The sequence below is a fragment of the Spirosoma arcticum genome, from assembly GCF_054779955.1.
The window spans coordinates 1-57,671 of record NZ_BAAGXG010000025.1 but is presented as its reverse complement, the minus strand read 5'-3'; the positions used below and the strand labels follow the sequence as shown (position 1 = coordinate 57,671).

Annotated in this window: 50 protein-coding genes and 1 tRNA gene; 26 read left to right on the top strand and 25 right to left on the bottom strand. The window is 53.4% G+C overall.

Features of this window, described 5'->3' with window-relative positions; genetic code table 11:
- The first annotated feature begins 60 nt into the window (after window positions 1-60).
- A complete protein-coding gene (locus ACYVHB_RS30175; RefSeq protein ID WP_461055757.1) occupies window positions 61-492 on the top strand; it encodes a BrxA/BrxB family bacilliredoxin in 432 nt (143 codons plus the stop codon).
- A gap of 90 nt (window positions 493-582) precedes the next feature.
- On the opposite strand, the gene eboC is transcribed toward ACYVHB_RS30175, so the two are convergent.
- Together eboC and ACYVHB_RS30165 are read right to left on the bottom strand one after the other, a co-directional pair.
- A complete protein-coding gene (gene eboC / locus ACYVHB_RS30170) occupies window positions 583-1,458 on the bottom strand; it encodes a UbiA-like protein EboC (protein ID WP_461055756.1) in 876 nt (291 codons plus the stop codon).
- An 84-nt stretch (window positions 1,459-1,542) separates the two neighbouring features.
- Window positions 1,543-2,475: a TatD family hydrolase gene (locus ACYVHB_RS30165; RefSeq protein WP_461055755.1), complete on the bottom strand. Its 933-nt coding sequence runs from the start codon at window positions 2,473-2,475 to the stop codon at window positions 1,543-1,545.
- Between the two features lie 186 nt (window positions 2,476-2,661).
- On the opposite strand from ACYVHB_RS30165, the gene ACYVHB_RS30160 reads away from it, so the two are divergent.
- Both ACYVHB_RS30160 and ACYVHB_RS30155 read left to right on the top strand, forming a co-directional pair.
- The gene (locus ACYVHB_RS30160) at window positions 2,662-3,336 is read left to right on the top strand and encodes a DUF4136 domain-containing protein (protein ID WP_461055754.1); all 675 of its coding nucleotides are present in this window, start codon (window positions 2,662-2,664) and stop codon (window positions 3,334-3,336) included.
- 6 nt (window positions 3,337-3,342) lie between these two features.
- Window positions 3,343-3,999 carry a hypothetical protein gene (locus ACYVHB_RS30155; protein ID WP_461055753.1) on the top strand — a complete coding sequence of 219 codons (657 nt, stop codon included), beginning with the start codon at window positions 3,343-3,345 and terminating at the stop codon, window positions 3,997-3,999.
- 40 nt (window positions 4,000-4,039) lie between these two features.
- Here the strand turns inward: ACYVHB_RS30155 and ACYVHB_RS30150 are convergent, their stop codons facing one another.
- The 3 genes from ACYVHB_RS30150 to rpsU all read right to left on the bottom strand — a co-directional run bounded on the left by ACYVHB_RS30150 (window position 4,040) and on the right by rpsU (window position 6,140).
- The gene (locus tag ACYVHB_RS30150; protein WP_461055752.1) at window positions 4,040-4,720 is read right to left on the bottom strand and encodes an EboA domain-containing protein; all 681 of its coding nucleotides are present in this window, start codon (window positions 4,718-4,720) and stop codon (window positions 4,040-4,042) included.
- A gap of 41 nt (window positions 4,721-4,761) precedes the next feature.
- The gene (locus ACYVHB_RS30145; protein ID WP_461055751.1) at window positions 4,762-5,661 is read right to left on the bottom strand and encodes a tyrosine-type recombinase/integrase; all 900 of its coding nucleotides are present in this window, start codon (window positions 5,659-5,661) and stop codon (window positions 4,762-4,764) included.
- Window positions 5,662-5,942: 281 nt separating this feature from the next.
- On the bottom strand, window positions 5,943-6,140 hold the full coding sequence (gene rpsU, locus ACYVHB_RS30140; protein WP_186740679.1) for a 30S ribosomal protein S21: 198 nt from the start codon (window positions 6,138-6,140) through the stop codon (window positions 5,943-5,945).
- A gap of 55 nt (window positions 6,141-6,195) precedes the next feature.
- Between rpsU and ACYVHB_RS30135 the strand changes: the two genes are divergently transcribed.
- Complete coding sequence (locus tag ACYVHB_RS30135; RefSeq protein WP_461055750.1) at window positions 6,196-7,134, top strand: Ppx/GppA phosphatase family protein; 939 nt, start codon at window positions 6,196-6,198, stop codon at window positions 7,132-7,134.
- 144 nt (window positions 7,135-7,278) lie between these two features.
- Entirely contained in the window at window positions 7,279-8,277 is a 999-nt protein-coding gene (locus tag ACYVHB_RS30130) for a bile acid:sodium symporter family protein (RefSeq protein WP_461055749.1), read from the top strand.
- Window positions 8,278-8,294: 17 nt separating this feature from the next.
- On the opposite strand, the gene ACYVHB_RS30125 is transcribed toward ACYVHB_RS30130, so the two are convergent.
- Complete coding sequence (locus ACYVHB_RS30125; RefSeq protein ID WP_461055748.1) at window positions 8,295-8,558, bottom strand: hypothetical protein; 264 nt, start codon at window positions 8,556-8,558, stop codon at window positions 8,295-8,297.
- Between the two features lie 26 nt (window positions 8,559-8,584).
- A complete protein-coding gene (locus ACYVHB_RS30120; RefSeq protein WP_461055747.1) occupies window positions 8,585-8,749 on the bottom strand; it encodes a hypothetical protein in 165 nt (54 codons plus the stop codon).
- A gap of 140 nt (window positions 8,750-8,889) precedes the next feature.
- Here ACYVHB_RS30120 and ACYVHB_RS30115 point away from each other — a divergent pair, with 140 nt between their 5' ends.
- From ACYVHB_RS30115 to ACYVHB_RS30100, 4 genes are all read left to right on the top strand, one after another.
- A complete protein-coding gene (locus ACYVHB_RS30115) occupies window positions 8,890-9,291 on the top strand; it encodes a MarR family winged helix-turn-helix transcriptional regulator (protein WP_461055746.1) in 402 nt (133 codons plus the stop codon).
- A gap of 4 nt (window positions 9,292-9,295) precedes the next feature.
- Window positions 9,296-9,757 (top strand): DinB family protein, encoded by a 462-nt coding sequence (locus ACYVHB_RS30110; RefSeq protein WP_461055745.1) that lies wholly within the window; start codon window positions 9,296-9,298, stop codon window positions 9,755-9,757.
- 102 nt (window positions 9,758-9,859) lie between these two features.
- Window positions 9,860-10,405 (top strand): DUF4442 domain-containing protein, encoded by a 546-nt coding sequence (locus tag ACYVHB_RS30105; RefSeq protein WP_461055744.1) that lies wholly within the window; start codon window positions 9,860-9,862, stop codon window positions 10,403-10,405.
- A 5-nt stretch (window positions 10,406-10,410) separates the two neighbouring features.
- Window positions 10,411-11,145: an alpha/beta hydrolase gene (locus ACYVHB_RS30100; RefSeq protein WP_461055743.1), complete on the top strand. Its 735-nt coding sequence runs from the start codon at window positions 10,411-10,413 to the stop codon at window positions 11,143-11,145.
- Here ACYVHB_RS30100 and ACYVHB_RS30095 read toward each other — a convergent pair whose 3' ends face one another.
- From ACYVHB_RS30095 to ACYVHB_RS30085, 3 genes are all read right to left on the bottom strand, one after another.
- Window positions 11,146-12,093, bottom strand: a complete 948-nt coding sequence (locus tag ACYVHB_RS30095; protein WP_461055742.1) for a Na/Pi cotransporter family protein — start codon at window positions 12,091-12,093, stop codon at window positions 11,146-11,148.
- A 202-nt stretch (window positions 12,094-12,295) separates the two neighbouring features.
- Window positions 12,296-13,465 carry a molecular chaperone DnaJ gene (gene dnaJ / locus ACYVHB_RS30090; RefSeq protein ID WP_461055741.1) on the bottom strand — a complete coding sequence of 390 codons (1,170 nt, stop codon included), beginning with the start codon at window positions 13,463-13,465 and terminating at the stop codon, window positions 12,296-12,298.
- Between the two features lie 92 nt (window positions 13,466-13,557).
- Entirely contained in the window at window positions 13,558-14,178 is a 621-nt protein-coding gene (locus ACYVHB_RS30085; RefSeq protein ID WP_461055740.1) for a nucleotide exchange factor GrpE, read from the bottom strand.
- 223 nt (window positions 14,179-14,401) lie between these two features.
- On the opposite strand from ACYVHB_RS30085, the gene queG reads away from it, so the two are divergent.
- A complete protein-coding gene (queG, locus tag ACYVHB_RS30080) occupies window positions 14,402-15,361 on the top strand; it encodes a tRNA epoxyqueuosine(34) reductase QueG (protein WP_461055739.1) in 960 nt (319 codons plus the stop codon).
- 66 nt (window positions 15,362-15,427) lie between these two features.
- On the opposite strand, the gene kynU is transcribed toward queG, so the two are convergent.
- The 4 genes from kynU to ACYVHB_RS30060 all read right to left on the bottom strand — a co-directional run bounded on the left by kynU (window position 15,428) and on the right by ACYVHB_RS30060 (window position 19,319).
- Window positions 15,428-16,702, bottom strand: a complete 1,275-nt coding sequence (gene kynU, locus ACYVHB_RS30075; RefSeq protein WP_461055738.1) for a kynureninase — start codon at window positions 16,700-16,702, stop codon at window positions 15,428-15,430.
- 97 nt (window positions 16,703-16,799) lie between these two features.
- Window positions 16,800-17,480, bottom strand: coding sequence for a hypothetical protein (locus ACYVHB_RS30070; protein WP_461055737.1), 681 nt, complete (start codon window positions 17,478-17,480; stop codon window positions 16,800-16,802).
- Window positions 17,481-18,647: 1,167 nt separating this feature from the next.
- Complete coding sequence (locus ACYVHB_RS30065) at window positions 18,648-18,920, bottom strand: hypothetical protein (protein ID WP_461055736.1); 273 nt, start codon at window positions 18,918-18,920, stop codon at window positions 18,648-18,650.
- A 317-nt stretch (window positions 18,921-19,237) separates the two neighbouring features.
- Window positions 19,238-19,319 (bottom strand) — tRNA-Leu (locus ACYVHB_RS30060).
- 152 nt (window positions 19,320-19,471) lie between these two features.
- Between ACYVHB_RS30060 and ACYVHB_RS30055 the strand changes: the two genes are divergently transcribed.
- Window positions 19,472-19,891 carry a DUF3127 domain-containing protein gene (locus tag ACYVHB_RS30055; protein WP_461055735.1) on the top strand — a complete coding sequence of 140 codons (420 nt, stop codon included), beginning with the start codon at window positions 19,472-19,474 and terminating at the stop codon, window positions 19,889-19,891.
- Window positions 19,892-20,053: 162 nt separating this feature from the next.
- Window positions 20,054-20,779, top strand: coding sequence for a tetratricopeptide repeat protein (locus ACYVHB_RS30050; RefSeq protein WP_461055734.1), 726 nt, complete (start codon window positions 20,054-20,056; stop codon window positions 20,777-20,779).
- A gap of 92 nt (window positions 20,780-20,871) precedes the next feature.
- Here the strand turns inward: ACYVHB_RS30050 and ACYVHB_RS30045 are convergent, their stop codons facing one another.
- Both ACYVHB_RS30045 and ACYVHB_RS30040 read right to left on the bottom strand, forming a co-directional pair.
- A complete protein-coding gene (locus tag ACYVHB_RS30045; protein WP_461055733.1) occupies window positions 20,872-21,687 on the bottom strand; it encodes an SDR family oxidoreductase in 816 nt (271 codons plus the stop codon).
- Window positions 21,684-23,912 (bottom strand): gliding motility-associated C-terminal domain-containing protein, encoded by a 2,229-nt coding sequence (locus ACYVHB_RS30040; protein WP_461055732.1) that lies wholly within the window; start codon window positions 23,910-23,912, stop codon window positions 21,684-21,686. The genes ACYVHB_RS30045 and ACYVHB_RS30040 overlap by 4 nt, the downstream gene beginning before the upstream one ends.
- Window positions 23,913-23,982: 70 nt before the next feature.
- Between ACYVHB_RS30040 and rlmD the strand changes: the two genes are divergently transcribed.
- Complete coding sequence (gene rlmD, locus ACYVHB_RS30035) at window positions 23,983-25,425, top strand: 23S rRNA (uracil(1939)-C(5))-methyltransferase RlmD (RefSeq protein ID WP_461055731.1); 1,443 nt, start codon at window positions 23,983-23,985, stop codon at window positions 25,423-25,425.
- Between the two features lie 89 nt (window positions 25,426-25,514).
- On the opposite strand, the gene ACYVHB_RS30030 is transcribed toward rlmD, so the two are convergent.
- From ACYVHB_RS30030 to ACYVHB_RS30015, 4 genes are all read right to left on the bottom strand, one after another.
- Entirely contained in the window at window positions 25,515-26,537 is a 1,023-nt protein-coding gene (locus ACYVHB_RS30030) for a helix-hairpin-helix domain-containing protein (protein ID WP_461055730.1), read from the bottom strand.
- Between the two features lie 108 nt (window positions 26,538-26,645).
- A complete protein-coding gene (locus ACYVHB_RS30025) occupies window positions 26,646-26,840 on the bottom strand; it encodes a DUF433 domain-containing protein (protein ID WP_461055729.1) in 195 nt (64 codons plus the stop codon).
- 38 nt (window positions 26,841-26,878) lie between these two features.
- The gene (locus ACYVHB_RS30020; protein WP_461055728.1) at window positions 26,879-27,334 is read right to left on the bottom strand and encodes a hypothetical protein; all 456 of its coding nucleotides are present in this window, start codon (window positions 27,332-27,334) and stop codon (window positions 26,879-26,881) included.
- Window positions 27,331-28,698 carry an AAA family ATPase gene (locus tag ACYVHB_RS30015; protein WP_461055727.1) on the bottom strand — a complete coding sequence of 456 codons (1,368 nt, stop codon included), beginning with the start codon at window positions 28,696-28,698 and terminating at the stop codon, window positions 27,331-27,333. Before ACYVHB_RS30015 ends, ACYVHB_RS30020 begins: the two co-directional genes overlap by 4 nt.
- Before the next feature lie 89 nt (window positions 28,699-28,787).
- Here ACYVHB_RS30015 and ACYVHB_RS30010 point away from each other — a divergent pair, with 89 nt between their 5' ends.
- On the top strand, window positions 28,788-30,299 hold the full coding sequence (locus ACYVHB_RS30010; protein ID WP_461055726.1) for a glycine--tRNA ligase: 1,512 nt from the start codon (window positions 28,788-28,790) through the stop codon (window positions 30,297-30,299).
- 126 nt (window positions 30,300-30,425) lie between these two features.
- Here ACYVHB_RS30010 and ACYVHB_RS30005 read toward each other — a convergent pair whose 3' ends face one another.
- The 3 genes from ACYVHB_RS30005 to ACYVHB_RS29995 all read right to left on the bottom strand — a co-directional run bounded on the left by ACYVHB_RS30005 (window position 30,426) and on the right by ACYVHB_RS29995 (window position 41,257).
- Window positions 30,426-35,888 carry an ExeM/NucH family extracellular endonuclease gene (locus tag ACYVHB_RS30005; protein WP_461055725.1) on the bottom strand — a complete coding sequence of 1,821 codons (5,463 nt, stop codon included), beginning with the start codon at window positions 35,886-35,888 and terminating at the stop codon, window positions 30,426-30,428.
- A 704-nt stretch (window positions 35,889-36,592) separates the two neighbouring features.
- The gene (locus ACYVHB_RS30000) at window positions 36,593-36,991 is read right to left on the bottom strand and encodes a LytR/AlgR family response regulator transcription factor (protein ID WP_461055724.1); all 399 of its coding nucleotides are present in this window, start codon (window positions 36,989-36,991) and stop codon (window positions 36,593-36,595) included.
- 219 nt (window positions 36,992-37,210) lie between these two features.
- Window positions 37,211-41,257, bottom strand: coding sequence for a hybrid sensor histidine kinase/response regulator transcription factor (locus ACYVHB_RS29995; RefSeq protein ID WP_461055723.1), 4,047 nt, complete (start codon window positions 41,255-41,257; stop codon window positions 37,211-37,213).
- Window positions 41,258-41,403: 146 nt separating this feature from the next.
- Between ACYVHB_RS29995 and ACYVHB_RS29990 the strand changes: the two genes are divergently transcribed.
- The 5 genes from ACYVHB_RS29990 to ACYVHB_RS29970 all read left to right on the top strand — a co-directional run bounded on the left by ACYVHB_RS29990 (window position 41,404) and on the right by ACYVHB_RS29970 (window position 46,279).
- A complete protein-coding gene (locus ACYVHB_RS29990) occupies window positions 41,404-41,847 on the top strand; it encodes an SRPBCC family protein (protein ID WP_461055722.1) in 444 nt (147 codons plus the stop codon).
- Between the two features lie 140 nt (window positions 41,848-41,987).
- Window positions 41,988-43,232 carry a dicarboxylate/amino acid:cation symporter gene (locus ACYVHB_RS29985; protein ID WP_461055721.1) on the top strand — a complete coding sequence of 415 codons (1,245 nt, stop codon included), beginning with the start codon at window positions 41,988-41,990 and terminating at the stop codon, window positions 43,230-43,232.
- A gap of 83 nt (window positions 43,233-43,315) precedes the next feature.
- On the top strand, window positions 43,316-43,753 hold the full coding sequence (locus tag ACYVHB_RS29980) for a chromate transporter (protein ID WP_461055720.1): 438 nt from the start codon (window positions 43,316-43,318) through the stop codon (window positions 43,751-43,753).
- Between the two features lie 173 nt (window positions 43,754-43,926).
- A complete protein-coding gene (locus ACYVHB_RS29975; RefSeq protein ID WP_461055719.1) occupies window positions 43,927-44,853 on the top strand; it encodes an ABC transporter ATP-binding protein in 927 nt (308 codons plus the stop codon).
- A 97-nt stretch (window positions 44,854-44,950) separates the two neighbouring features.
- A complete protein-coding gene (locus ACYVHB_RS29970; protein WP_461055718.1) occupies window positions 44,951-46,279 on the top strand; it encodes an ABC transporter permease in 1,329 nt (442 codons plus the stop codon).
- A gap of 38 nt (window positions 46,280-46,317) precedes the next feature.
- On the opposite strand, the gene ACYVHB_RS29965 is transcribed toward ACYVHB_RS29970, so the two are convergent.
- Complete coding sequence (locus tag ACYVHB_RS29965; RefSeq protein WP_461055717.1) at window positions 46,318-49,347, bottom strand: TolB family protein; 3,030 nt, start codon at window positions 49,345-49,347, stop codon at window positions 46,318-46,320.
- A 259-nt stretch (window positions 49,348-49,606) separates the two neighbouring features.
- On the opposite strand from ACYVHB_RS29965, the gene ACYVHB_RS29960 reads away from it, so the two are divergent.
- From ACYVHB_RS29960 to ACYVHB_RS29950, 3 genes are all read left to right on the top strand, one after another.
- Entirely contained in the window at window positions 49,607-49,771 is a 165-nt protein-coding gene (locus ACYVHB_RS29960) for a hypothetical protein (protein WP_461055716.1), read from the top strand.
- Window positions 49,772-49,894: 123 nt separating this feature from the next.
- Window positions 49,895-50,851 (top strand): thioredoxin-disulfide reductase, encoded by a 957-nt coding sequence (gene trxB, locus ACYVHB_RS29955; protein WP_461055715.1) that lies wholly within the window; start codon window positions 49,895-49,897, stop codon window positions 50,849-50,851.
- A gap of 111 nt (window positions 50,852-50,962) precedes the next feature.
- Entirely contained in the window at window positions 50,963-52,033 is a 1,071-nt protein-coding gene (locus ACYVHB_RS29950) for a peptidoglycan DD-metalloendopeptidase family protein (RefSeq protein ID WP_461055714.1), read from the top strand.
- 10 nt (window positions 52,034-52,043) lie between these two features.
- Here the strand turns inward: ACYVHB_RS29950 and ACYVHB_RS29945 are convergent, their stop codons facing one another.
- Window positions 52,044-52,781 carry a YqjF family protein gene (locus ACYVHB_RS29945; RefSeq protein ID WP_461055713.1) on the bottom strand — a complete coding sequence of 246 codons (738 nt, stop codon included), beginning with the start codon at window positions 52,779-52,781 and terminating at the stop codon, window positions 52,044-52,046.
- A 282-nt stretch (window positions 52,782-53,063) separates the two neighbouring features.
- Here ACYVHB_RS29945 and ACYVHB_RS29940 point away from each other — a divergent pair, with 282 nt between their 5' ends.
- The 4 genes from ACYVHB_RS29940 to ACYVHB_RS29925 all read left to right on the top strand — a co-directional run bounded on the left by ACYVHB_RS29940 (window position 53,064) and on the right by ACYVHB_RS29925 (window position 57,411).
- Window positions 53,064-55,277 (top strand): B12-binding domain-containing radical SAM protein, encoded by a 2,214-nt coding sequence (locus ACYVHB_RS29940; RefSeq protein WP_461055712.1) that lies wholly within the window; start codon window positions 53,064-53,066, stop codon window positions 55,275-55,277.
- 105 nt (window positions 55,278-55,382) lie between these two features.
- Window positions 55,383-55,763, top strand: coding sequence for a DUF5618 family protein (locus ACYVHB_RS29935; protein ID WP_461055711.1), 381 nt, complete (start codon window positions 55,383-55,385; stop codon window positions 55,761-55,763).
- A 271-nt stretch (window positions 55,764-56,034) separates the two neighbouring features.
- Complete coding sequence (locus ACYVHB_RS29930) at window positions 56,035-56,700, top strand: porin family protein (RefSeq protein WP_461055710.1); 666 nt, start codon at window positions 56,035-56,037, stop codon at window positions 56,698-56,700.
- A 333-nt stretch (window positions 56,701-57,033) separates the two neighbouring features.
- A complete protein-coding gene (locus ACYVHB_RS29925) occupies window positions 57,034-57,411 on the top strand; it encodes a porin family protein (RefSeq protein WP_461055778.1) in 378 nt (125 codons plus the stop codon).
- Window positions 57,412-57,671: the final 260 nt, after the last annotated feature.

Genomic DNA, 57,671 nt, shown 5'->3' with positions numbered 1-57,671 from the left:
GTTTACCTGGCTGACTGTTCAACTGACCAACTCACCAACTGTATAACTATCTAACTGATTATGTATCCTCCTCATTTAGTTGCCCCGATGCGGGAAGACCTGACCAGCGTTGGGTTTCAGGAATTGACCACCGCCGAAGACGTGGTGAACACGATGGAAAACGCGCAGGGCACTACGCTCGTTGTCGTCAACTCGGTTTGCGGTTGCGCGGCTGGGGCAGCCCGGCCGGGTGTGAAAGCGGCTTTGGCCCTTAGCCCGGTTAAGCCCGACCAGATGGTGACGGTCTTTGCCGGTGCCGATCTGGACGCGACGGAGAAAATGCGTGAGTACCTGCTTCCGTATCCTCCGTCGTCGCCTGCCATCGGGATTTTTAAAGACGGCGACCTGGTTCATTTCATTGAGCGGCACCACATCGAAGGTCGGTCGGCCCAGATGATTGCTCAGCACCTCGAAATGGCGCTGGAAGAGTTCTGCGCACCAGCGAATGCGTAATGGAATGCCGAACCTCCCGGTTCGGCTGTGGAATGGCCAGTTTAACAAACCAAGCTATTCCACAGCCGAACCGGGAGGTTCGGCATTCCATTACGTCACGGCAAACACCTTGGCCAGCAACCGCGATAATGGTAGCAGGCAAAATACCAGCAATGCCAGCGGAAAATTGGCGAATGCCGCTACCCAGGCCGCATTCATAACGATGAGCGAGAGAACCCCCGCCCGCACGGCTGAGCCAATGTTTGGGCCGATGGGTTCGCGTACGGCCCGCCACAGGGGCGGAAAAATGTAGTAGCCAAACAGAAATACAAACGGAAAAGCCGTACCCAATTGCCCTTTCCGCTGCGCCATTGCCGCCACGCACCCGATCACGAGCGCATACAGCAATCCGGCAACCCGTAGCGTAGCTGGACTTCCACCATGCACCTCGCCCCGGCTGATCATGGTAATAGCTGCGATGTACGCGATTGGCACCATCCCTACCCACGCCAACGGCATGACCTGATCGGGCAGGATGCTTACGCCCAGCAACAGATTCAGTCCCCGGCACAGGCCCATGTTCAGCGGTCCCAGCAGTTTGTTGTGCTTGCCAAACCGGTCGTACACCAGCGATGCAACGGCAATACCGATAGCCAGCAGTCCCGCCGTTTGGTTAACCATAAACGACGCGGCAATTCCAATCACCAGCAACACAATACCTAAGCCAGCAGCCGCGCCTTTGCTGACTATACCACTTGGAATCGGCCTTTCCGGCCGCTCTATAGCGTCTAATTCTGCATCGAACACATCATTAAACACGACGCCACCACCATACAAACCAACCGTTGCCAGACAAAGCCAGCCTACCGGCGCGGGAACGGGTGCCGGGTCCTGGAAGTAGCCCGCAATGGCCATCCCCGCCAGCACATCGGCAATGGCCGTAACGAGGTTAGCGGGGCGGGTAAGGGAAAGGAGTGCTTTAAGCATAACGTAATGAGCGAATGGGCGAATGAGTCAAAGAGCGAAAACTAGCATAAGCAATTTTCGCTCTTTGACTCATTCGCTCATTCGCTATTTAATGATTGTCGCTTCTTTATCAATCCTCGGAGCCTGCCCACCTCGTAATACCGAACTGCCGTTGAACCGCTGACTCTGGTCGATGTCCATCGGCTGCGTGAGATCATCGAGACTCAACTGACCGCTTTGAGCGAAGGCTGTGACCGCGTTACTGAAGGTAACGAGTTTGATGGCCTCGTCCGAAATACCGTGCTGTTTCATCAGGGCGGCCGTTTTCGGTACGGCCAGCGGATCGCTGACGCCCCAGTCGGCGGCTGAGTTAATCATGATCCGCTCGGGACCATACTGCTTCACGATCTCCACCATGCGCTCGTTACCCATCTTCGTAAATGGGTAAATGGTAAACCCGGCCCAGAAACCCCGGTCCAGTACTTCACGCACCGTTTCCTCATTATTATGATCCACGATGACCATGCTGGGGTCCAGCCCGTGCTCAATGGCGAGGTCCATGCTGCGGCTGGTGCCCTGCTTTTTGTCGCGGTGGGGCGTGTGAATCTGCACGGGCAAACCCGCTTCCTTCGCTAATTCCAGTTGGGCACGGTAGTATTTTTCCTCGGCGGGTGTCTGATCGTCAAAGCCAATTTCGCCGATACCCACCACGCCCTCTTTGTAGATGAACAGCGGCAGGATTTCCATAACCTGTTCGGCCAGTGCTTCCTGATTGGCTTCTTTAGAGTTCAGTCCAATCGTGCAATAGTGCCGGATGCCGAACTGCGAGGCCCGAAACCGCTCCCACCCCACCAGTTGGGCGAAATAATCCCGGAACGAGTCGACCCCGGTGCGGGGTTGCCCCATCCAGAAGGCCGGTTCGATAACGGCTATTACACCCGCATCGGCCATTGCCTGATAGTCGTCGGTGGTGCGGGAAATCATGTGGACATGCATATCGAAAAATGACATGCCCTGAATGGACTCCATAAAATTCATAACTGGTGTTGCAGTAAAGAGAATTGGCGACTTCTGGCCAATGTACAAAGTTCCGTAAAAATACGGCGCTGACCGGCATGATTGTTCCAAGCACTTTCGGATCATATTCTCACTATTGCTCCTCCTTATTTGTGCAACCTTATGAATAGTCTATTCGTTTTATAGACAGCACAACAACACTCAACTATGAAAACGCGTAAACAACAAATCATTAACTGTCTAACCAGCGCAGTCCTACTGCTAACGGTTGGCATAGGGCTGGTCGGTTGCCGGGAAAACGCAATTGACGGCCTGACACCAGCAGACCAGGCTGTGTACATTACGAACCGGGACCGTAGCGTCGATTTCACGCAGTACCGCACTTTTGGCCTGCCCGATTCGGTAATCGTCGAATCAAACGACCGCTACAGCCCGTCGCTGACGACGACCGAAAGTCAGTTCGTTACCAGCGTGGCTAATGAGCTAACGGGGCGTGGGTTTCAGCGGGTTAGTCAGGGTCAGACTGCCGATATGGGTGTGGCTGTGATTCGGGTGAACAACCGGTACACGGGCGTTGGGGTAAATCCGTACGGTTCGTTCTACTCTAATTACTGGGGCGGTGGCTTCGGCGGTTTTGGGGGGTTCAACGACCCATTCCTGTTCCCGAGTTACTACACGTATCAGGTCAGCGACCGCTACTGGGAAATTCGGATTGTGGATTTAAAAAACCGAACGACCAACGTGACCAATCCCGATCAGGAGCAGCTCCGGGTCATTTACAGCGCCACCGTTCGTGGGTCAGACGTTGCGGACGGCACTGCGGCTCAGCAGGCAGTTACGACCTTATTCAGTCAATCACCTTATTTACGGGTTAGCCGGTAATTCAGTATGAAACGCATCGTTGCATCAATTTTCCTGCTGGCGCTGACTACAGCCGCGCAGGCTCAGTATCGAAACGAGTCCGGCGACATTCTTGCCTCGACTTTCGACCGATACGTTACGTTTAATCTATCAGCCCGTTACGGCGTGACCATGCCACTGGGTGGTCAGAAAGGGTACATCGACCGAATCTCGCCCGCTAATCTGGCTCTGGAGGGCGAATGGTTATTTCCGCAGCGATTCTCGCTGGGCATAAAAACGGGTTACCAATATAACCAACAGCGGAAAGCTCGGGAGGTCTATGAGCTTGGCGATGAGTCGGTATCGGCGGTGCAAACCCGGACCCTGACGGTGATTCCGGCGATGGTGTCGGCGTCGTATTATTTTGCTGAAAACTCAGCCGCAATTCGGCCCTACGTGCAGGTAGCCGGGGGCGGGGCTTTTGTGGATTACACCAATTTCTACGGCACACTGGCCGACCAGAAAACCGATTTCAAAGGAGCTATCGCCCCGGCGATTGGCTTAAAGTTTTACGGCCAGCGCGACAAGAAGTTTGGGGCCGAAATTCAGGCGCAGTACCAGAACGTGTTTTTCCATTATGATCTCCTGCGCAACAGCAGTCCATCGCTGATGCTCTCGGCCGGGCTTGTGTACCGGTGGTATTGATGGGGTCGTAGCATGGACGTCGGTATGCCGCACCACCATGCTACGACCCCATCAACCGCTCAATACCAGGCGGTAAACTGCGCCCGGCGGCCCGGCGTTCGGCGGCATAATCCGCCAGCGTCTGGGCCAGCCGGGCGTTTTTGCGTTCGTCCAGACCAATGATCTGCGTCACGTCCTTGTCGGTGAAAAACGCTTTCAGAATCATCTGATTCCAGGCTGCTTCGTCAAAGTAATCAGCCGGATATGGGTTGTGGAGCATGATCGCGGACTGTACGTCGGCAATGTTATTCCGAATGCCTTCCGTCGCCTGAAATCGCCAGGCTTCGGGAAACGACAGGACCGGCAGGGCCGAGTAGAGCGCTACCAATTCGTTGAGTTCGCCAGCCCTGAATAGCTGCGTGATGGTATTGATGTAGGTCGTTTGGTCATCGGCGGGCAGTTGGAGCAGCCACCACACCCGCGCCAGCCGGTCCATTGTCCAGCCTTCGACGCTGAAACCGGGGCGAATACGCTGGAACGCAAACAGGATGTCGGCGGGCACGTCGACGGACCGTTTTCCCACGAATCGGGGCATGGCGGTGAAGACCCGGTAGAACGAACTCGTCTGCGGATTCTGGTGGTATAAATCAATCTGCTGACGTAGGTAATCGACAGCTTTTTGAGCGTCCGGTTGCTGTTCAATCAGATAAAACAGCGTTTGGCTCATGTTGGCAATATTCATATCGCAAACTTTGCCAAAGTTAAGGACTTTGGCAAAGGTGTTTATTTCTTCGCTTTCGGATGGGCCTGATCGTACGTTTTTTTCAACTGTTCTAAGCTGGTATGCGTATAAATCTGCGTAGCCGCCAAACTACTGTGGCCCAGCAGATCTTTGATGGCGTTGAGGTCGGCACCCCGGTTGAGCAGGTGCGTAGCAAACGAATGGCGCAGGACGTGCGGGCTTTTCTTTTCCAGCGTCGTCACCAGCGTGAGGTAGCGCGTTACAATACGTTGAATCAGAACCGGGTAAGCGGCAACGCCTTTATCACTCACAATCAATACGTTCTGATCCGCTTGCCCACTAAATTCCTGCTCTTTTAGCTGAACATACTGCTGAACTAAGGCAAACAGCGGTTGGGTCAGCGGGATAATGCGATGCTTGTTGCGCTTGCCGAGCACCTGTATCGTTTTATCGTACAAATTGACATCCACCGTTTTCAGGCCGATCAATTCACTCAACCGGATACCAGTGCCGTAGAGCAGTTCAAGCACTAATTTATCCCGAACTCCGGCAAACGTATCGGGGAAATCAACGTCCGTGAGCAACATCTCCATTGGCTTCTCCTCCACGTAAACCGGCAGTTTCTTACTTACTTTCAGCGCTTGAATCTTCGTTGTCGGGTCCAGGTCAATTACCTTCCGGCGCAGCAAAAAACCGAAGTACGCCCGCAACGTGGCTATTTTTCGGTTCACCGATGATTTATCCAGTTCAGCCTCCACCAGACTCACCACCCATGAGCGGATATGCCGGAAGTCGGCACGTTCGGGCTGGGCGATGTTGCACTCGGTGGTTAGAAACGCGCTGAACTGTGCCAGATCGTTACCGTAGGCCGTCAACGTATGGTGACTGAGCCGTTTTTCGTACCGGATGTGTTGGAGAAAGTCTTCGGAGGGGGTGTTCATGCGGTCTGAACCAGGATTTATATGATTCCGATAATTGACAGAATCATTCTTGCAAAGCTACTCGTGAAAATCGTCCAAATCCTGACAAAATCGGGCGGGGCTGCCTACGGTTCGCCGTTGCGACCGTCCGCGGCTGCGCTGCGGTTCAGGCCATAAAAAAAGCAGCAAACATGCCTGCTTGCTGCTTCGTGCCTTTGCGGATGTATCAAATTCGCTGACTGCGCAATCAACGACTCTCTAACCAACCGCGCTCCACCGTCAACCGTGACCTGACCGGCCTCCTATTGCTCGGTGTGATTGCCGTACATACGCTCTTTGTATGTGGCCTTAATAACTTCCATGCGACGCTTTACCGACGGTTTTTTGAAGGCCGTCCGCGACCGCAACTGCCGCAACACGCCCGTTTTCTCAAATTTCTTCTTGAAACGCTTGAGGGCTTTGTCAATCGACTCGTTGTCTTTTACGTTAATGATAAGCATGTTGTAAATATTGTGTTTAGCTAAAACGGGTAGCAAAGATAGTAGCTTTGCCCACATGAAGCAAGCCATCATCGACTTAGGAACTAACACGTTCCACCTGCTCATCGCCGAAAAACAACCCAACCAATCCTACACGACGCTTTTCCGCGAAAGCCGTCCCGCCAAAATAGGACAGGCGGGTATCAACCAGGGATTCATTACCGAAGATGGCATTGAGCGGGCATTAACCGTTTTGGGCTATTTCCGCCAGAAATTAGACGAGTTCGGCGTGGTGCCGGAGCAGATCGTAGCCACCGGCACGAGCGCCATTCGCGTAGCCCGCAATCAGGCTGACTTCATCGAACGGATCCGGCAGGCGACCGGCATCCCAATCCGGGTGATTTCGGGCGATCAGGAAGCCGATTATATCTACCAAGGTGTTCGGGCAGCCGGGGCGTTGAACGACCAAACGGCACTCGTTATGGATATTGGCGGGGGCAGCGTCGAATTTATCCTGGGTAACGAATCGCGCACTTTCTGGAAACAAAGCTTCGAGATTGGCGGGCAGCGACTCCGCGAGCGGTTCATGTCAACCGATCCCATCAGCCCCGGCAACATCCGGCGGTTACACGACTATTTTCAGGAGCAACTGCTGCCATTGGCAAACGCAATTCATCAATATACGCCCACTGTGTTGGTCGGATCGTCGGGGTCGTTCGATACGCTGGTCGATATGTGGTTCATGCACGAGCGCGGCCACCTGCCCCCGCCCGACCAAACGGCGTTCGACTTACCCGTTGCCGAGTTTTACCGGGCTTATGAGCTACTCATAACCCGCGCCCATCCCGAACGAATGCAGCTACCAGGCATGATAGAACTGCGCGTCGATATGATTGTAGTGGCCGTTTGCCTGATCGACTACGTCCTGAAAACATATGATATTAGGCAAATTAGAACGTCGACGTATGCGCTGAAAGAAGGGATACTCGCTTCGCTCGCAATGAATAATGGCTAATGAATAATGTAAGCCTAAGGAGGCCTAAAACCTCATTATTCGCTGTAGGTAAGATTTAACGTGTCAGCACTTTTACCCCCGTCAGGCATTATCCATTCCACATTGTACATTCGGGGCCACCCGCACAGTCCATTAACCAAGACAATGAAAGCCGAAACCAACGCTCAGTCGCCGTATCGCAACCTGATCTACACCGCCCTGATTATTGCGGCCGTGGGCGTTGCGCTGGCGTTTCCCCAGCCGTTTCAGGAGTTCAACGGCTTTCAGCTTAAGCGATTAATTGTGCCGTTGCTCCAGATTATTATGCTCGGCATGGGCACGACGATGTCGCTTCAGGATTTTGAGGGTGTGGCGCGGCAACCGAGGGCGGTGTTCATTGGCGTGACGTGTCACTTCGTCATTATGCCAGTGCTGGGCTATACGCTGGCCAACGCGTTCAACTTCCCGCCCGAAATTGCGGCTGGCGTAGTGCTCATCGGTTGCTCGCCGAGTGGGCTGGCCTCGAACGTGATGTGTTACATTGCCAAAGCGAACGTGCCCCTTTCGATCACCATCACCACGCTGGCTACGTTGCTGGCTCCCCTGCTGATGCCCGCCCTAATGAAGCTGCTGGCGGGGCAGTTTATTGACATATCGTACTGGAAAATGACTGTCGAAATCACTCAGATTGTTATTCTGCCGGTAGTTGTCGGGTTGATTCTAAACCGCATTTTTCGCCAGTCGGCCGTGATAATTAACCGGGTGATGCCGCTGGTCTCGATGGCGGGTATTGTGCTGATTGTCGCCATCATCACGGCCGCCGGGCGCGACAGCCTGCTGACTGTCGGCTGGACACTGGCCCTGTGTGTGCTGATTCATAACCTGACGGGCTTCACGCTGGGCTACTGGAGTGCGCGGCTGTTCGGGATGGATGAACAAAGTTGCCGGACGGTGGCCATTGAAGTAGGTCTGCAAAACGGCGGACTCGCGTCGGGCATTGCCGTGCAGATGGGCAAAATCGCTACGGTGGGCCTCGCCCCTGCCCTTTTCGGCCCCATTATGAATACAACCGGCTCGTTGCTGGCCACGTTCTGGAGTCAGCGCCCACCCAAGCAGGTGCTGGCCGACAAAATTCATCCCGTTTCATCGCAGAACGCGGAATAAGCCCCAAACAAATCCGTTCAGCGGTAAGGCTGGTCTTTGATGAGTCGGATGTTGTTTAATTCTGCGATCTCCTGCACACAATCGGCTGGTACAACGTCCCGGTTGATCCAGTTGACAACGACCTGCTGGCTGACACCGTATTTTTTGGCGTAACGGGCAATCGTCAACCACTCCGTCGTATCGAGCACGAAACCGTGTTCCATAAGAATTTTCAGGCTTTCTTCACTTTGCCGTCTAAATTCGGCCGTTTCGGCATCAAGGTTAATTTTGGTCAGTTCCATCAGTTATTCGATTAGTTAAATGTCCGCTATTTATTGTCTGGTTCTTGGGTCTGAAGCCATTCTATAGCTTTCTTGTGTTTAAGAAAATCGTCGATCCAGCGTCTTTCTTCACCCTTTTCTTCTAACTCGTAGTATCGCTCATCGAGCATCCGTTTGGCCCGGTTCGTCAACGATGTGTGTATGGTAATCATTCTATGTAATTGATCTTCGGTCATATAATGGCGGTGGATACAGTTCAAATATAGAGTCTGTGTAGTAAGTAAACGACTTCATCAACTAAATTTTTTATCCTAAAGTTGCATATACAACTTAAGCCATCCATCTTTGATCCATGAACAGCGATAACTACTGCATTGCGGGCCGGTTGCGGATGCTGTCGCGGATTATCACGGGGCGATACAACGAAGCCTTTGCGGTCGAAGGCGTCACGTTTGCGCAGGCGGGGTTGCTCATGCGCATCTTTGCCCAGCCCGGCATCCGCCAAACCGCGTTGTCGGCCCAGTTGCAGATCGAGAAGTCGGCGATGAGCCGCGACGTGCAGTTGTTGCAAAAAAACGGTTGGCTGACCGACAACCTCCGCAACGGTCTGTTTTTGACCGACGAAGGAATGGCACTGGCCAAACGCTGCCACAAAATATGGAAGGTACTCAACACGCAAATCCGCGACGAATTGGGTCCGGACGCGGTGGATGGACTCACGATTTTTTCTGACCAACTCCTACCTAAACCGTAAATAAATGACAACCGAACTTTTAGCTAATCTCTGGCGCATTAACCAGCTCTCAGCAGCGGGACCAATCCAAAAATTGACGCCCGACACCTACCGCAACCGCCTGACACCTGACACGGCCTCGGCGGGATTTATCGCTCTGCACGCGGCCGAGTCTATGCACGGATTCGCCCAGATTCTCTTCAACCGGGACGTGACCATCGAAAGACAGACGATAAAGGGCGTTTCGGACGATGGGCGTGTGCTCGACCTACCGTCCGTGCAGCAGGCGGTGGACGATGCGTATGCCATGATTGCTGACCACATCCGGCAAACCACCGATGAACAATGGGCCGAGGTCATTCCGACGCCGTTTGGCGATACGCCCCGCATGGGCGTACTGGCATTCTTGATGCACCACAACTCCTACCACGCCGGGCAAATCGCGCAGGCAGTAAAGAGAGGACAGGTTTTCGCAGTGGCGAGTTAACATAATTTTTATTTGAATTGGTGTGTACACGTGTTTCGGTGTTTTTGTAGTATAAGATGGCTTGTTAATCAAGCACTTACACACAAGTATTTAACAGTAATTATGAAACCGGCTCTCTTCCAAACTACCCGCACTGAATCGGCCAAGACTTGGCGATTTCGGACGCTCATGAACTGGTATCCGATGTATTTCGGCACGGGTGGTAAAATCCTGTTCTGGTCGGGCGACTCGCGGGAGGTGCATCTGCGGCTGCGCCGGAACATCTGGACCTACAACTACGTCGGCACGATCTTCGGCGGAAGCATGTTTGTGGCTTCTGATCCGTTCTACATGCTTATGTTGCTGCGTATTTTTGGCAATCAGTACGTCGTTTGGGACAAATCGGCCAGCATCCGGTTTCGCAAGCCGGGCCGTGCTACGCTCTACATGCGCTATGAACTGACCGACGAACTGATTAACGACATCCGGCGCGACGTAGCCGCCAACGGGCAGACCGAACGGATGTTTACCTTACAGTGGGCTGACGCGACCGGGACTATTCATGCCGAGATTGAACGGCTGTGCTACATCGCCGATAAAAGCCATTACCAACAACGGAAGGGTGTGGTGCGGCATTCCGGCAAGCAGCAGTCACGCTTTCAACGATAAACCTTATGACCGAGCATCACCTGACCGTGCAACGCACGGCCCGCTACTACACCATCGGCAAACTAACCGACCAAACTACTCACATCTGGTTTTGTCTACACGGTTTCGGGCAGTTGGCGTCCTTTTTCAGCAAGAAATTTACGGGACTGGATGACGGCAAAACGCTCATTGTGGTGCCCGAAGGCCTCTCGCGGTTGTACCTCAACGGCGAATACAAACGAATCGGCGCGTCGTGGATGACGCGGGAAGACAAACAGCACGAAATCAACGACTTTCTGATCTACCTTAATTCATTGTATGATCTGGTGCTGAACGGCCGGAATGCGGCTGATCTCCACATAACGCTGTTGGGGTTTTCGCAGGGGGCGGCTACGGCGTGCCGGTGGCTGAATGCGGGCGAGTCCACGCTAGGCGAGTCCACCGCACCGGCGGACCGGCCGGGCGAATCCACGCTGGGCCATATCCGGGCCGACCGGCTGATTTTGTGGGCCGGTTTCTTTAGCAACGGCATCAGCGACGTGATCGACCCGGCCCGATTAGCGAGCGTGGAGACGCATTACGTGTACGGCACACAGGACGAGTATTTTGAATTGATCGGCGACGTAGATGCCTACAAAGCCCGGCTCCTGACCGACATACCGAACCTGAAAATCACGGCATTCGATGGTGGGCACCGCGTGGAGCCGGAGGTGCTAATAAGCCTTATAAACCATCAAAATCAAGACTTTACCAGTTTGTAATCAGCGAATGAGCGCGTTCAGCGTTCGGTGGAAGTACGGAATAAACCACGCGAAAATCACCACGCCCGCGATGTTGAATAGCATGTGAGCATTGGCTAATTTGCGGCCCGGTGGCGCGTTGCCGCTGATCCACTCGACGGTGCTAGCTAATGGCTGGATCAAAATCAGGCCGACTATGACGCACACTACGTTGAACAACAGGTGAAAAATACCCGCCCGAATGGCTTCTTTCGAGCGGCCAATCACGGCCAGCAGCGTGTCGGAGCAGGTTCCGATTTCAGCTCCGAGCATGATCGCAATGCCAGCCTGCGTAGAAATCAGCCCCTGCGAGGCCAGCACGATGGCAATGCCGACCGTGGCCGACGACGACTGAATAACGAGGGTGACCAGCCCTCCCAGCAACGCGCCCTGAATGGGACTTTCCAACTTCTTCATCCACTCGAAAAACGGTGGATATTCGCGCAAAGGCTCCACGGCTTTATCCATCGTCCACAAACCGAAGAAAATCAGTCCGGCGCAGAAAATGACCCGGCCAATCTGATGCCGGTTTTCGTCCTTGCCAATCACGCTCAGTAATAGCCCGGTTACTAATAGAATTGGCGAGAAACCGGCAATGTCAAGGGCGATGATCTGGCTGGAAATGGTAGTACCAATATTAGCGCCCATAATTACACCGAACGATTCTATGCTGGTCATCAGCCCGGCGTTGACCATTGTCAGCACCATAATAATGACCACCGACGACGAATCGAGGAGCGTGGTAGCGACGGTACCGGTGGCGATGCCACTGAGTGAATTCTTGGTAAACCGGGTCAAAAACGCCTTCATCCTATCCCCGGCGAGTTCCTTCAGCGTGTCGCCCATAACCCCAACGGCATACAGAAACAGGGCCAGTCCACCCGCTAACTGTAGCCCAATGCTAATAAAATCAACTTCCTTTTCGCCCACAGCCGTTGTCTGTTTACCTTACTAAAGGTGCGACAATGACATCAGAAGCGTGTTACGGCAGTATTACCATTCGCCTATTGGTCTTCACCAGCGCAGCGATCACCGGCTCAACGGAGCAGCTATAGTTCTGAAACGAAAGGCCATAAAAAAACCGGCGAAACTTACATATCACCGGGTTTTCATTCCTATTGCCTTTCACGCATCATCCATGAAAGAAATCTTTCATTTTATCAAAGAAACCCTTCTCGTTCTTATTCGGCTTAGGCTGGAAGTTCGGCGAGTTGCGCAACTTCTCCAGCATCGAGCGCTCATCGGCCGACAGGGCTTTGGGTGTCCACACGTTAACATGAACAATCTGGTCGCCCCGGCCGTAGCCGTTCAGTTCTTTGATGCCCTTGCCTTTTAGGCGCAACATCTTACCACTTTGGGTGCCGGGTTCCAGCGTGATCCGGGCTTTGCCATCAATCGTGGGTACTTCAACGCTCGTGCCGACGGCTGCATCTACAAAATTGACATACAGGTCAAACACCACGTTGCTGCCGTCGCGCTTGAGGTCGGCGTCTTCCTCTTCTTCGACTACAATGAGCAGGTCACCGGCAACGCCACCGCGCGGGGGCACGTTGCCTTTGTTGCCCACTGACAGTTGAATACCTTCTGACACGCCCGCTGGAATCTTGATCGGGATAACATCCTCCTGCAATACACGTCCCTCACCAAAACAAACCTCACAGCGGTCGGTTACGAGCTTGCCCTCGCCATTACAGGTTGCACAGGTGCTGGTCGATACCATCTGACCGAGCATCGTGTTGACCACTTTACGCGTCTGCCCGGTACCATTACAAGTCGAGCAGGTTTGCACAGCGGTACCGTTTTTGGAGCCGTTGCCCCCGCAGGTGGTGCAGGATACGTGCCGCTTGACCTTGATTTTCTTCTCGACGCCGTTGGCAATTTCCTGTAGGTTGAGTTTCAGTTTGATGCGCAGATCGGAACCACGCCGAACGCGCTGCCGCTGCCCACCACCGCCCTGGGCACCCCGGAAGAAGCTGCCAAACGGCGAATCGTCACCGAAAACATCGCCAAACTGGCTGAAAATGTCCTCCATCGACGGACCACCGGGACCATAGCCACCGCCACCGGCTGCCCCGCCCATCCCGGCGTGACCAAACTGGTCGTAGCGGGCTTTTTTGTTGGGGTCGTTCAGTACATCGTAGGCCTCGGCGGCCTCCTTAAATTTCTCTTCGGCGGTCGGATCGTCGGGGTTTTTATCCGGGTGATATTTGATGGCCATCTTGCGATATGCCTTCTTCAAATCTTCCGGCGATACGTTCTTATCGACGCCTAATATTTCGTAATAATCGCGCTTCGTTGCCATTCTTTATGGAATGGATAATGGTTAATGAATGATGTACAATCGTTTGCGGACTGTGCTCCATTATACATCATTCATTAACCATTATCTATTATTTAAGCTCCTACAATCACTTTTGCGAACCTGATGACTTTATCATTCAGGTAATATCCTTTCTCAATTTCATCGATGACCTTTCCTTTCAAGTCGTCGCTGGGGGCGGGAAACTGCGTAACCGACTCGTGCAAATCGGCGTCGAATGGCTCGCCCTTGGCGGTCATCGGCTTCAATCCTTTCCCTTCCAGCGTCTTAAATAACTTGGTATAAATCAGCGAGATGCCTTCTTTCAGGGCCGTTACGTCATCAGTATTTTCTATGGACTGCACAGCCCGCTCAAAATCGTCGACAACGGGAATCAGCGCCTGTAAGAGTGTTTCGTTGGCGTTACCAATGAGGTCGAGCTTTTCCTTAGCCGTGCGCCGACGAAAGTTTTCAAAATCAGCGTACAGGCGCAGGTACTTATCTTTAAGTTCGGCAAGCTCGCGGCTGGCCGTGTCAACAACGGCCTCCTGAGCAACTGACTCATCAGCGATCTCGTCTGGCTCTCCGCCATTAACGATTATGGCTTCCTCGGTGGTGAGTTCGTCGCTCTCGGCGGTTGCGGCTTCGGCGGTCAGGTTGTCAGGTTGTCGTGTATCGGTGGACAGCTTTTCGTCCAGCGTATCTTTATTTTCCATGGATGAACTACTATTTCTTTTCCAGAAATTCATATGCAAAGGTCGGCAAAATACCGGCCAGAAACGCGCTGACTGCCAAGTTGACACAATATCTAAACCGAAACGTCGGCCCGACAGAATTTCCGTAGTTGACATGACTTTCAGGATTTAATACCCTGCTCCATTCGTTCTACCACAGCCACCCATTAATTATCCATTACTCATTCTTCATAATTCATTTATAATGCACAACCCGGCCAGTCATTATGCCCAACTCGTCAAAGCGAAAGCCGTTGAGCTGGGATTTGATTTTTGTGGCGTGGCCAGGGCTGATTTTCTGGAAGAGGAAGCTCCGCTACTGGAAACGTGGCTCAAGAATGGAATGCACGGCCAGATGAATTACATGGCCAACCACTTCGATAAGCGGCTCGACCCACGTTTGCTGGTCGACGGTGCGAAGTCGGTGGTGACGATGTTGCTTAACTACTACCCCGAACAGCGCTTACCCGAAAGCGATACGGATTACAAGTTCTCGAAATACGCGTATGGGCAGGATTATCACTTCGTCATCAAGGATAAGCTGGCAGAACTAATGGCCTACATCCATGAGGAGATTGGTGAGGTTGGCGGACGGGCGTTTGTGGATTCGGCCCCGGTGATGGACAAAGCGTGGGCCAAACGGGCGGGCCTGGGCTGGGTGGGCAAACACACGAACTTAATCAACCGGGAGATTGGCTCGTTCTTCTTTATCGGCGAGTTGATTCTGGACCTCGAACTCGAACCCGACGGCCCCATTACCGACTATTGTGGTACCTGCACCCGCTGCATCGACGCCTGCCCGACCGACGCCATCATTGGCCCTTACGTGGTAGATGGCAGCAAGTGCATTTCTTATTTCACCATTGAACTCAAAGAAGCCATTCCCGATGATGTCCGGGGCCGGTTTGACAACTGGGTGTTCGGCTGTGACATCTGCCAGGATGTGTGCCCATGGAACCGGTTTGCCCGACCCCACCAGACCCCTGCGTTCAACCCCCACCCCGAACTGGCCGCGTTCACTAAAAACGATTGGGAAGAGATTACGGACGATGTTTTCCGGGAAGTTTTCCGCCGGTCAGCCGTAAAACGCACCAAGTTAGAAGGCCTCAAACGGAATGTTGCATTTATTCAGCCGACCCCACCCCAACCCCTCCTCTTGAAATAAGTAAGGGGAGGGGCTAAGCCATCCGGGTCCTTTAGCCCCTCCCCTTACTTATTTCAAGAGGAGGGGTTAGTAAAACCGGCGTAGCGCGTCTCCTACCCGCCAAACCTCTTCAAAGGTGTTGTACAAGGGCGTTGGGGCCAGCCGGATACAATCGGGTTCGCGCCAGTCGCCAATGATTCCCTGCTCCGTTAAGTACGTAAAAACGTCTTTGCCTCTTTTGCGAACAAGCAGCGACAACTGACAGCCCCGCTGATTTGGATCGCCGGGGGTCAGTATCTGCACATCCCGAAGAAAAGCCAGCACGTATTCCAGATAGCCCGTTAGCTGTTCACTTTTCTGCCGAAGAGATACCATCCCCGCTTCGGCCGTAATATCCAGCGCGGCCCGGTGCAGTGCCAGCGCCGGAATGTTGGGCGTGCTGAGTTGCCAGCCATCGGCCCCCGGCGCGGGCGCGAAACCGGGCGTCATCTCAAAGCGCTTATCTTCCCGGTACCCCCACCAGCCCGCCAGTCTGGGTAGAGCGCGGTCGTGGTGTTTCTGATGCACGAACACGCCGGAAACCGCCCCTGGCCCACCGTTCAGGTATTTATACGAACACCAGGTAGCAAAATCGACACCCCAATCGTGAAGTTGTAAAGGTACGTTCCCAATGGCGTGGGCCAGGTCGAAACCAACCGGAACCGCACCGGCGGACCGACCGCAGCGCTGGGCGGTTTCGGCGATAGCCGCCATATTGTACACCTGCCCGGTATAGTAGTTCAGGCCACTCATCCAGACCACGGCCAGTTCGTCAGCGTGTTCGGCAATGGCGTGTTGAATGTCAGTTGTGTGAATCAGTCCATCCGGTTGCGCAGCAATCTCGATCAACGCATCAGCGGGATCCAGATTATGATGTTTAATGTGCGTTTCCAGCGCATACTGGTCGGAGGGGAAATCACCTTTGATGGTCAGAATCTTGCGTTTTTTGCCATCGGGCCGGTAGAATGATCCCAGCAACAGGTGTAAATTTACGGTCAGCGCGTTCATTGGGCAAACTTCCGATTCTTCCGCGCCAACAATTTGCACCAGTGCGCCTTTGCATGTATTGTGATAGCCTAACCACGTTTGATCGGCTCCTTCCGGTAGATCAAACCAACCCTCCACGCCTAAATTCTGCCAAGTCGTCAACTCCCGTTCCAGAGCCGCCCGTGCCGATTTGGGCTGTAATCCCAGCGAGTTACCACATAGATACGTTAGGGGCTGACCGTCGCGCTGCGGAATGTGAAAGCGGTCGCGGAAGTGGCGGAGCGGATCATCGCGGTCAAGGGCCTGCGCAAAAGCGAGGGTGTTTTCGTAGGTCATTCTGTGCAAGTTATGCTATTGAGTACCGAGCAGTAAGCCAATAAAAAGCACTTGCCATTACCATTCGGGCGATTGGTGACTACAGTTGTATTGAATTCTACGGGGCGAACTCGAAATCAGTTATAGCTACCCGCTTCTCCGTCCCCTTTGTAATCCATGCAGTGGTATAGCCCTCTTCGGAGTAAGCCGTCCGCCGTTTGGGTAAGCCCCGCCCGTCATATTCGTAGGTGTATGTCGTTGCAATTTTGTATTCAGCCACCAACCCTGTTTGAGTTGATGAAGGACGCAGATTGGTCATACCAACCAGAAGATTATGACTTGGCTGACCATTCAAATTTTGAAACGGGTCAGGCAGAGCTGGTTTCTTCAGATCGTACTGGTGCCGTGTTTTGTCCGTAATAATACCCTGTTCACTGCGATTTTGTTGAATAATATTACCACCGGAAACAATACGTTCGAGTTTACTCCCGCGTTGATACTCCTCCTTAATCCGGTAGCCATTCTGGTCATACGTATAGCTATATGCAAAACCCACGCTTCCCCCACCAGCAATGAAACCATCCGGGTTCAGCGTAATGGGATTAAATGAACCACCCCTGCTTGAGTAACCGGACAGCGTTCGACTATCCACGTACTTATACACAACTGTACTGTTGTTACCCAGATACGTGTCAGTGGGACGCTCTAAATCGGTTATTTGATGTTTCACAATTCGTTTCTGAGCATCATAATCGTACGTTTCCTGGTATGTATTACCCGGATAAAGCGTAGTTTTCAAGAAAGTGACAGAGTCGGGGGTAGCCGGAGCGAAACGACTTATCCTGTTTGACGTGTATGATGACGTGTAATAGTGTACCGTTGTTTGTTTAACTAACATTACGTCGAGGCTGGCAACTGGTAGTATAACAGCCTCTCTATGACAAGATAGCAACAACGTAAACAGGAAAAAACCACTTAGCTGGATAACACGAGCAATCATTTCCATATTTAGTAGATACTACGGCTCCGTAGGACGATGAATGAATAGTTAAAAACCGTCAGTTACATGTATAGCTGTTAAAACCGTCACAATTCTACTTTAACTTACTACAGCATTAATAAAATAATTCACTCCATAATTTAATTTATAATTATATAGCCCATTTAGTTGATTCAATAACGTGTTTATGTAAATATATTAAATACATTATAAGCCATTCAGTACAAGTATTTTCTCTTTTGGTAAATATTATTTATTCATTTTTCCTAATTCACATACAACCGCTTAGTCAACTCACAAAGGAATAGATTTTAAAATCGCGTTGTTTGCTACCTTTGCTGTTCGTTCGATAGTCCTCTACAGATAAGCTAATTTACTATCAGGCGCGGGTATGTGTAGGTTAACAACCTGAACTTAAGCGCGATTTTTAACTAATCCATAATGAGCCCTGACGATTTAGTTCTTACTGATTTAACGGAAAAAGGGTACACAATATCGTCTTATGAGACGACCACTGATAGCGGAAAGCGTACTTTTCTATTGACATCCAATTCAGATTTTGACGCGGTTGACCTGCTGAAAACGTTCAGACGTAATGGGTTAAACGTTGAGGATTTCGCGGTTCAGGAAGAGGGGAATGGAATCTACAAAAACTATCAGATCGAAGTCACCGTTTCTACCTGATTTTTCCGTTGCCCATACGAAGTATCTGTCTTTCAGGTGCTACTCAATCCTATCTGAAAAAATATACAGTCAATTTGATCTTTCAGTAGCGCCTTCGGCTGAGGGTGTATTTAGTGTGACCAGTTCCCGCCAATAGAGCCGGAAAGAGTAGACACACTTCATCCATTGGTGATAGGTGGTTGGCTTTACGATGCAGGAGTAATAGAGAATATTAGTGCCCAACTGATTTGCTCACGGTCTCTATTTGATTATGGTGCAATGAGTTGCTTAACCCGTTCACTTTCAGGCCAGAGAGTGGTTTTTTTGACTAAGCGAAGAGCGCACTTTGCTGCGATCCAACTCCTGCTGTACGGCTCTGGCAAAAGCCACCTGATCTGGTTTCCGATACTGCTCGATAAGCCGCTTTTTGGAAGCGGGGCGGAAGCCCTGATTCACTCGCTGGCAAGCTGCCCACAATTCTGGATTATACTTGATTTTGTTCTGACGAATGGGCGTATCCGCACCAAACCATAAATTGATAATGTTGCTGACGGTCGGTTTAATGAAAAGAGCCATGATCTGGTAAGGTGTGGATTAGTTGACAAATGTTAAGTCAAAGGTATTGACCGGAATAATCTCCTTGCAATTAATTGAGGGCGAACGGTTGAAAAACACTTACGAGCCGCTGTAAAGCCTGGGTATAGCGTTTGATCGATATACCGAATACGATCCGATCAGGATGGTCAGCAAGCTAATTAGCGGATATAAGACATCATCCGGGCCAACTGTAGCATAAACTGGTAGTTAAGAAGGCGGGTAATTTATGTGTGGCAACTATTCATTAAAAAACCGCTTATTTTTACAAATAAGCGGCTCATTACCAAAACGTTATGTGACCACGGGGAGACTCGAACTCCCAAGCCTTGCAGCACCACCCCCTCAAGATGGCGTGTCTACCAGTTTCACCACGTGGCCAATTCCTGATTGCGGGTGCAAAGATACGGTTTCAGGCTTCTTATGCCAAATACTGCTCACTTTGTTTAGGCTTTTTTAAGGGTGCATGACCAAAAAATGGGCAAGATTTCGTACTTTTATCCTTCCAAATCATCATAAATAGTCGGATAGGTATGGCACTGGAAATAGTCGGAAAACTCATAAAAGTACTGCCCGAAGTGTCGGGTCAAAGCCAGAAAGGACCGTGGAGTAAGCAGGAGTTTGTCCTCGAAACACTCGACGCGTCTTACCCTAAAAAGGTGTGTTTAACCGCCTGGGGTGATAAAGTTGCTGACCTGAAGCAGTTTGCCGATGGCGACACAATTAAGGCCACCTTCAGTGCTGAGTCGCGGGAGTACAACGAACGCTGGTACACGGAGCTTCGGGCTTTCCGCATCGAATCGGCCGATGGTGGGCAGGAGTCGGGTGCCGGTTATTCGGCACCGTCCCGCCCGGCACAACAGCCTCAGTCGCGCCCGGCGCAGCAGAGTCAGCCCGCTGGTATGCCGTTCAACACGACGTTTGACGACGAAAGCAACGATCTGCCTTTTTAAATAAGGCAATAAAGGGTAAAATGGGATAGGGTGTAAGTGCTTGTCAGCGATACTTACACCCTATCCCATTTTACTTCTTACGTCTTATTCTGTGTGCTCTATCGGCTGTTACAAACTATCGTTTTGGGATCGAAGTACATCGTCATCGTCACCCGTTCGTCCATGAAAGCCGCAATTGGTAGAATAAGCTTATTTTTTGGCCTGATAGTCGTTGCTTCGACCACTCGGGCGGACTCGTGGGATGCGCTTCGGCAAGCCGATTCGCTGTTCGCGACTGGTAATCAAGCTAATGCCGCCCAGCTCTACGAAACAGCCATTGCTAATGGCCACACCGCCACCGACCCCATGCTGCTCAAATTAGCCAGTGCCTACGAACAGCAAAACGACGTGCCACACCTGCTTTATTACCTTCAGGTTTATTTCGACCGCCACCCCGACGACGCCGTGTTGCGGAAGATGAACGAGATTGCCCGCGCCAATAACCTGAACGGCTACGAGACCGACGATCTGAATTATTTTTACCTGTTCTACCGCAAATATGGCACGTATGTGCTCTTGTTTCTGCTGATTCCGGGTGGGTATGTGTTCAGCGTACTAATGCTTAAATTAGTTCGGAAACAGGCTATTGACCAGCGGCAGAAGTGGGTTGTACTCTTTTATCTGCTACTTCTACTGCTGTTCGTTAACCTGCCCGAAGGTGTTCAGTCGGGCATAATCAGCCGCGACCGGGTATTATTACGCACTGATCCGTCGGCGGCTGCACCCGTAAGCGAAGTAATTGGGCGCGGCCACAAAGTCAATATTTTGGGCAGCACCGACATCTACCTGCGTGTGCTGTGGCGCAATGAACTATATTACATCCGCCGGGATAATGTGTGGGTGATATAATTAGTCAATTAGTAGGTTAGTTAGTGAGTTGGTCAGTGGCTGACGCGTCAACGGACTGGCGTCAGCCACTGACCAACTCACTAACTAACCTACTAATTGACTTTCTTCAGCGGTGAATTCTTCTCCTTCGCCAGCGTGTTGAATACCAGTTTGTCCATCAGGGCGGGGAGCCACTTGTTCAGGAAGACGGTAAGTTTGCCCTGGGTGGTTAGAATAAGCTCGCGCTTTCGGGATTTAACGGCCCGCAGAATATGATCGGCGCACTCGTCGGCGCTCATCATACTACTTTCGTCGCGCACGGTTTCGCCTGCCACCTGCCCGTGGGCATTGAGGGCCGTAAATCGAATATTCGACGCAGTGAAACCGGGGCAAGCCGTCAGTACGTGGACGCCCGAATGCAGCAATTCGGTCCGCAGTGCTTCCAGAAAGCCGTTCATGGCAAACTTAGACGCCGAGTACCCACTCCGCACCGGCAGGCCCCGGTAACCCGCAATGGACGAAATGCCCACAATGGAGCCTTTGGCCTGCTGAATGTGCGGCAGCGCGTAGCGAGTGGCGTAAACCGTACCCATAAAATTGATGTCCATCACTTTCTGGATTACGGCCGGGTCGGTGTCAATCAGCAGGGAACGCATGGTAATGCCCGCGTTGTTAATGAGCACGTCCAGCCGGCCGTAATGGGCGATAGTCTGCTCAATGAGCCGTTTCACGTCGGTTTCGATACTGACATCGGCGGTCAGGGCCAGTACGTCGATAGTGGCCTGACGCAGTTCATGAGCAACCTGATCGAGGGCGTCGGCGCTACGGGCGCAGATGACAATTTTCGCGCCTTCACGGCCAAAGGCAAACGCCATAGCCCGGCCAATACCCGACGAGGCACCCGTGATGAGTACTACTTTATTGTTCACCGAATCAGTGTAAGTGGCCCTTTGAAACTTCGTTTGGAGGTCTTAATCAGGTAATAATAGGTTCCGGTGGGTGCGTTGGTGCCGAACCAGCGGAATCTGGGATCAACCGACGTAAAGACTTTCTGCCCCCAGCGATTAGCAATCTCTACCGATTTAAACTGCTCTACGCACCCATTTTCCGGCAGGTTCTTCACCGCAAAATAATCATTGTAGCCATCGCCGTTGGGCGTAAATACGTTTGGAACCGTAATTTCTCCACTTACCGACGGATCTTTGACCCGAAAAATCACCGTGGTGGTGTCGGTGTGCTGAGGCTGGCAGGAGCGGTCGTCTACTACAAAGTCCACAACGAACTCTGCCTCCGACCGACCCGCCATTAGTTCGCAGGTGGGTTTCCAGCCGAAAGCCGACTGAAGCGTTGGTGCCCCCGTTCTATCGGTGAAATTCATACCGGCCGCTCTGGCATCGAAGCCCCGGCCGGTGCCCGTCAGCCGTAGCGTGTCACGGTCGGGGTCGTTGCCGAGTACGTCGAACGCCACCCGCCCCACCGAGTCACTCGCGCTGACGGTCAGGTCGACCACGGGCTGCCCCAGCGTTGTCCGGATTGTTGGTGGCTGGCTGGGCAAACCGATAGCCGCCATGTTGACCGTAACGGTATCGCGCAGGTTGCGGTTGCAGCGCGTATCGGTCACAATAAAATCGACAAGGTATTCGGGGCGGGTTGCCTGGGTGCAGGTCGGCTTCCATACAAACGGACTCGACACCTTCCCCACGCCGGATACGGAACCAAACGTCATGCCCGCCTGCGCCAGCGTGAAACCCCGCCCCACTGCCTGAATCGTGATGTTATCATTGTCCAGGTCGGCTCCAAACGCAGTGAACGACAGCGACGACCCAACCGTGATGCGGGCCAGATTATTGGTCAGGTTGGTGGTAGCGTCTGGTTTATTATTCGGCGATGGGATGATGTTGACCCGGATGCTGAGGGTATCGCTCAGCCCCTGTGGACAGCCTTCGTCACTGGCCCGGATGAGCAGCGTAAACGGCCTGCCGTCGCCCCCCACGCATTCGCCAAAGCAGAATTTAGCCTGCAGCGTATCAGTACCGGTGCGGGTCAGCAGTTCGCCGGGAGCAATGCTCAGGCCAGGCAGCGATCCGCTCATGTTGGTGAGAGTAATGCGCTGGTTAGGGTTGACGTCGGTAACGTACAATGTCAGGCAGTTGGTATCCTTTTCGGCGATGGTCAGCACGGTCCCTTCGCTGTAAAACGCCCGCTGACCATCGGGTTTAAGCAGCAACTGGGGCGCGTCGTTTTGCAGACAATCGACCACTTTTAACTGAAAATCGCGCCGAACCCGCCCAATAAGTCTCCGATTGCGGTACTCTCCTACCTCGACCGAGAAAACGAATAGTCCCAGCCGATTGGCCGTCACACTCAGGATTCCCGTTCGGGCGTCTACCTGCAGCGGTTGCGAACCGGGAATTTCGTTGCGCTGCGAGATTCCCGTTATCCATGAAATATCAGGGTACGGCCCCGGATTGGCAACGACCGGATTAGGCACCGACCGGCTGCTGAACCCGTTGTAGGGCGTCACCATCGTGTAGGTCAGGCTATCGCCATCGGGATCTTTCGCGCTGAAATCGAAGGTAAACGGGCGATTGATGCAGATGTAATCGCCTTTGGCAATGGTGAACACTGGCGACGAGTTGCTGAACGGCGTCGTCCCACTGAACGGTGCGGGAAACTCCAGATAAAAGGTCGATCCGGCTCCGCCCGGATCAATGATGTTATTGATAGCAGCATTGCGGCAGCAGCGCTCCCAACTCAGGTAATAGCCACCGGCGTCGTTGTACGTCTGCGGAAACGTAACCTCAATACCGTACCGGATGAGCCGGGTCCGCAGGTCGGAGCGGGTGCAGGTTGGCGTAGTATAATTAACGAACTGCGTACTGACCTGGGGCAAATCGACACTGCCAACCAGGGCATTATCGCGTTTGCGGAACACATAAACAAGCACGGTTCGGTCTTCGGCTCCCGGATTCCCGTAGATGTCGTCGAAGTACAGATTCATGTTGACCCGGTGGGTAAATGCACTGTTGGCGGGCAGCTTTTGCAGCTCAAACTCGCCCCCAACAATGTGCGTAGCGCGTGCGACACCGCTGACCGTCAGCAACATAATGGTCAGCACCAGCATCCACCACCCAGTACGGTATAGGTTCATCATAGCGAGATTACGTTCGGTTATAAGGCCGTCCGAAAACGGCTGCCTAAATTAGCGGTTTTTTAGAACACTTATGCGTAGGAAGAGTCATAAACCACCCGAACAGTTGTACGCAGTTTTAGTCGATGCTGTTGCAGCCGAGGGTAAGTGTATCGTGCGGACGGAGGAAGGCGTCATTTTTGTGGAAAATCCCACCGGCGGGCCGGGCGTTGCACCGGGCGATGTGGTTGACCTGCGTATCACGAACAAGAAAAAACAATACCGGGAAGCCGTTGCTGAACGTGTTCATGAGCGGTCGGCGGTGCGGACGGAGCCGTTCTGCGAACACTTCGGCACCTGCGGAGGCTGCAAATGGCAGCACATTCGTTACGACGAGCAACTTCGGTTCAAGCACCAGCAGGTGATCGATCACCTCACGCGTATCGGCAAAGTTGAATTGCCCGCTATCCAGCCCATTCTGGCCGCCGAACCGACACAGTATTACCGCAACAAACTCGAATTTACTTGCGCTGAAGGCCGCTGGATGACGTCGGCCGAGGTAAATACCCACCAGGAGATCGACCCACGGGCGGTGGGTTTTCACGTGCCAGGCCGCTTCGACAAGGTGCTGCCCATCCGGCACTGCTACCTCCAGCCCGACCCATCCAACGCCATCCGTCTGTCCGTCGCCGACTACGCCTTTCGCACTGGAATGAGTATGTACAACCTGAAAGTTCACACGGGTTATCTCCGAACGCTCATCATCCGCACAGCCGCGCCCGATCAGGTGATGGTGACAGTGCAGGTGGCGCAGGATGACCCCAACCAGTTGAGCGGACTAATGAGCCATCTGGAAACGTCATTCCCTGAAATCACCTCGCTCAATTACATCATCAATACCAAGAAAAACGACAGCTACCAGGATCAGGAGGTCATTAACTGGTCTGGTAAGCCGTACATCGAAGAGCGGATGGACGCCGGGGATGGGCATACGCTGACGTTCCGCGTCGGCCCGAAATCGTTCTACCAGACCAACGCGGAGCAGGCGCACAACCTCTACAAAATTGCCCGCGACTGGGCCGGGCTAACCGGTCGCGAACGGGTGTATGACCTCTACACTGGCACGGGCACCATCGCGTTGTTCGTGGCCCGGCAGGCGCAGCACGTCGTCGGGGTTGAATACGTCGAAGCATCCGTGGCCGACGCCCGCGTCAATGCAACCATCAACGGCATCACCAACACAACGTTCGTGGCGGGTGACATGCGCGACATTCTGACCGACGACTTTTTTGCGCAGCACGGTCGCCCGGACGTGGTCATCACCGACCCACCCCGCGCCGGTATGGATGAAGCCGTGACGCGCCAATTGCTTAAAGCCGCCCCCGACTGCATCGTTTATGTGAGTTGCAACACAGCCACGCAGGCCCGTGACTTGGGCATTCTGGACGAAGGCTATTCCGTCGCCGACGTGCAGCCGGTCGACATGTTTCCCCACACGCACCATGTGGAGAATGTGGTTTTGTTAAAGAGTCGGTGAGTTAGGAAGTCGGTGAGTCAGTTGGTGAGTGGCTGACGCGAAAGCAACACCCTCGCGTCAGCCACTCACCAACTGACTCACCGACTTCCTTAAAACTCCAGATACGGCGCGATTTTTTCGATTGTCTTGGCGTCCAAGATTCGAATTGGCTTCAGCGACTCGGCGGAGGTGTACGCTCCGTGCTGTTCGCGGTAGGTAACGATGATTTGCGCTTGTCGGCGGGACAGAAACGGGTGCCGGTCTAAGTCTTCAGCGCTGGCCGTGTTGACCGGAATTTTGCGAACCGCCGACCGAATCTGACCGAACTTCTCCAACTCGACTAACGCTACTGAATCCAAACCGTAAACGTCCCGAAACTGCTCCGGTGCGATGAAGCCGCCCAGCCCATCGCGGTACTTCACAATGCGCCCGGCCAGCGTGGCTCCAATGCCCTTCAGCGCAATCAACTGCGACGTATCGGCGGTGTTAATATCGAACGGCTGAATGACTGGCCGGGCGGGACGTTCGGGATAGGCGGGCCGCTCCGAGTAAGCCGTACGCGGCCCGGCCGTTCGGTCATTGGATTGATAGGGCTGGTTAGAATACGGCCGGGCCGCGTACGGTTTGTTCGCTCCGAACCGGTCAGTTCTGGACGTTTCCTTCAGCGCAATATAGGGTTCAAGTTGATCGTAGAGGTCGGGTGGGAAGTCGTAGATTTTGAGCAAATCCTCTTTCTTGCGAAACTGCCCGCCTTTGCTACGGTACTTGTCGATGCGTTCAGCCATCCAGCGCGGCAGGCCCAACTGCTGCCACCCCGCCACACTGACCGTATTCGGATCAAAGTTGAATAATTTGGGTTCGCTGAACCGCTCAGCAGTGGTTTTTTCTTTATCAAAGCGGTCGGCAAACTGCGGTTGTTTGGCTTCTTCAACGCGCATCAGCGCCACCAAACTGTCGAGTTTACGCTGGTCAGCCACTGACGTATCGGCGGGTTTGCTATCAGCTACAAACCGGTAGAGAAAGGGAATCAGCAGGCACAGCACCGTCAGAAAGATCAGGACGACGAATCCCCGGCTCTCCTTGTGGGAAAAGCCAAAATAGTCGCGCACCAGCGACTGAAAACGGGTAAACATGACGGTGGGTAGTTACGGTTTAGCTTAAATAGGTTGCAAGCTAAACCGTAAAATGGTCGTAATCAATTTCTTCGGGACGAGCGACGAGACGGTTTCTTTGCTCAATTCTTACAGAGCGGCAAAAGTTAGTGCTTCTGTAATGTCGTCGGCTTCCAGGTACGGATACACTTCCAGAATACGCTCGGCTGAGTACCCCGCAGAAACCAAACCGACGAGGGTATTGACTGTAACTCGCATCCCGCGAATACAGGGTTTACCGCCCATTACTTCGGGGTCCAGCGTAATGCGAGTAAATTGTTGCATAGATATAATTGTTCAGAACAAATGCAATTCACCATAAGCTAAACAATAAGATTTTCATAATCAATCTCTTCGGGTCGAGCGACGGCCTGCGGCTTCACGCCTTCATATTTTGGGTGGCTGTTAACCGCATCTCGAAATGCTTTGTCTATGATAATTGCCATTTTTCGGTTGGACAGCAAAATGGCTTTCAGGTGCCAGTAGTCTTTGTTAAGTTTTAAGCATTTCTTATTAATCGTCTTTGAGAAAGTTAGCGCCTTCAACTGGTCATTGGAAACCATAACGATACGTTCGTCTTTGGTTAAGCGGGCAATAATACTTAGAATACTTTGTCCGTAATTACCCCGGTTACTGTCATGGTATTCCTTTAACAGCTTCTGAGTCAGAACCAAATGCCCCTCTTCAAACAACCACTTTATCAATTTTTCGTATTCTGAATTGGCAGGATTCTTGAAATTCTTTGCGATGTTGTTATCAACGAATAGATCTTTTATCATCCGATAGCGTGCATTGCAATGTCCATCACGTCCATTTCATACGTGTCAAAAAAGCCCCGTGGTGCTCCTTTGACTGCTCCTTTTGTTGTAAATTCCACATCGTATACCGTACTTTTAACACCGTCATTTTCAAAATATAGAACTCGGACATCCTCCGGTTTCAATTCACCGGTAACCAGCAACAGCCTGATTCTGTTGAGCAGATATTCGCTGTGTGTTTCGACGATGTATTGTTTCTGGGTGCGTTTAATCTCATTGGCTAAGTAGTTACCAAACTGTGCTTGAATTTTTGGATGAAGGTGAATTTCGGGCTGAGAAATAGCCAGACAAGATGTTCCATTCAATTGATGATCAGCAACAATAATAGGCAGAAACTGACTGACACCAAACCCAATATCAGCCAATGAAGTCCAACGCCTGCTATTGCCTGTCTTAATGGTTAATTCATATCGTCCTCCTTGTATCCTGTTCGGTTTGATTTCATCAAAAAGACCCAAAGAAGACGCATCCATTGATATTTGCCTGAACTTATCTTCGTCTCTTTCCTGCCACTCGGTAAGCTGATCTATATATCCTTCTCCGTCAATGTCTGTTTTGCGAGCAGATTTCGCCCTTTGATTGTAAGTTCTAAACGGAGGTTTTCTAAACGAACCCACATAGTTAAAATTGCTGTCTACAAAATTCTTGTATTTAAACACTGCGGTACTTATTTCCTCATCAAGAAAATAGTACATTTCTAATATATTTAACTCACTTTCTAACGAATCTATTGAGGCATATCTAACATTAACCACTTTTATAAATTTATTATACTCGGATAAATTTTCTCCTGCACGATCTTGGATCATGTTATTCATACTATTCATAATAGCAGAGTATCTTTCTTCACTATTCTCGTCTTGACCAAAATCATCATCACTTATATCAAGCAGGATACTCCCCTGATCTTCACGTACATACACATTTATACTATTTCTATGCGAGTGAAAACTTTTGATTTTTGGCAAATCGTTCTGCTCATTAAGTACCCACGAAGTTTTAAAGTGATTTTTACGAAAGAAAGATATAGATGAAATTCTATTATTTTTACCGACGACTGTAAGATCAAACTCAATATTTAGCTCTATACATCTATCAGTTTCTCCACAATACACCATTTCCTTCATACTGCCCATATCGACATACTTTCCATTAGGCGACAAATAAAGAGGAAACCCCTCCGTTTGTAACACCGCCAGAATCGCATTGATCAGTGAACTCTTGCCGCTGCTATTCGCGCCAGTTAATAAAGTAATGGGCGCAAACTTCACGTCGAGTTCTTCAAAGCACTTGAAATTTTTGAGCGAGAGCGAGTTGATAAGCATAGTTTTTGTCGACAAAGCTAACGTCGAAAGTTAGCCATTTTCGGGGATTTTCGGCGTAAACCCTATCTTTGCGGTCTCAGTAATTGATTATGACAGAGCAGAAAATTGCGCCAGCCGCTACCCTCCCCGACATTATCGCCCACGCCAAAGAATACGGATTCGTGTTCCCCTCCTCCGAAATCTACGATGGTCTCCAGGCTGTCTATGACTACGGACAGAATGGCGTTGAACTCAAAAATAACCTTAAAACGCTGTGGTGGAAGGCCATGACCCAACTCCACGATAACGTGGTCGGCATCGACGCGTCGATCTTCATGCACCCGCTGACGTGGAAAGCGTCGGGCCACGTCGATTCGTTCAACGACCCAATGATCGACAACCGCGACTCCAAAAAACGCTACCGCGCCGATCAACTCCTCGAACTGAAAGCCGAGGAATACGCCAACGCGGGCGACGAAGCACGGAGCACTGCCCTGTTGCAGGAAATGGGCCGGTTGCTGGGCAACAATGACCTCGACGGCGTCCGAAACCTGATCATTGCCGAGGGCATCAAGGACCCCGTATCAGGCACCGACAACTGGACCGAAGTGCGGCAGTTCAACCTGATGTTTTCGACGCAGGTGGGTTCATTGGCCGAAGACGCCAGCCTGATTTACCTCCGCCCCGAAACAGCGCAGGGCATTTTCGTCAACTTCCTGAACGTCCAGAAAACCGGCCGGATGAAAGTGCCGTTTGGTATTGCGCAGATCGGCAAGGCATTTCGGAATGAGATCGTGGCCCGGCAGTTTACGTTCCGAATGCGTGAATTCGAGCAGATGGAGATGCAGTTTTTCGTGCGGCCCGGCACCGAAATGGAGTGGTACGAACGTTGGCGCGATGCCCGGATGAAGTTCCATCAGGCTGTGGGTCTACCCGCCGAAAAGCTTAAATTTCACATCCACGAGAAACTGGCGCATTACGCCAACGCGGCCGTGGACATCGAGTACAAATTTCCGTTCGGTTTCCGCGAGATGGAGGGCATCCACTCCCGCACCGACTTCGACCTGAAAGCGCACCAGGAGTTGAGCAAAAAGAAACAGCAGTATTTCGATAACGACGTGGACCCGGCAACCGGCAAACCTTACGGCAACTACGTCCCCTACGTGGTTGAAACGTCCGTTGGGGCCGACCGTCTGTTTCTGGCCGTGTTCTGCAACGCGTTCACAAAGGAAGTGGTGCGGTCCGGCGTTCCGGGCGAGGGCGACGAGCAGAAAGAGCGCACGTATCTGAAACTCCACCCCGCCTTAGCACCCATTAAAGCGGCTGTGTTTCCACTCGTTCGCAAAGACGGATTGCCCGAAAAAGCCGAGCAGATTATGAAGTCACTCCGTTCCGAGTTTCGGGTAATTACCGAAGAGCGCGACGCCATCGGTAAACGGTATACAAGGCAGGATTTAATCGGTACGCCGTTCTGCATCGTGGTCGATTACCAAACCCTCGACGACGATACCGTCACGATCCGCTACCGCGACACAACTGAGCAAATCCGCGTCCCCATCAGCGAACTGAAAGCCCGCATCGGGCAGGAAGTTTCGATGGAGCGGTTACTGGAGAATATGTAATTGTTTTGTTCATGTTTGCCTGATTTGGCGTACCGACAGATAAACAAGGACAGTCCCAAACAAATTTACAAAAGAACGCCCCGGCCATTTCTGGTCGGGGCGTTTCAACATAATACAAGTTAACGGTTAGTCTATCTGGAGCACTTTCACCGTCTGTGAATGTGCTGGCGTACTGGCCCGCAACAACAACACGCCCCCCGCCTGACGGCCAATCTCAAACACGTGCTGCTCCAGCATACCCGCCTGCTTCACGCTGTGCGTACCAATCGCTTGTCCGCGCAGGTCGGTCAACAGCAGGCGCAACGACTGACCAGCCGCGCCCCGTACCTCCACCCGTACCTGCCCGTTCTGGACTGGGTTGCCCAGCACCCGCACACTCAGCTCAGCCACTGGCTCAACCCCAACCCGCGCCCCACTGCCATTGGTGCAGGCCGCGAACCAGTTGTAAGAGAAAGTTGCCTCCCCTGCCGTGCCGCTCTGGGTGGCCTTCAGGGTGATGGTCGGGTTATCGGTGTACAAGCGCAACGTGTAGGGTCCCGGGGCGGTCGTCGGTGACAATTCGTTCACCACCGAAAAACTGATCGGCTGACCGTTGGTGCCTGCGTACTGGGGCGTGAAGCTCACCTCGCGCTGACCTGGGCTAATCACGGTGCAACTCACCGTCGTCACGCCCGTGATGCTGAAGGGCGAGGTGGGTGGTGGGCTAACCGTAGTAGAGGACGGACTCACCGTAAAGGTGAAGCTGGTAGCCACCGATAGACTCCCCGGATCCGTCGCCACCACCGTGACATTGCTCACCCCCGACATGCTGGGCGTGCCGCTGATGGTGCTGCCCGACAGGCTCAGCCCGGCCGGTAAGCCCGTGGCCGAGAAACTTAGCCCGTTGGGCGTCTCGGCATCAGAAAACGAGGAAGCCACGTTCAGACTGAAGCCCTGATTGACCGTCCCGCTCTGGTTAGCGATACCCGTCGTGGTGGGAGCCGTATTGTTAGGACTCACCATGCTCAGGCTGTTGCAGGCCGCTAACCAGTTGTAGCTAAAGCTGGCCTCCCCCGTCGTGCCGCTCTGGACCGCCTTGAGGGTGATGACCGGGTTGTCGGGGTACAGCGTCAGCGAGTAAGGACCCGGTGCGGTAGTGGGCGACAACTCGTTGATCACCGAGAAACTAATGGGCTGCCCGTTCAGGCCCGCGTACCGGGGGTTAAAGTTGATGGCGATCCGATTGGCCACCGGCGTACAGTCGATGGTGGTGACCCCCGTGATGCTGAAGGTACCCGTACTGGTCATCGAAGCCGCCGGACTCACCGTCAAGCTGAAGCTGGTAGCCACCGACAAACTGCCCGGATCCGTCGCCGTCACCGTTACCGTTGATACGCCCGACATACTCGGCGTACCGCTGATGGTGCTGCCCGACAAGCTCAGCCCGGCCGGTAAGCCCGTGGCCGAGTAGCTTAGCCCGTTGGGTGTCTCGGCGTCGCTGAACGAGGAAGCCACGTTCAGACTGAAACCCTGGTTGACCGTCCCGCTCTGGTTGGCGATGCCCGTGGTGGTGGGGGCCGTGTTGTTAGGCGTCACCATGCTCAGGCTGTTGCAGGCCGCTAACCAGTTATAGCTGAAGCTGGCCTCCCCTGCCGTGCCGCTCTGGACCGCCTTCAGAATAATAGTCGGGTTGTCGGGGTAGAGTTGCAGGGTGTAGGGTCCCGGTGCGGTGGTGGGCGACAACTCGTTGACAACCGAGAAACTAATCGGTTGCCCGTTGAGACCCGCGTAGCGAGGGTTGAAGTTGACGTTGATGCGGTTAGCCACTGGCGTACAGTCCAGCGTCGTTACCCCCGTGATAGCGAAGGGAGCCGTTGGTGTCACCGGAGCCGGACTCACCGTAATAGTGAAGCTCGTGCTGGCAGACAGACTGCCCGGATCGGTGGCCGTCACCGTCACGCTGCTCACTCCACTCATACTCGGCACACCCGAGATGATACGCGTAGCCGGATCAAATCCGAAACCGTTGGCAAGTACAATGCTGGCCGAGTAGGTCAGGCCGTTGGGCGTCTCTGAATCGGTGAAAGCGGCCACCGTGTAGCTGAAGGGTACGCCCACGGTGGCCGTCTGGTTGGCGTTGGCCGTGGCCACCGGCGGGGTATTGGCCGCACTCACCGTCACACTCACCGTACCACTGATGGTCTGGCTGGTGGGGGTTGTAGCGTCCGTTACCAGAACGGTGAAGGTCTGCACCCCCGCACTCAGGCCCGACACGCTGGCTGTGTTGCCGCTGGGGGTGATCGTACCCGGACCGCTGAAGACGTAGCTATACGCTGTAGTGCCGCCCGATACCGTCGCCGACAGCGTCGTGGCGCCACTCGTCAGCAGCATTGTTGGATTAGCTGTAAAAGTGAGTGAAAGCGGAGTTACTACTACCGGAGCCGGATTGACCGTAATGGTGAAGCTCGTACTGGCCGATAAACTGCCCGGATCCGTTCCCACTACCGTCACGCTGCTCACCCCTGACATACTTGGTACACCAGAGATGATGCGCGTAGCCGGATCGAAGACCAAGCCGTTGGCCGGGTCGATGCTGGCCGAGTAAGTCAGGCTGTTAGGCGTTTCGGAGTCGTTGAAGGCGTTGACTGTATAGCTGAAGGGTACGTCCACCGTAGCCGTCTGGTTAGTGTTGGCCGTGGCCGCGGGTGGAGTGTTGGCTTCGCTCACTGTCACACTCACTGTGCCGGTAATCGTCTGACTGGTGGGGGTTGTAGCGTCCGTCACCAAAACAGTGAAGGTCTGCACCCCGGCGGTTAAACCCGATACCGAAGCGGTGTTGCTGGTTGGCGTTTGGGTGATCGTACCCGGACCGCTGAAGACGTAGCTATACGCTGTGGTGCCGCCTGATACCGTCGCCGACAGCGTCGTGGTGCCCGTTGTCAGAATCGTCGTCGGATTAGCGGTGAACGTCAGCGCCAGCGGGGTCGTGGCAGCAGTGAGCGAAAGACCAACCACAACCGGGTCGTGATCAGAAGCCTTGAACGGGTCAGGTGCGTACAGATTGGCAGGCTGATTCTGTTTAAAATTAGTGTTGTAATCCAGAATAATCGGCTCATCTGAGTTGATATGCCAGTCGGCCGAACCGGATACCTGAGCGGTTAGACTGGCGTTGGCAAGGGCATAATCAAGGAAACCAAACTGACCATTGAAGGCATACGAGTAATCCGAATTCGGACGCAGACTGGCGAATCCGGCGTCTGTTAGGGTTCGGATTGGATCTTCCAGCGCATACGCATTGTAATCGCCCAACAGCAACACGTCAGGATCACCGGCGGCTGCCGTTACCGACGGAATGAAACTAATCAATGCATTCGCCTGCTGAAGCCGGGTGTTGTTGAACTCACCCTGACCATCGCCTAAATCATTATCGGCACCGGACCCACTACCTCCTTTAGATTTGAAATGGTTGACAATAGCGGTAAACTTAGCTCCATTGCTGTTCTGCTGGAACGTTTGGGCAACGGGCGGACGACTGAACACGGTGTTATTGGAGCTGCGGGGCAGTCCAACCGGCGTAACGAAACCGGGCTTGTAGATAAACGCCACCTTAATGGCGTCGGTGCCCACCGCATTTGCCTGAGGATTCGGGTCGTCGATCAGTGCAGCGTCATTAACGAAGGTGTAGCTTCCCGCACCCGACACGGCATTAAGCCCGTCGACTAAGTTGCCAATGGCCACCGACCCATTGTTTTCAATCTCGATCAGACCCACCACGTCCGCATTGATACTTGCTATTGCGGCAATAATCTTATCCCGCTGCCGGGTAAACTCTTCCGCTGTTTCGGCTCCGCGTGGCTCAAAGCTTACCCCGTCAGGAATGGTAACCTGTTGATTATTATCTAAATCAGTGAAGTAGTTCAGGACGTTGAACCCGGCTACTTTCAGCGTCCCCCCAACGGCCGGGGGCGATGCCGTGCGGGCATTCGTCGCGTTAAAGTTCACCGGCGTACTCGTCTGGACCCGGTAGCCCTCAAAACGCTCGTCCAGAATACCGCTGATGCTGGCGACATCGTCACCAGCCCGCAGCGTATTGGCGGCACTCAGTGGGCTTCCGCCACGGGCGTGAATGATGACGGGCGGATTCTGAACGCTGCCCGCGTCGTCGAGAATGATCAGACGCCGGGCCACAGCGGCCAGATAAGCCGCATTACCGGCTACACTGGGCAGATTGAACTGGGTATATTGCTCAATGCGGGGGTCGGTGCCGGGCTGGTTGGTAGCCGGGTCCGTAGCCGCTAAGGTTACCTGACCAAACCGCCCAAGCGTGAAGTTATCGGTCACGGTCAGGTTGCCCGTGGCCGCCTGAACCGTCACCAGCATTCCTTCGTAACGTTCCAGCTCCGACCGGTTGGCCACCGGAAACGTAACGGTCGTTACAGTTGGCAGCGTACTGGCACCTAAGTTGGTCAGGTTTGCCCCGGTGGTGAGTGTCAACTGTGTCAGGCTGCTGTTTACACCGCCGAAACTGCTGGTAAATTCACCCACCGCTCCTGTTACCCGTACCTTATCGCCGATACTTCCCGTAAACACGCCCGTTGGATCAAGAACTGAAATACCTTCCGACGTAGCCGGATTATTGTCCGAGTCGGCGTCTTCTTCCTGCACAAAAAATCCGTTGAGTGCCGCAGTACCTGAGAAGTTCCGGGTAACAATGCCTTCTATTGTCTGTGTACCCGTCAGGGCGGCCGTGGTTCCACTACCCTGAATCGCCGATATACGCGTAGCTGGTGCCACGTCGTTATCGGTGATGGTTACGGTGGCCGACGCCGTACCCAAATCGTACGCTGGGCCATCCGTCAACGAGAGAATGATGGTCTCACCGGGATCGAAGATGAGGTCGTCCGTCGGGGCCAGGGTGATGTCCGCCGAGGCTTGATTGGCCGTGAGCGTTAGGGTCCCTGTCAGCGCCGGGGTGTAGTCCGTGCCGTTGGTGGCCGTACCACCCACTGTATATGTCACGGTTAGTGGATCAGTCGCAGCGCCAGTACGACTAACCGTAAACGTGATTGGGTCCGAACCGGCACCGGCCTCGGCACCGGTGGCATCCGTTGCTGCGATAGAAACCGTTGGTACGGGCGGTGCGTCATCGTCGGCAATGGTAACATTCTGCGTCGTTGTACCGCCCAGGGCAATGCCCGCCGATGGATTGCTGATGGTTAGGGTAGCCGTTTCGCTTCCTTCTACGTCAGTGTCGTTCGTTACTGTAAAGCTGACCGAACCTGACGTGGCTCCGTTCGGAATAGTGATGGTTGTGCCACTAAGGGTGTAATCGCCCGCCGTGATGCCCGTGCCCGTTACCCCCAAACTGACGGTCTGATTACCGGTTACTGCGGCCGAAGCAGTCGCCGTAACGGTAACCACGGTGGCGTCGGCTTCGGAAGCCGTGTTGGTGCTGACTGAGAGATTAACGGTGGGGTTGGTGGGGGCTGCCGTAGTGATAGTTCCATTAATCCTTAAATCATCAAACCGAAGTGTGCCAGTCGTTCCAGTAGAACCATAACCGTAGATCCTGTAGGTAACCGCAGACGTGGTTGCGACAGCGCTGTTCAACGTAAATGTACTTACTGCAAAAGAAGTTGGAGCAACATTCGTTGGACTAATTGCCGTCGCGAACCCGTCTACACTTGAACGCAGTTCAACAGTCGGCGGTCCTGTACCCGAACGTTGTAAATCTACAGCAACCGACGTTACAGTTGCCTGAAATCCCGAGTTTGGCGTTATGGTAAATTCTAAATAATCAGATGCGTCGAAGCTTGCACCCCAGTTATTACCTGTTCGAGCTTGTCCAGGACTACCACCAACATAGCCTGGAGCACCAACTCCAGAGCCAAAGACTGCATCGCTCGCTGTAGAGTTCAATGACGTTGAGGTCGGCGTGATTACATTCTCAAACGTGTAGGTGGCGATCTGCGCCCACGCGCCCGGTGCTATCAATAGCATCAGTAGCCAGACCCAGGTTCGGATGGCTTTTTGTAGTTGTTGATTCATGAAATTTTGGATTGATTGAAAGAAACTCAGAAGTGATTGAAAGACGCAAAGCTACAACGTAAGTATATATACACGATTACCAAATTGTTATAATACGCCGTTTGGTCACTTGATGCAAAGCAAACCAATTTCACTGCCTGTTCGGGGTTGCTATCCGCAACCCAACTGCCGCAAAACGCAATGGCCCAAACACAAACGGCCCCAGCCGAAGCCGGAGCCGTTTGTGTTTGGGGTTGATGGGTAGACGTAGAAACGGAAAGCGACAGTTAATTCAAATGGGGCATGTTGTTGGCTAATTGACGCCGAACAGTACTCCACCGCCGACGCGAAACGGGCAGCACATCGCCGGTCGAGAGGTGAACCAGTCCGCCCGTTTCCGTACGCTCCAACCGCTCCACATACCGACGGTTGACAACGCAGTTCCGGTGCAGTCTAACAAACCATTCGTTGGGTAGTTTAGGCGCGTAGTACTTCAGCGTGCGGGGCATCAGCATCCGGCGGCCGTCGGCCCAGTTCAGCCAACTGTAATTGGCAACCGCCTGGAGGTAGATAAGATCGGCAACGGAGAATGACTGGCGCCCCGTTTCGCGCAGGTACAATTTTAGAGGAGGCCACTCGGTCGGCGCGGTGCGGGCCGCAACGGAAACAGAAGGAAAATAGCTCATTAGCGTTTGGCGGTAGAGGTTTTGGTCGGCGTGATGTTTTAAACTCACGCAATACTACCTGCATTGTCTGCCAGCCGCTTGCTCGTTTGTAACAAAGTCTATAAATTTTGTAACATGCCCCCCAAATGCCCCTGGAAACGACGCGAGCCGGGTGATCAGTAGTATTCAGAACCATCATTTGCCAACGAATTAGAGTTCCACACCTGCACAAACCAGTCATTACCTGGCAATTTCCTGTCGATTCTGGTCAACGAACTCAGACGGTGTCAGGTGATACTGCTCCTTAAATACTTTGGAGAAGTAGGCGGGTGTATCGAACCCAACCCGGTCGGCCGTTTCGGATACCGAAGCACCCGTCAGCAGCAACTCAGTGGCGCGGTTTAGCCGAACGGCCCGGATCAGTTCAATGGGCGTCAGGCCCGTCATGGCCTTAATTTTGCGGTTCAGTTGCATCCGGCTCAGGCCAACGGCGGTTGCCATTGGTTCGACCCCGAACGACGAATCGTCCAGGCGGTCTTCCAGTACGCCATACACCCGGTTCATAAACTTATCCGTTTCATTAACCGCAGCACTGGCAACCGGCAGATGCCCTTCGCGCAGCAACTGAGTCCGGTAGTGGTGCCGACTGCGCCGTTGCTGCTCCAGCCGGTTCCTGACGCGGCCCAGTAACTCCTTCACCTGAAAGGGCTTCGTTATGTAATCATCAGCCCCCGCGTCCAACCCATCAATCCGGCTTTCAAAAGCAGCTTTTGCCGTCAGGAGCAGAATGGGAATGTGACTCGTAAGCGGGTTGCTTTTTAGCTGCCGACACAATTCATAACCATCCGCGCCAGGCATCAGCACATCGCTGATAATCAGGTCCGGCCCATCGGCAAGTGCGGTGTCGATACCCACCTGCCCGTCACTCACCCGGCGCACCTGCCAAAACGGACTCAATACCCTCTGGATATAGTCGGCGATCTCGTCGTTGTCCTCCACCAGCAGCAAGCGCTCTCCGTCGTCGCTGGCAGCAACGCCAACGGACTCGTCGGTCATTGAGTCCGGTTGCGGGCGGGTAATGGTAGCCGCTAAACCGGAAACGGCCGGGGCCGGGCGGCAGGGCAGTTCGACGCTAAACGTGGTGCCTATGCCGGGGCGACTTTCAACGTTGATGGTGCCCTGCATTACTTCGACCAATTCTTTCACTAAGGCCAGTCCAATGCCCGATCCGCCAACGGCCCGGTCGGTGGTGGCGTCGGCCTGGTAGAAGCGATTGAATATGTGCGGCAGTTTGGCCCCGTCGATACCCGCCCCCGTATCACTAACCGTCAGCCGAATACGGTCGGTGGGTGCCGCTTCAGGATTCGCCACCAACGCGCCGGTCGACCAAGTCAGGACCGCAACCGACACGGTAATAAAATCGTTTTCGCCCGTGAACCGGAGCGCGTTGGCGAGCAGATTAGTCAGAATCTTCTCGATTTTATCCGTATCGAACCAATAATAGGGGTCAATCAGCAGCGAATGCACCTGCAAACGAACGTGTTTACGGTGGGCTTCTTCATCAAATTCCCGCGTCGTTCGATCCACAAATTCGGTCAGGTTCCCCAGCGTAGTCGTCACAGTCATATTGCCCGCTTCGAGTTTAGCCAGATCGAGCAGTTCGTTGATGAGCCGCAGCAATCGGTTGGCATTGCGGTGTACCGTCGTTAACCGGTCCTGGTGCTGAGGCTCAAAAATTTCCCCCAATAATTGCTCAACAGGACCCAGGATAAGAGTTAGTGGCGTACGAAGCTCGTGCGTGATGTTAGCGAAGAAGCGTGACTTGGTTTCGTTGAGTTCCTTAACCTGAATCGATTCCTTTTCGCGCATCTCGATCTGGCTCACCAACCGCACCCGGTTGATGCGCGTGTGCAGAAATAGACCGATAGCTCCCAGCAGCAGCAGTACGTAGCCCACGTAGGCCCACCAGGTCTGCCAGAAGGGGGGGGCAATAATGATCCGAATCTGCCGGGTGTGCGGACTCCAGACGCCCGACGTGTTCGATGCATTGACAACGAACGTGTAGGTGGCGGGCGACAGGTTGGTATAGGTAGCCGTGGCCTGATTGCCGCTGTAGACCCAGTCGTTATCCAAACCCGTCAGTTTATAGCGGTACTGGTTTTTGCTGCTCTGGTTGAACTGCAGCGCGGCAAAATCGAACGACACGAAGTTCTGAAGGTAGGTAAGCGTGACCTGAGCCGTTTCGTTAATATCCTGCCGGATGGGTGACTCCGGACTGGTTGCGTTTACCGGCTGATTATTGATACGCAGGGCCGTGAGGGCCACAACCGGTTTGAACGGGTCCTCCCCAATTCGGCGCGGATCGAACACCGTGTAGCCACCAATTCCTCCAAACACCAGCCGACCGTCAGGCAACGTAGCCTCGTAGTGGCGGTCGAATTCCTCGCCCGGCAAACCATCGTCGGTGGTATAGTTGCGAACCTCAAACGTCCGGCTGTCGAACCGGCACAGCCCCCGGTTGGTACTCAGCCAGAGATGCCCCTCGCCATCGGGCCGGATGGCATAGATAACGTTATTGGGCAGGCCGTTGGCCGTGGTAAACCGCCGAATCCGGCCGGTTATCTTATCGAATCGGCACAGGCCACTGCCAAACGTACCGATCCAGAGGTGATTATATTGGGCCGGGTCCTGGGCCAAGCTCAACAGGGCGTAGTTTGGCAGCGAGCCGGGGTCGGTCGGGTTGGGCCGCCATCGAATGAGCCGCTGAGCCGACAGGTCGGCCCGGAGCAGGCCGTGATTTTTGGTGGCAAAATAGATGCGTCCCCCGTCCACGGTCATAGCCATGATCTCGTAGGGGTGGTTCCTGGGCAGCGGCAGCGGGAAAGCCGTGAACGTTTGCTGCTCAAAATTGTGGCGCACCACCGCCCGGTTCTCCGGCCCGAGCAACCCCCACAGTTCCCGCTGTTGGCCAACGGCGAGGGCCGTCATCCGAAACGCGCCGTTGGGCAGCCACCGCGACTCAATACCGGTCGGACGAACCGGCTCAAACACCTGACTGGCCTTATTGTAGCGAAAAGGCGGGGTTTCGGTGCTACTCATCCACAGCACGTTCTGCCGGTCGAACTGGCTGCGAACGGCGTAGGGCCACTGACTTCGGATACCCGCCGGAACGGCACTGAGCGGCACCCCAAGTTGCTGCGTCAGCCAGTCGGTATGAAAATTCGTTTTGTAGGGCCAGGCCGTAAACAACCGTTTGTTCAGGTCGTACTTGATAACGCCATCGCCATTTGTACCAATCCAGAGTACGTTTGAGCGGTCGACCAGCAGCGATAGTGCCGGAAAACGGGCCAGCTTGGGCAGGTCGGCCGCATCGGATGGTTTGACATCGGGACCGGGGAAAGCCGGTACCCGCACCAGTCCGTTTTTGTCGGTATATTGATTCTGGTTGACGTAGTCAATACCCCGGTAGTCGCGGGCAAACAGGGGGATTTGGGTTGGCGTACCGGGCAGGGCAATCACCGTACGCACCTGACCGGCCACGGGATTGAAAAGAGCGAAACGCCCCGGAAAGCCCAGCATCAGTTCGCCGTTGGTGCGCTCGTGCATTGCCCAAACATCAGTCTGCGGCAACCCCTGCCCAACCCGGAACCCCGCAAACGCGCCCGATACCGGATTGTAGCGAAATAAACCGTCGCGGGCCGCTACCCACGGACGACCGCGCCGGTCGAGCAGCAGGGCGTGAATAAACCGCTGAACGGTATCGCCCTTAGCGGGCCAGTGATGATGAGAGACGGCTCCGGCCGGATTCAGCCGGAAAAAGCCGTTCGTTTGCGTGGCGACCCAAACGTTGCCGAGTTGGTCCGGGTAAATGCCCACGAGCGGATCGCGGCCGACCGCCTGGCTGAACTGGGACGACGCCGACACCCGGCGGGTTTGCTCGGTAACCGGGTCAAAACAGTCCACGTTATTGTTCTCGGTACGGAGCCAGAGCCGTCCTTTTGCATCCTCCCGAATTTCATAAATGCTGCTGAACGAGAGTGAGCTGACCCGTTGCGGGTCGTGGTTATAAATACGGAAGCGCACCCCATCGTAGCGGCACAGACCATCGCGGGTTGCCAGCCAGATGAAACCACGCCGGTCCTGAATAATCGACTTGACAAATCCCTGCGGCAGGCCGTTGCGCACGGTGAGGTATTCGGGTTCGGGAACAGCCGCCAGCCCTGGCGTTGCCCAGCCGAGCAATCCCATAACGATCAAACCAAGTGACCACCGTCTGAAACAACGCATAGGACAGGCTGAAATCTGCCCGGTTCAGTTCGTGTTGGGCCGGAAACAGAGGGCCAAATTGGTTGATACTCTCGTATTTATCAATTTTACGGTATCTTTTATTATCGAAAGGACTATTTATCCGTCTATTCTTCCCTTCTTTCGAGATGCATCTTCTCCTTAAAACCCGTGTTCAACAGCCCCTGCCCACGGTGTGGGCGGGATTCGACCGGTCGCTGTTCGACCGGCTTAGTCCCCCGTTCCCACCCGTTAAGGTCGTCCGGTTCGACGGGTGCCGCCGGGGCGATGTGGTTCACCTGCGGCTAAACTTCCTGCTCTTCAAACAGGACTGGATTAGCCAGATCATTGACCAGCAAACCCGTTCCGACGAGATTTATTTTATTGACCAGGGCACTCAGTTACCATTTTTTCTTCGCTACTGGCATCACCGGCACCGGTTGCTGCACGATCCGGCGGGCGGCACGGTCGTGGTCGACGATATTACGTTCCGAACGCCGTTTCGCCTGACCGACTACCTGCTATATCCGTTGATGTGGCTCCAGTTCGCTTACCGTAAACCCATTTACAAACGCGTGTTTGGCAACCCATAAGCACGCACGATTACGTATATACGCAGGTAAGTTCTACGGTAGAACGTTGCTTATCCGGCGTTGATTTATCTGCACACACGGGCTTTCCGAACTCCCCAGATTCCGTTACTTTTGTCGATACCGCTACTCTCTCCGATTGAATGAAACTCCCTAACCTGACAACACGCATTTTTCTGGGCATGGTGCTTGGTATTGCCATTGGCTACTTCTTTCCGGCTACGGATTCTGGTTTTTCAGGAACCGACCTGAACATCCTGTCTAAAATCTTCCTGCGGCTCATCAAAATGATTATCGGGCCGCTGGTCTTTGCCACGCTGGTGGTGGGCATCGCCAAACTCGGTGATTTTGGGGCCGTTGGGCGAATTGGCCTTAAAACGCTGGCTTATTTCTATTTCGCTACCATCCTGTCGCTGGTAGTGGGGTTGCTGGTGGTCAATATTATGAAGCCGGGCGAGGTAATGAGTCTGCCGCTGCCCGCCAAAGGCACCGACACGGGCATTGAAGCGCAGAAGTTTACGTTTGACACGTTTATCACCCACATCTTCCCGACGAGTTTCGTCGAGGCACTCGCCACCAACGAAATCCTTCAGATTGTGGTGTTCAGCATCTTCTTCGGTATTGCCGTAGGATCGGTGGGGGCACAGGGCAAGATCATGATTAAAGCGCTGGATTCGCTGTCGCACATCATGTTCAAAATCACCAGTTACGTGATGGGTTTTGCCCCGTTTGGGGTGCTGGGGGCCATTGCCAACATTGTGGCGCAGCAGGGGCTGGGCATCCTGGGGGGCTATGCGTACCTGATTCTATGCTTTTTTGGGGGGTTGCTGTTTTTCATGTTCGTGGTGCTGGGGACGATCTGCTTAGTGGTGCGGATTCCGTACATAGCCCTGCTGCGCGAGATCAAAGACGCCATCATTCTGTCGTTCAGCACGGCCAGTTCGGAGGCTTCATTTCCGCAGACCATCGAGGCCCTGCGCCGGTTCGGCTGTTCGGAACGGATTATCTCGTTTGTGCTGCCGCTGGGCTACTCGTTTAACCTCGACGGGTCAATGCTCTACATGACTTTCGCTACGGCCTTCATTGCCCAGGCGTACCACATATCACTGAGCATTGAGCAGCAGATTACGATGATGCTGACGCTGATGATTACGTCCAAAGGCATTGCCGGCGTTCCCAGGGCGTCGCTGGTCATCATTGCGGGTACCATGTCGCTCTTTAACCTGCCCGCCGAGGGACTGGCCCTGCTGCTGGGTATCGACCAGGTGCTCGACATGGGGCGCTCGGCCACGAGCGTAGCAGGCAATGCCGTGGCTACCTGCATTATTTCCAAATGGGAAGGCGAATTCCGAACGCAGCCCATTGAAACTGATGAAGTTACCGCTTAGTAAACAACCGATAACACAGCTTGTCAGGCAGGCGTTCATGACGGATAAATCCGTAGGTTAGCGGTTCCTTAACCGCCTGTACCATGAATCAATCTGCTCTGCTGGAGACCGAACTGGCTCCATACTTCACCATTAAAGCCCCGTTTCAATTCCCGGTTAATTTTCGGGAAGGATTCGTGAAATACTGGCCATTTGTGTCACTCGTACTGCTACTGCTGACCCTACCGTCTATTCTTCTCTTTTTGGGTATCGGCACGGCACTCCTGCCCGTCTCGTTTGTGGGCGGTATTGGCAGCGGTATTGGCTACACGATTAGTATGGTTCTGACGGTGATTGGCCTTGTGCTTAGCCTACTGGCGCTGCCGGGCCTGTTCAACCGCAAACGGTCGGGTTGGGTGCTTAGTTACTATGCTCAACTGCTCAGTATTGTAACCAGCATTCTCTCCTTCAGCCTAATCGGTATCCTGCTGGGTCTGCTGTTTCTGATGTTGCTATTTCAGGTTCGGGACTACTATAATTGACCCCATCAATTCTACGAATCTTGGCTATAGGGCCACAATTTATCTGATTGTGGCCTTTTTTATGACCGTCTGTACGGCCGTTTGGCTGTTCATCCGTAAATTGGTTGGCCCGGCGCGGCCGAACGCCGAAGTTTGATTGTCCTCAACACGAAACCAACGCTGACCTAAACTGCATGAACATTCTCGAAACCCATCACATTGTTAAGCAATATGCCGAACACCGGGCACTGGACGATGTGAGTTTAGCCGTACCGAAGGGCAGTATTTTCGGGCTGCTCGGTCCCAATGGGGCGGGCAAAACGTCGCTCATTCGCATTATCAACCAGATTACAGGACCCGATGCGGGCGAGGTAATTCTGGATGGAGAGCGGCTCAAACCCGACCACATCAAGCGCATCGGTTACCTGCCCGAAGAGCGCGGCCTCTATAAGAAAATGAAGGTCGGCGAACAGTTGCTGTACTTAGCGCAGCTCAAGGGGCTGAGCGAAAAACAGGCGATGGACAAGCTCAAGACGTGGTTCATTAAGTTCGACATTAAAACGTGGTGGACCAAAAACGTCGAAGACCTGTCCAAAGGGATGCAGCAGAAGGTACAGTTTGTGGCCACGGTCATGCACGAACCAGACCTGATTATTTTGGATGAACCCTTCTCAGGTTTCGACCCCATCAACGCCAACCTCATTAAAGACGAAATTCTGGAACTGCGCGACAAAGGCAAGACAATCATTTTCTCGACGCACCGCATGGAATCCGTCGAAGAACTCTGCGATCACATTGCACTGATTCACAAGTCGAAGAAAGTGTTGGACGGCACGAAGCGCAGCATCAAGGATCAGTTCAAAACGCACACCTACCACGTCGAATACCAGGGAACGCTCGATGACCTCCCACCTGCTTTTGCCGTGCTGAACACCCACCCAACGGAAGACGATTTCCTGCGGGCCAACATCCAGATTCCGCCCGACGCAGCCGTCAACGACCTCATCCGTCACCTGCTCGACCGCGTGGCCGTCCGGTCTTTCGGCGAGAACATTCCCAGCATGAACGACATCTTCATCCAGGCCGTTGGCGAAAATAATGAGCGAATCGTGAATGAGTGAATCGGTACGCCGAAGGGGAGCGAATAGCTGACCGCACCAGCGGACCGGCATCCAAACATTAACTCATTCATGATTCGAACATTCACTAATTAAAACTATGCATATCATCTTCCTCATTATCAAGCGCGAGTACTTAGTGCGGGTGCGTAAAAAGTCATTTTTGGTCATGACTATTTTGGGGCCGCTGCTGATTGCGGCTTTCTACGGGCTGGTTGGCTGGGCCGCCATCGGTTCCATCGACCAGAAAAAAGTACAGGTTATCGACGAAAGCGGGCAGTTTGCGGGCAAGTTCAAAAATTCGCCTTCGCTGACCTATTCGTTCGCTAAAACACCGATTGCTACGGCGAAAAAAGCGTTTCTCAAAAGCGGAAACGATGTGCTGGTTCTCATTCCGAAAGACGTGCTGACCGACTCAAAAGGGGTTCAGTTATTTGCCGAAAAAGGCGTCAGCTTCGACATAAAATCGGGCATTGAGCGAACCATCGAGCGGGAGATCGAAAACCTGAAGCTAACGCAGTCGGGCATCACCCGAAAAGTAATTGAAGACGCGAAAGTCGACGTGGACGCCGAAACGATTAGCCTGAGCGATGAGGGCGAAAAGCAAAGCAGCACGGGCGCGGCTTCGGTAATTGGTTTGCTATGTGCCATCCTAATTTACATTACCGTGATGGTCTACGGGATGCAAGTGATGCGGGGCGTGGTAGAAGAAAAAACGAACCGCATCATTGAAGTCATTATTTCGTCGGTGAAGCCGTTTCAGTTGATGATGGGCAAAATTCTGGGCGTAGGGCTGGTGGGACTGACCCAGTTTGCCCTCTGGATTCTGCTGACGCTCGCGATCACTTCGGCGGGTACGGCCGTATTCGGGAGCAAGTTCGCCGAGCGACCAACCGTTCAGGCATCGGTGCAGGCCCAGACGGGTCAGCAGGCCGACATGCCGCCCAGTGTTGCCAAGGCGGCCAGCAACCCCGTCCTGTCGTTTATCAGCTCGATCAATAACCTGAATCTGCCACTCATTATCGGGTGTTTTTTATTCTACTTCATCGGGGGCTACCTGCTCTACAGTGCGCTCTACGGGGCCATTGGGGCCGCCGTCGACAACGAAACCGACACCCAGCAGTTCATGCTGCCCGTTACGCTGCCCATCATTTTCTCGTTTATTATTGCGCAGTTCGTCCTCCGAGACCCCGACAGCAGCTTAGCGTTCTGGACGTCGATTATTCCTTTCACCTCCCCCATTATCATGATGGTCCGGTTGCCGCTGGGTGTACCGGGCTGGCAGTTGGTGCTGTCCATGAGCCTACTGGTGCTGGGCTTCATTGGCACAACCTGGTTAGCCGCCCGCATCTACCGCGTGGGCATCCTGATGTACGGCAAAAAGCCAACCTACCGAGAGTTGTCGAAGTGGATTTTCTATAAGGCGTAAGAAGACTACCCCACGGCAGCTGCCGTGGGGTAAACCGCTTAAAACCCAATATCAATCACTAACAAATCTGCATCCCACGTCCCCGTGTTAAAATTGTACGTCGTTCGGGCGCCAACCTCCAGGGGCGTACGCAGGCGGAGTACATTGAAGACGAACGACACGTCGAAGCCGGTAGTCGCATAGTTTCGGGTGCGGGTTGTCACACCGCGTGGTTGCCCGGCCGCGTCGCGTAACTCCACCGTACTCCGGCCCAGCGCTCCGTCTAAAAATCCGGCCGCTTTAATCCGCTGTAGGTACAGCAGCCGCCCAATTGACCAGTGCATGTCGGCGAGGGGCAGGCGGTATTCGGCGCTGCCCGCCACGATGCGGTCGTCGCTGACGTAGGCCTGCCCACGCGGGTAGAACACCGCCGGGCTGAAGCGGTACGTGCCCCGTGCCTGCTGCTGATACCCCCCCCGGAACCACAGTGTGTGGTGCTTACCCAGCCCCGGCAAAAAGACGTTGGCCTGAACGCCCAACTGCTCGCCGTTGAGCCGCCCGCTAAAGGGCGTTGTTCGGTACGAAACCGAAATGGTCTGTCCCCAGCGTGATGCTACGTCGCGTTTGCTTTGGCGTAGTAGCCGTGAGTAGCTAAATCCGTATACCAGTGCGTTCAGTGACCCCGCCGGGCCAACCTCCGTTATGGACCGAAACGGCAGATCGTAGCCACTCACCTGCAGGTAGTTGTAGTAAGCCGATAGGCTCAGGCTTTGCCCATACTTTGACTGAGTCAGCCGAAGCGGCAGGCGAAATCCGGCTGTCAGTTGATTATACTGCCAGCGGTCCGAACGCAGACTATCCAACGGGGTTCTCCGGTCCACGTAAAGCGACGTATTGCGGTCGCCCCGCTGGAAACTCAAATCAATAATGGGGTATAGGCCCTGATAACTCAGATTGGCGAAATACGCACCAACGCGTTCGGCCTGATTATACGTGTAGCCAAGGCCAAGCTGCGTGGTGCTCAGCAGATCCTGCGAATTTAACCCGACGGTCAAGTCCTGCCCGGTCGACCCAACAACGGGACCCCAACTGTACACGTTGATAGCATTAGCCAGCCGTCGGAAGCGCGTAGGCGCGTATGACCCGACCGTCGGCAGCGAATCAGCCAGTACCAGCCGACCCTCAACCGCCCCCGGCTCTTTGTTCACAAGCGACTCGTTAACGAGCGCCCCTGCAACGGCAGACTGATCCGGTCGGGAACCGAAATGCCGCACAAGCTCCGTTGAGCCATTGGACGGGCTGGGCGAAACAGATTTCCACGTAGCCGGGTCGAGTGGCATATCAGCGATGCGATAGCCCGTAGCCGCGAAATCATCGAACCCCAGCCGCTTACCCGAAGGCGAAACGGCCGCGTGATACCCCGCTAATGGCCGCGACGTAACCTGGAAAACGGCGTTGGTTCGGGCGTCAACGGCGTAGATATTGTCAATGCCCGACCGGGGCGAATTATAGAGCACGTAATCGCCCCAGGGCTGCGGATGACTCAGGTTTTCGTTAGCGCGGGGCAACAGATCCGTTCGCAAATCGTCCTGGCTGTCGATGCGCTGAATCGTTTTCTGGCCGTTTTTCAACGCAACCGCCACAATAGTTCGATTATCGGCCTGCCAGCGCGGGTGCAGGTAAAATTCGTTGTCAGGATTCGAGAGTGTTTTGAGAATCTTACCGGTCTGCGCGTCGAGCACCACTAATCGGGTTTTGTAGCGATCAGTATTCTCCACGACCACAATTTTGGTGTTGTTGGGCGAGAGCGCAGCAACCGTGTAGCGGGTGCGGTGCGTCAGACGGGTGAGTTTGCCCGTTGCCAGATCAAGCAGCCGGATGTTCGAGTAAACCCGCTGCCGCCAGCGCGGGTCATAGCCAAACTCGATCCAGACTGCTTTGGTAGCCGTGGCCGACAGCATATCCGGATCATTCGGAAAGCCCTGCACGTACACTCGTTTCTCCTGTCTGTTTTTGCCCAGCAGCACCAGCCGGGGTGTGTCGCCCAAACCGCTTTTGACGCACAACACCGTTGAATCGGTCAGAAATTGCGGGTACTGGTAATTGGTAAAAACCGGACGGCGGGTCCGCGCCTGTTCCGCCCGGACTGGGAATGTGTTAGCCGGTGTAAGGATCAGACTTTCACGCTGCTTTTGCCACGTTTCGGTCAGGTCGTCCATTGTTTTCCGGTACAGCCCTTCAACCCGCAGCCGCGTCTCGTTTTTAATGCTGGCCGAGAACGCAAACGGCCACGGGAATCGGTTATAGTTCCGATCCAGCACCCGGCTCCAAACGTCCGGGCCGTAGGTTTGTTTCGCGTACGTCGTCAGCAGATAACCCAGCGTGTAATGATCCGGCACGTTTTCGCGGTAGGAACCACAAACTGCCTTTTGGTAATTGAACAGCCGGTTAGGCGAATCCACCGCACCGGCGGACCGGCTGGCCAACAGATTAGCGCGCATTGCCAGATCAAAATTCGGAATTCGGCCGCGCCCGCTGGTGCTCAGCAGGGTTTCGGTGCTGACGGCGTCACCCTCGGCAAACCAGTCCGGCACGGTTAAGAGCGGAAGTTGCAGCCCGGTGTTACCCAGCAGCGCATAGAGCACCCGGCCGTATCCCTGCAACGCTTTTTCATTCTGAACCACGTGCCGGTATTCGTGCACCGCCAGCAGATCGAGCCAGTCCAGCGTACCTAACAGACCGGGGTCTTGCGGAGTCACTGCGAAGAATTCCGACCGGCGCGGGAACAGCGTCACAAAGCCGTTGCTATTAGTAGTCTGGTTCTGAAGCAGTACTGAAATGGGCCGGGGCCGTCGGTTCAGCGAGGCACTGACGGGTTCGTACAGACTCTCTAACCGCTGAGCAGTTCGTTGGGCTGTGGAGTCGAACCCGTCAGGATAGAGTACCCGGAAGTGGGGCGTTGTCAGGCGATACCAGCGCAGGTTGCCGGGCGTCTGGTCGAGAATGGGCAGGAATTGGGCAGTAGTTAGTGATACGGCAAGCCAGCTAATGGCAAGTGTAATGAAAAAACGGATGGTACTCAACGACATAAAGGAGCTATCAACAGCGTAAGTAGCCGAAAAATAGTGATTTTTAATACGCCCGCTTCATCAATGGCTTAACTTCACGGCGAACGATCTTCCCGGCTCATAAAGTGGATCAGACGCTGCATGTACCGATGGGCAAATTTCCCTAAACAAAGTAGCTTTGTTTAATCAGTTACATAACCTGCCCCACTAGGTTTATCCCGGTTATTAGCTGACCAAGCCAACGCCAACCCCTGCACTAACCTACACCGTCGACGTGGCCATGCCTGATTCGTACGGGGTATATCCGGATTCATTCCGCAGGCCTTCATTTATTCTACCGGACAAAATCCCGGCAGGGCGCTATCTATTTCGGCTACAGTACAAGAAGGAAAACGGCAGCACCGCCATTGGTGAACCGCTGGAACGCGACGTGATTGTTGAATAAGCAAAGACCTGCTTTCTTGCTCCCAAAGCGAAATTTTTTCAATTTTGCGTATGTTGTCTTTATGCCACCGCGTCTGACGCGCGTGGTTGAGTTAGTTAACAGACAACTTTTTTGCCCTTTGCAATGACGACTGAACACGTTAAGTGCCTGATTATCGGCTCCGGCCCGGCCGGATATACCGCTGCCATCTACGCTGCCCGCGCCAATATGCACCCGGTTATGTACCAGGGTCCGCAGCCCGGTGGCCAGTTGACCATCACCACGGAGGTCGACAACTTTCCGGGTTATCCCGACGGGGTTGATGGGCCGCAGATGATGCAGGACCTGGAAAAGCAGGCCAGTCGATTTGGCACCGACGTTCGCTACGGCATGGTGACGAGCGTTGACTTTTCGGGGCATCCGCATAAAGCCATTGTCGACGATCAGCACGAAATCACGGCCGATTCGGTCATTATTTCCACCGGGGCATCGGCCAAGTGGCTCGGCTTACCCTCCGAAATGCGGCTCAACGGCCGGGGCGTATCGGCCTGCGCCGTTTGCGACGGGTTTTTCTTCCGGGGGCAGGACGTGGCCATCGTCGGTGCGGGCGATACGGCGGCCGAAGAAGCCAGCTACTTAGCCAACCTCTGCCGGAAGGTGTACATGATTGTGCGCCGGGACGAAATGCGGGCGTCGCGGTTCATGCAGCAACGCGTAAAAACAGCACATAACATCGAAATCCTATACAATACCGAAACACAGGAAATCTTAGGTGACGATGGCGTATCGGGCGCATTGGTGAAGAATACCGTAACGGGCGAAGAAACCGTTTTAGACGTGACCGGCTTTTTCGTGGCCATTGGTCACACCCCCAACACAGGCATATTTGGCGAATATATCGAGCGGGACGAGAGCGGCTACATCCTGACCGAGAAAGGCTCAACCAAGACCAACATACCCGGCGTTTTTGCCTGCGGAGATGCTCAGGACAACGTGTATCGCCAGGCCATCACCGCAGCCGGAACCGGTTGCATGGCGGCCCTCGATGCCGAACGTTATTTGGTCACGCTGGAAATGCAGGAGCAGCAGTTAGTGCATTAAAAATAGTCGTAGGAGTCATAAGTCGTAGCAGTCGTAAGTAAGCTACAGGTACGCGTCAGCTACTTACGACTGCTACGACTTATGACCCCTATGACTCCTCTCTAACCCATGATGAGAAAAAGAACAATTCACCGGTTGCTGGTCATTGGATGCCTGTGCATCAGCGGAATGGCACAGGCGCAGGAACGGGGGCGTTTCAAAAACAACCTGCGAATCACCCCAAGGAACTTCCCCGCTTCCAAAACACCAGCCGTTGAAAAGCCCCAAAAAGCCGACGACCCGTTTCAACAGGAAACGGCTAACCTGCGCTTCAATAACCAGTTTGAACCGAAAAAAGCGTTGAACCCGGTCGTTAGTGAAGATACCAGCCAAATTGACCAGGGCGAGACCAGCGTTGTCGAAGTGATCGACTCGGTGCTGGTCGGTAACGAATGGGTCAAAATCGCCGATTACTACGCCGTCTGGGATTCGCGCACTATTGACCCTTACAACATCAACCCGCTGGAATTCAACGAGGCCATCGACATTAAGCTGTACGATGCAGCGGCCAATCGCTACTGGTCGGCTCCGCTGGAAGAAGGCAAAATGACCTCAAATTTCGGGTATCGCTGGGGCCGCTGGCACACCGGCACCGACCTGGACCTGGAAACCGGCGACCCGGTTTATGCCACCTTCGACGGCATTGCGCGGGTGGTTGGCTGGGATGGTAACGGCTACGGTCGCTACGTCCTGCTCCGTCACTATAACGGCCTTGAAACGCTCTACGGGCACATGTCCAAACAAACAGTTGAGACGGGTCAGCTCGTTAAAGCGGGCGATCAATTGGGTTTGGGCGGTAACACCGGCCGGAGCTACGGAGCGCATTTGCATTTCGAGACGCGCTACGAAGGCAACCCGTTCAGCCCGCTCAATATTTATTCGTTCCCGGCCAACACCATCAACTCCGACCATTTCCTGCTCACGGGCAACGTCTGGGATTACCTGCGCGGGGGTCGTTCGTCGGAGGTCAGTTCCAGTTATAAACCTAAGATCAAACGGACGGTGTTGCACCGGGTGCGGTCGGGCGAGACGGTATCAAGCATTGCCAGCCGCTATGGCATGTCGGCTTCGGCGCTGTTGCGCAAAAATCACCTCTCCTCGCGGGGCCGCATCCGGCCGGGTCAGAAACTGCGGGTACACTGAAGGGTTGAACTCACCCCCGCATCATCGCGCCTGATTTGATCGCCACCGCTGAACCATCGGCCAGAAAGACCGACCGGGGTGGTTGCTCAAAAAACGGCGCAAAGTCAGGTCCGTACAATTTTGGCACGTCGCAGCGAACGTCGTAGTCACGGACTGGGTAAATAGACCACTGCGGGTGAACGACTTCGTACTCCGACGTTCGGCCCTCGCCGGGTCGCAGGGACGAGCGCTTTGTGTAGCCCCAGTAATGCTCGGTGATGAACGCTTCTTCGCTGTCGGGTACCAAGGGATGCCCCGCCCGGTCGGCCTGGACGAGGATATGATTCCAGTCAGTGCCGACTTTCCAATCGTACTGAATAGTCTGCATGTCGCCTTCCTGCTGCCAGTTATGCCGCATGGAATGCGTGGCGTAGGGTTCGCCGTAGAGCGTATTAGCCACCAGTGTAATGGCAAACTTGGGTACGATTTCCTTCACGAACACCACGCCCCGTTTCCAGCCGGTTTGTGTTTTACGCCGGACGTAGAAACGCAGGTTGAACTCCTCAAATTCCTGGTGAAACGGCACCGCCACTGCCCCGAACATTTTGACCCGCTGGAAGTAAAATCCGACCAAACTGCCATAGTGTACACCGTTGAATTCGTCTAATTCCGTGCCGTAGGGGACGAGCGGCTCCAGCACCCGACGGTCGATGGCGTAATTAGCGAAGATCAGGTTCCGCCATTCGGCAGTGAGGAAAGTAAAGGCCATTTAAGATTTCGCTTTGATTATGCAGTTCGGCTTGGGGCGGGTGGTTGTAACGTATCCTGGACGGCCACGTCCGGGCGAAACAGGTCTTATCATCGCCCGGACGTCGCCGTCCAGGATACGCCAACCACCCGCCAACAGTGAACAACGGCTTGTGCGTTTGTTGGTTCAAGAATGCATTAAGTCCAACTTGCTTCGTCGCCCATACCAGCGAACCATTGCCGAAACCGGGAGGTTATTTACCGTCAGGATGAGCCAGAATCTTATCCGTGAATTTATACCGCAGTGGCTCAGACGCTCTTACTTATTACCCCGCCATTCACCCAACTGAACACCCCGTATCCGGCAACGGCGTACCTCAAAGGGTTTCTCCAAACAAAGGGGAAGACCGCCTATCAGGCTGATTTGGGTATTGAGGTCATTCTGGCGCTGTTTTCGGCGGAGGGACTCTCGGCAATGTTCGCCCGGCTCGAAGCCGCCGATGCCGAACTATCCGACAATAGTTACCGCATCTGCCGTCTGCAAAACGATTACGTCAGCACCATCGACCCGGTGATTCGGTTTTTACAAAATAAAAACCCAACCCTCGCCCACAGCATCTGCGACCGAACGTATTTGCCCGAAGCCTCGCGGTTCGCGCAGTTGGAGGAACTGGATTGGGCGTTCGGGACGATGGGCATTCACGACAAGGCGCGGCACTTGGCCACGCTGTACCTCGAAGACCTGAGCGATCTCATTCAGGAGGCCGTCGATCCACACTTTGGATTCAGCCGCTACGCCGAACGGCTGGGGCGCTCGGCCACGCATTTCGACGCGTTGCACGAAGCGTTGCAAGCACCGGACACCCCTGTATCGTCTTTATTGGTCGGACTGCTGGAACAGAAAATTCAGCAGTGGCAACCCGACGTGGTCTGTCTGACGGTTCCTTTTCCTGGTAATCTGTACGGCGCATTGACGTGCGGCAAGTACCTGAAACGACACCATCCCGCTATCAAAATCGTGATGGGCGGGGGCTACGCCAACACCGAACTACGCTCGCTGACGGAGCCCCGCGTGTTCGATTACGTGGACTTTATCTGCCTCGATGATGGCGAAGCGCCCTTACTCACGGTACTGGAACACCTCGCGGGTCAGCGCGAACTGGGCCAGCTAAAGCGCACGTTTGCCCGAACCAACGGCGTAGTGACGTACTACAACGGTGCCCGCGAAAAGGATATACCCCAGCGAGAAACCGGCACGCCCAACTACCGCAACCTTCCCCTGCACGATTACCTGTCGGTCATTGAAGTCGTCAACCCAATGCACCGGTTGTGGAGCGATGGCCGCTGGAATAAACTTACCCTGGCCCACGGCTGCTACTGGGGCAAGTGCTCGTTCTGCGACGTGACGCTGGACTACATCAAACGCTACGAACCCGTAACGGCCTCGCTCCTCGCCGACCGCATCGAAGAAATCATTGAGCAGACCGGGCAAACGGGGTTTCACTTCGTGGACGAAGCCGCCCCCCCGGCCCTCATGCGCGACCTGGCCCTGGAAATTATCCGCCGGAAGCTGACCGTGACCTGGTGGACAAACATCCGGTTCGAAACCAGTTTCACGCCGGACCTGTGTACGCTGCTGAAAGCATCGGGCTGCATTGCCGTGTCGGGTGGACTGGAAGTAGCGTCGGACCGGCTGCTGGAGCGCATGAAAAAGGGCGTTACCGTGGCGCAGGTGGCCCGCGTCGCCGATGCTTTCACCCAGGCGGGTATCATGGTTCATGCCTACCTGATGTACGGGTTCCCGACGCAGACCATGCAGGAAACGGTTGATTCGCTGGAAATGGTCCGGCAGTTGTTCATAAACGGCGTGGTACAGTCGGGCTTTTGGCACCGGTTCGCCATGACCGTTCACAGCCCCGTCGGCGTTGACCCGGCCGCTTTCGACGTGATGCGAATTGACCCCGCCGTGGATTCGGCCCGCTCCGGCGGTTTTGCCAACAACGACCTCGACCACGCCGACCCGACGGGTGCCGATCATGATTTGTTTGCCGAGGGACTGCGGAAGTCGCTGTTCAACTACATGCACGACGTGGGTTTCGACCTACCGCTTCAGGAGTGGTTCGCGTTCAAGATACCCATCACGTCCATTCCGCCCCGGTACATCGAAAGGGCAATCAGCCAGCCACCCGACAAAAATCCACGACCCAATGCGGTTGTCGTTTGGCCAGGCAACCTGCCCAGCATAGACGTAGTTGAGTTGCAGCAGGGCCGGAAAGTGGTCGAGATGGCCGAATTAGAGTTCTACAGCAAGCAGGGACAATGGCTACTCGAAACCACGGTTCCGGTGGGTCAGTGGCTGATGGATACACTGCCCAAACTCGTTATTGTCTCCCAAGAGCCTTGTTCATTAACCCAACTGCAAACTGACTACGAAGCCACCGGACTGGGCCGTTTCGAGTCATTCACGCAGTCGCCCGTCTGGACGCAACTCCGGGAAAACGGGCTGCTCATTGTCTGAGTAAATCAGCCGCAATAACTAACACGCTACGGGGATGAACTGATGCGTTGATATGCCAGTTATTTGCAGGATATTTGGTGTGGTAACCACCATAAGAAAAAAGTAATGAACACTGCTGTAGAAGAAGCCAAACGCTACTTGGCTAACGCCCGTGAGATTCTGCGTGACAAAGCGCATAAAGAAGATGGCATTTACCAGGATACTAAATACGTCAAGCTGGCCGGTCATGCAGCCTACTCTGGCGTATTAGTGGCATTAGATGGGCTGTTAGGTAAGAAAGGGAAAGGGCGGAAAGACGTTGATTGGTATAAGCAGCAACTGGCCAACTTAGATAAACGGCTTCTTAATTCATTCGTGGGCGTTTACGATACACTCCATTTATCTATGAGTTATGATGGTAATCCGCTGGCCAGCGTAGCTACTGCGGGTCTTCAGGAGGCAGAAACAATCATAAATTGGGTAGAGCAACGCACGGCCACGGTGTGATAAAAAAGGTAAATCTTTTTAACGTAGGCCAATGGTGCTCAACATGCACTCGATTGAGTCGTTATTCGTTTCAGTAATACCGTTATCCATCGCCTGTATGGTCAATATTCAGCAGTAATACTAAAACTATATTTCGGTATTGGCTAAATAATTTATACCAATACCCATCAGTTTTAAGTTGCACTCACTAATATAGCGTAGATTATACAACTTACGGTTCTCGTAAAATGGACAAGATTAAACCGGCCTAAGTTACATTGGAGTAAACATCATGAACGTAAACCAATTTATTCTGTACACTCTGGTTTGGTTGACTGGACCATTGCTTTGCAAGGCTCAATCTGAGAATACATTTCGTGTGGGTTTGATTGGAGGTGTCAACTTCACTTGCTTTATAGAAAGTAATAACAGCAATAACAAACTTATTGTATTGTATACTGCTGGACTGACTCTTGAACAACAACTTAGCAAGCGTTTGTCTATTATTGGTGATTTGAAATACTCCAGACAAGGTAATACAGAGCAATTATCAAACCCATCACATCTTTATCAAAAGATAGTGACTAATTACGACTATTTTACGACGCCTATCGCGCTCAGACTCAAGAGTAGACGAGCACATGTATCATTTGGTGCAGGTCTGCAAATAGGGTACTTGGCGCATAATGAGGTAAAATTATTACCCCAAAAAGGATACACTAATAATAATAATCCTCCTTTCCTTAGAAAGACAGATTTTAGTTGGTTGATTGGAATAGGCCACAATTTTAACAGGCATTTTTTTGCTGAAATTAGCTATAACCAGAGTATCATACCCTTGTTGAAAGCTTTTAAAGGTATAGACCCCTTAACTGGCAATTACACTGTGCAACCCTCAACCGTTCGTCGTAATCAAGTTATCTGTGCGAGCTTAAGGTACTACATCAAACGAGCTTAAGGTAATGAGTGTAGTTGATTGACGCAACGCCACTTGTATACGACTTAGCAGCATGAGCGGGAAGCTACCTATCTTACTGGGACTATATTTGATCAGCCTCATAGCAGTTCATGGCCAACATAGAATTGACTATCGGCTTGGCATTACAGGGGGACCAAACGCTAATCAGATAAAAAAAGAGCAAGGTGGACTTAATGGTATCCGATGGAGATACAACGCGGGAATCACTTTAGAACAGCGGTTTTCACCTACTATCGCATTAGTCTATGAACTGATTTATTCCCGTCAGGGGAAACGGTTAGTTTTAATTATTATCAGAATGCGGCTACTTATATCAAAGACAAGCAAATCTTAGTGCTTGATTATCTGGCTCTGCCAATCATGCTCAGAATCCGGCCAAAAGGTGAACGAGTTTTCTTAGAGGTAGGAGGTCAATTAGGATATTTACTCGATGACAAATTCTATTTTAAATCAACTCCCAATCAGGTCGTACCAATCCAACATACTCAACCAGTAGATGCAGGGTTAACAGGTGGTGTCGGCTACCGATTAGGTAAGCATTTTGTAGTAGACGCTCGGTACTACTATGGCATGAAACCTATACTGACTGACTTCGCAGTGGTTAATCCACAAACAGGAGGATCAACTTTATATGTAATAGAAAATTGGTACAACCGAGTTTACCTATTGAATCTAAGCTATTATTTCTGACAATTATTGATATCATTCCGTGGCAAATTCTCTATAGAGCCCAATAAGTTATCTTAGTTTTATGCCTTAACATAACATTCGTTATGGAGCACATCTTGAAAAAGTATCAGACTACAGACGAGAACATTGTAAGTCCCCGTTTGTAGCTTGATTCAATTTTTAGAATAGCTTTCTTGAATTCTCATTTCCAGCGCATATCTCCTTTCTTTCCCTTTTGTATTACTCTTGAGCGAATCGTTTCCGCCAAGAAACTACAAAAG

Bases quoted from the DNA above. Each gene is read 5' to 3' on its own strand.
- ACYVHB_RS30150 (WP_461055752.1), bottom strand. From the start codon at position 4,720: ATGAATATTGCCAACATGAGCCAAACGCTGTTTTATCTGATTGAACAG.
- ACYVHB_RS30115 (WP_461055746.1), top strand. From the start codon at position 8,890: ATGAACAGCGATAACTACTGCATTGCGGGCCGGTTGCGGATGCTGTCG.
- ACYVHB_RS30015 (WP_461055727.1), bottom strand. From the start codon at position 28,698: ATGCTTATCAACTCGCTCTCGCTCAAAAATTTCAAGTGCTTTGAAGAA.
- ACYVHB_RS30065 (WP_461055736.1), bottom strand. From the start codon at position 18,920: ATGGCTCTTTTCATTAAACCGACCGTCAGCAACATTATCAATTTATGG.
- ACYVHB_RS29935 (WP_461055711.1), top strand. From the start codon at position 55,383: ATGAACACTGCTGTAGAAGAAGCCAAACGCTACTTGGCTAACGCCCGT.
- ACYVHB_RS29970 (WP_461055718.1), top strand. From the start codon at position 44,951: ATGCATATCATCTTCCTCATTATCAAGCGCGAGTACTTAGTGCGGGTG.
- ACYVHB_RS30125 (WP_461055748.1), bottom strand. From the start codon at position 8,558: ATGGAACTGACCAAAATTAACCTTGATGCCGAAACGGCCGAATTTAGA.
- ACYVHB_RS30030 (WP_461055730.1), bottom strand. From the start codon at position 26,537: ATGTTTACCCGTTTTCAGTCGCTGGTGCGCGACTATTTTGGCTTTTCC.
- ACYVHB_RS30110 (WP_461055745.1), top strand. From the start codon at position 9,296: ATGACAACCGAACTTTTAGCTAATCTCTGGCGCATTAACCAGCTCTCA.
- ACYVHB_RS30055 (WP_461055735.1), top strand. From the start codon at position 19,472: ATGGCACTGGAAATAGTCGGAAAACTCATAAAAGTACTGCCCGAAGTG.
- ACYVHB_RS30105 (WP_461055744.1), top strand. From the start codon at position 9,860: ATGAAACCGGCTCTCTTCCAAACTACCCGCACTGAATCGGCCAAGACT.
- rpsU (WP_186740679.1), bottom strand. From the start codon at position 6,140: ATGCTTATCATTAACGTAAAAGACAACGAGTCGATTGACAAAGCCCTC.
- ACYVHB_RS30010 (WP_461055726.1), top strand. From the start codon at position 28,788: ATGACAGAGCAGAAAATTGCGCCAGCCGCTACCCTCCCCGACATTATC.
- ACYVHB_RS29990 (WP_461055722.1), top strand. From the start codon at position 41,404: ATGCATCTTCTCCTTAAAACCCGTGTTCAACAGCCCCTGCCCACGGTG.
- queG (WP_461055739.1), top strand. From the start codon at position 14,402: ATGCACAACCCGGCCAGTCATTATGCCCAACTCGTCAAAGCGAAAGCC.
- ACYVHB_RS30025 (WP_461055729.1), bottom strand. From the start codon at position 26,840: ATGCAACAATTTACTCGCATTACGCTGGACCCCGAAGTAATGGGCGGT.
- rlmD (WP_461055731.1), top strand. From the start codon at position 23,983: ATGCGTAGGAAGAGTCATAAACCACCCGAACAGTTGTACGCAGTTTTA.
- ACYVHB_RS30120 (WP_461055747.1), bottom strand. From the start codon at position 8,749: ATGATTACCATACACACATCGTTGACGAACCGGGCCAAACGGATGCTC.
- ACYVHB_RS29965 (WP_461055717.1), bottom strand. From the start codon at position 49,347: ATGTCGTTGAGTACCATCCGTTTTTTCATTACACTTGCCATTAGCTGG.
- ACYVHB_RS30175 (WP_461055757.1), top strand. From the start codon at position 61: ATGTATCCTCCTCATTTAGTTGCCCCGATGCGGGAAGACCTGACCAGC.
- ACYVHB_RS30165 (WP_461055755.1), bottom strand. From the start codon at position 2,475: ATGAATTTTATGGAGTCCATTCAGGGCATGTCATTTTTCGATATGCAT.
- ACYVHB_RS30100 (WP_461055743.1), top strand. From the start codon at position 10,411: ATGACCGAGCATCACCTGACCGTGCAACGCACGGCCCGCTACTACACC.
- ACYVHB_RS30130 (WP_461055749.1), top strand. From the start codon at position 7,279: ATGAAAGCCGAAACCAACGCTCAGTCGCCGTATCGCAACCTGATCTAC.
- ACYVHB_RS30020 (WP_461055728.1), bottom strand. From the start codon at position 27,334: ATGATAAAAGATCTATTCGTTGATAACAACATCGCAAAGAATTTCAAG.
- ACYVHB_RS30160 (WP_461055754.1), top strand. From the start codon at position 2,662: ATGAAAACGCGTAAACAACAAATCATTAACTGTCTAACCAGCGCAGTC.
- trxB (WP_461055715.1), top strand. From the start codon at position 49,895: ATGACGACTGAACACGTTAAGTGCCTGATTATCGGCTCCGGCCCGGCC.
- ACYVHB_RS29995 (WP_461055723.1), bottom strand. From the start codon at position 41,257: ATGCGTTGTTTCAGACGGTGGTCACTTGGTTTGATCGTTATGGGATTG.
- ACYVHB_RS29980 (WP_461055720.1), top strand. From the start codon at position 43,316: ATGAATCAATCTGCTCTGCTGGAGACCGAACTGGCTCCATACTTCACC.
- ACYVHB_RS30135 (WP_461055750.1), top strand. From the start codon at position 6,196: ATGAAGCAAGCCATCATCGACTTAGGAACTAACACGTTCCACCTGCTC.
- ACYVHB_RS30155 (WP_461055753.1), top strand. From the start codon at position 3,343: ATGAAACGCATCGTTGCATCAATTTTCCTGCTGGCGCTGACTACAGCC.
- ACYVHB_RS30000 (WP_461055724.1), bottom strand. From the start codon at position 36,991: ATGAGCTATTTTCCTTCTGTTTCCGTTGCGGCCCGCACCGCGCCGACC.
- ACYVHB_RS30085 (WP_461055740.1), bottom strand. From the start codon at position 14,178: ATGGAAAATAAAGATACGCTGGACGAAAAGCTGTCCACCGATACACGA.
- ACYVHB_RS29960 (WP_461055716.1), top strand. From the start codon at position 49,607: ATGCCTGATTCGTACGGGGTATATCCGGATTCATTCCGCAGGCCTTCA.
- ACYVHB_RS29985 (WP_461055721.1), top strand. From the start codon at position 41,988: ATGAAACTCCCTAACCTGACAACACGCATTTTTCTGGGCATGGTGCTT.
- ACYVHB_RS29945 (WP_461055713.1), bottom strand. From the start codon at position 52,781: ATGGCCTTTACTTTCCTCACTGCCGAATGGCGGAACCTGATCTTCGCT.
- ACYVHB_RS29950 (WP_461055714.1), top strand. From the start codon at position 50,963: ATGAGAAAAAGAACAATTCACCGGTTGCTGGTCATTGGATGCCTGTGC.
- kynU (WP_461055738.1), bottom strand. From the start codon at position 16,702: ATGACCTACGAAAACACCCTCGCTTTTGCGCAGGCCCTTGACCGCGAT.
- ACYVHB_RS30040 (WP_461055732.1), bottom strand. From the start codon at position 23,912: ATGATGAACCTATACCGTACTGGGTGGTGGATGCTGGTGCTGACCATT.
- ACYVHB_RS29930 (WP_461055710.1), top strand. From the start codon at position 56,035: ATGAACGTAAACCAATTTATTCTGTACACTCTGGTTTGGTTGACTGGA.
- ACYVHB_RS30050 (WP_461055734.1), top strand. From the start codon at position 20,054: ATGAAAGCCGCAATTGGTAGAATAAGCTTATTTTTTGGCCTGATAGTC.
- ACYVHB_RS29975 (WP_461055719.1), top strand. From the start codon at position 43,927: ATGAACATTCTCGAAACCCATCACATTGTTAAGCAATATGCCGAACAC.
- dnaJ (WP_461055741.1), bottom strand. From the start codon at position 13,465: ATGGCAACGAAGCGCGATTATTACGAAATATTAGGCGTCGATAAGAAC.
- ACYVHB_RS30145 (WP_461055751.1), bottom strand. From the start codon at position 5,661: ATGAACACCCCCTCCGAAGACTTTCTCCAACACATCCGGTACGAAAAA.
- eboC (WP_461055756.1), bottom strand. From the start codon at position 1,458: ATGCTTAAAGCACTCCTTTCCCTTACCCGCCCCGCTAACCTCGTTACG.